We start from the raw sequence: 57,671 nt of genomic DNA, 5'->3' as shown, positions 1-57,671 counted from the left end.
ATGAAGCAATGTATAGATCTATTGATGAGCTCATTTCTATTTTCTATGAAAATAAAGATGCGTATGAAATTGTAGATAAATGTTTTGTATCAAAAGATAAATGGAAAAACAAGAACAATTTGGCAGGTATAAAATATTGGATGCAAAGAGAGAAAGCCAGAAACAATGATTCAGAAACTATTGAAAATATGGCGTTTTTGCTTCATATAAACGATTGTATTAAGTACCTTTCTTTTGAAGATGCAATAACAGCTTGTAAAAAATGTGCATATAATCTTGACATAAAAAAAATGGATTTGTGTCCTAACTGTAAACAACAGTACAAAGGGCTTCAGTATCCAACCTGTATTGAATGTTTACCAGAAGAAAGACGAAAAGAAGTATTGGAAAGTATTCAATTTGGAAAAGAATGGCACGAAATGCATAGAAGACTTGAATTAGAATAGAAGTCATGAAAAAATAAAAACTGAATATTGTAGCGTTTTTTGTCACATTTAATCCAAAATATTTTATTTCAAACTAATGTTATACCATATTAAATGATTGTTTAACGGAGACAGTTATTTGAACACAACTAGTCCTAACGCGACAATTCTCGAACCATTTTGTAAATGATTTAACTAAATTGAATTTAGTTTGAATTAAATAAAAGATTCAACTTAATATATAGATTACAAGTGTTGTTTGCATTTTTGAAACAGACAATCGATTTGATATACCGTGCAATCTCAGTATTGACAATCTTTTATAAACTGACAAAAAAAGTATAGCTAGGTAAATTGAGATGGAAAAGTTAGCCAGTTCTTATTTTAACTTAATTTCTTTCAATTGTATTGCAGAATTTTCTTGAGCAGTTTTAATAGCTTGATCGGCACTATTAATCTGTGCAACTAATAGTTCCCTTTCTAACTTTAATTTTTCATTTAAATAATTATATTTTATTTCAAAGTCAGCGAAAATTTCACTCCAAGTTTTTGCATAAACTTTGATCCTCCCATCATCCAAATGCATAATTAATGAACGGGTTCCGTGAGGTTTATTTGTAATTATTTGATTTTGTAAAAAATTAGTCGAGTCAAATTTATTTCCAATAAGATAAAATTCCCAAGACATATTTGGTGCATTGAACTCCGGCTGTTTTTGGATTAATTCCATATAATTATAAACTTGACTATATTGGCTATTTCCAAGATTAATTTGGGGATGTTTGAGTTCAACCACTATATTTTCAATTTTATCTAATAATGTATTTTGCCTGCAGGCAAAAATATCCATTTCTTTAAGTCTATGCGGATGATCTATTTCTACATTGGTATCCTTATCGGTTAAAAGATAAATGTATCTTCTTAAAGCTTCTTCAAATTTAGGTTCTGCAGCAGTTACTAAATGGTACTGTTCTCCAAAAATCCAATAATGGCTTTCAATTAATTTTTGTAAGTGATCAACCTCATTTGCTTTTAGATCTTTATTGTAAACAAGTTCTTTAAGAATATTGATTGTTTCATATCTGTCCTGAATTAATTTTAGTGTTTCAATAACCCTATTTAATTTTGTAGTCTTAAAAATTTTTGCAAGATCTTCTCTTTCCTTGCTTGAAAGATCCAATATTTCATCAAGTACTTTAAAAATATCCTCCCTTTCGTTAGAATCAAGCAATAGGTCAAGAAATCTAACAAACGTTTTCTTTTGATTAATGTTTAAACTCGTAAATAATTTGGGCTGAATTTCATACAGACTTTTTAGAGTCTCAATTAAATCCTCTTTTTTAAATCTTTCTTCCCATTCTGTTTTATAGTTCGGAAGAATACCATTTTCCTCATAGTTCTCAATAAGTTTATCTGCGAACTGCCTTAAGAAAGGTTTTCTTTTATCTCTTAAGACCTGATTAATTACTTTTATAAGATAACGATATTCAGGCGAAGATTTAGCTTTTCCAAATAATTTGCCCTGAGTTTCATTTTCGGAGCTATTAAAATCAAAATCCTTAAAATAGTCACTTTGTATATATACGCTGTGAAAGAATTCATCTCCTTTTTTATTTAGGGTTGTATGATCTTTGTACACTTCATTCTCCTTTTCATTTAAAAAATAATATTTTGAATATTCCTGATGTAATGATTCTTTCCACTGAATAAATTTAATTTTAAATTCTGTTAGCTTTTCAGATTTATTATCTGAATAAGTAACGCTAATTTTCTCATCACTTTCGGCTATATTAGATTTGTAGTCTAATGGGATATTATTGATTTTTATTTGAAAATTTTTAGGTTTATTTAATTCTAAAAACCAGCAAAACTCCCTAATAAGAAAAGGAATAATTACTTTATTCATTTCATTTTCAGAAATCTGCATATTAGTAAAAGTGACTATAGTTCCGGGAAAGTTCGCTTCATTTTCAGCCTTCTCGACTTTAAAATCTATAAGTTCATTACTATTTATTATTATGGTATTAGTTTCAAATTTTTTACCGTTCAAAAAAGTTGTTAGCCATTTTGCGCTATGGGCAAAAGTGAAAAAAGTCAACCTACCGACTCCATTTTTTCCATGCATAGTGGATGTATGTTTAGGAGCAGAAACTTTTATTGCTTTTTCAGATTCGTAAAAAGGTTTGAATTTTGTATTTAATTTACTATGATTAATGCCATATCCGTTATCTATTATTTCCAGGAATTCCAATGATCCAAAGTTGTTTACTGTATAGTTTATAGCAACAGTATTTGCTTTTGCGTCAAAACCATTCCAAATATATTCTGCAATAGAACTCGGCGCATCATAATTACTAAGAATCTTTTTTATTCCATTAGAGGTTACATTTACATTTCCTGCCATAATTTAACTCGTTTAAACCTTGATTTAATTCTTGTAATGTTATCTATAAATTTTTTCTCTCTTAATAAGAAGATATACTGATAAAGTAGAGTAATCGTAAAGGTAGTTTTTTTCCTGATTAAGCATAAGCTTATTTAAAGGCCTGATACTTTTCTCTGTGAGGCTATAATTGATTCTACCTTCATATAATATGAATTATGTTTTATCGTTTATACGCTCAAAATAAAGTATTATGAAAACAGTCACTTTTACACGGCAGGAATTATATGATCTTGTCTGGAAAAAAAACCTCGGACAAATTGGTCATTTATATGGTCTCTCGAGTTATGGTATTCGACAGGCCTGTGCCACACTTAAAGTTCCGTTGCCACATGCAAGTTATTGGATACAATTAAAACATGGCTATAGTTGGGTGGCTAAACTTTCAGAGCCGTACGAGGGGCCTGAAAGGATAGAAATTCTTAAAAAGAAATACGAAACCAATGTGCCCGCACCAGTGGCCTCTCCGATAATACTCCGAACCAAAGAAATCGAAAAAGACCCGAAGGCTCCGCTTACCGTCGGGGAGAGGCTCGCTAAGCCGCACAGGCTCATACAGATTACCAAAGACAGCTGGGATAAACGCGACAAAAGTAAAAGTTACAGAGAGCCGGATAAGGAAGGACTCTATTTACATGTCGCTGATGCGCTTATGCCCAGGGCACTGCGGTTTATGGATGCCCTTATTAAACTGCTGCAGTATCGTGGTCATGATTTCAGGAAGAACCAGTATGGTTATACAGTGGCGGTGGTGGACGGCATTGAAATTGAAGTCTATCTTCGCGAAGCGGGCAAACGTGTACCTTCAAAGTCTGGGTACGGCACAGATCTTGTACCAACGGGTGTCTTTATTTTTCAGGTGGGAAAGCATTCCGATCAGAAAGAATGGCGTGATGGAAGCACACCCATTGAGGGACTGCTGGCAAGGATTTTGGCCAAGCTCGAACTGCTGGCAGAAAAAGAAAAGATATGGCAGGAAGAATCCCGTCTGCGCCAGATTGAACGCGAAAAGCAGGAAGCGATCCAAAGGGCTGCTGCTGAGAGAAGACAAAGGGAAGTACAGGATTTCAAAGCGCTGCTTCACGCGGCTGAAAGATTTGATGAGGTCACCAGACTTCGTAATTATGTAAAGGCCGTTCAAAAGCAGGCAGACCCATTGGATGAGAAGACATATCACTGGATAGCGTGGGCTGAGCAAAAGATGAACTGGATGGATCCTCTGGTGGGTACTCCTGACGACATCTTTACAACGTATGACCTGACGCAGTATAAAAAATGGTAAATGGCGCCTACAAAGCGCCTTCATCAGCAAAGGAGTAATATGATTCGGAAGTTATAATTAATGAATCCAGTAATGTAATATCAAGAAGTCTTCCGGCTTCTTTTACTTTTCGAGTTATCTGTTTATCAGCTTCAGAGGCTGTTAGGTTTCCTGAAGGATGATTGTGAATCATCATCAAGGATGTAGCATTTGCCTTAAGAGCTGCTGAGAATATTAATCGAAGATCTACTACAGTACCTGCAATTCCTCCAGAAGAGATTTCATAAATACCGAGTGCCTTATGAGCTTGGTTCATAAGTAATACTTTGAACTGCTCGAAGAATTCTATTTTATTATAGTCCCAAGCCGAAAGAGCCAGTTTGTATGCGTCTTTAGAGGATTTGATTTGTGGTCTTTCAGAGTTTTTTACTTTTGTTTTGTAAATCAGTTCAATTTCAGATACAGTCTGCCAGTTTTGATTTAAAGTTTCCATAATTTCTATATTTTATTAATTATGGAACATCCACCGGGAATCGCTCAGCAAGCGCAAAAAGCAACGCAATAAAGCAGGAATTTTTTCCTGCATTTATGGGGGAATTTTTTGCTAGCGCCCGCAAGCGATTTCCGAACTTTGTGATAAAATTAAATAATATATTAAAGAATAAAGAGCCATTTAAAGTGGACATATTAAAAAACACGTACTTATACCGGCTCTCACTATTTATTAAAAGATTAATTTGGCATTTGTATTAACAATTATGGAAAACCATAAAAGAAGATGATTGTGGTTCTGTAAATTTGACAATAAAGTTTTAAATGGTGTAACGCCTCCAGCAATTATACAGTAATTAATTGTTTCAAGTTATCTGTAATTATTAACCCAAACATCGTCTAATTTGAAGAAAGTAGATTTACATATTCACACAGTTCCTTCTGTAAGTGACACACAATTTTTTTTTAGTTTAAATTCTTTAAAGGATTATGTTGAAAAGTTAGAATTGGATTGCATAGCCATCACAAATCACAATCTATTTGACAAAACTCAATTTGAATATATTTCTTCGGAATTATCTATAAAAGTATTTCCTGGAATCGAAATAGATTTAGAAGCGGGACATATTCTCCTGATTTCTGAAAATGAAGATTTGGAAGATTTTGATTTAAAATGTAAAAAAGTAACTGAACTTATAAAGTCAAGAAGTGATTACATTACATATGAACAATTAACTGAGATATTTCCATTACTATCAAAATATCTTCTTATCCCACATTACGACAAAAAACCTAATATTAAAGTTGAAACTTTAGATAAACTTGGAGATAATATCTTCTGCGGTGAAGTTACAAGTATAAGAAAATTTAAGGCTTGTCTAAATGAAAATGATAAACTTGTACCAGTTATTTTTAGTGACAGCAGATTTGTCGAAGATATGCCTAATTATTCGACGAGGCAGACATATGTTGATGCTGCTGATGATTCGCTTACAGCAATTAAAGGATGTTTATTTGATAAAAATAAAGTTTACCTTTCAAAAGAGGAAGGTAACGAGTTTTTTCAAGCCACTGATGATGGAATTGTGCTATCTACTGGATTAAATGTAATTATTGGAGAGCGCTCAACAGGTAAAACTTATACTTTGGAAAAAATCATAAATGGTTTTGAAAATGTAAAATATATCGAGCAATTTTCATTGCTGCAAAATGATGAAGAAAAATTCAAAGAATTAGTTACTACTAGGCACAGTTTAGTTTCTGAAAATTATCTTAAAGAATTTAAAGATGTTATTTATGATATAAATACAGTTGAAATTAAAACAAATAACCAAGGCGTTGAAAAATATATCGAATCACTTAAAAAGTTTGCTTCCGAAAGTGATAAATTAGATAGCTTCTCAAAATGTAAACTATATAATGAAACTAAATTTGAGCTGGACGATTTAGAAAATTTGAAAGCACTAATAAAAGCTACCAAATTATTATTAGATAATACCGAATATAAAATTCTAATTAATAAACATATTTCAGAAAATAATTTGAAAGATTTATTTTTCGAATTAATCGAAAATTACAAATCAAAATATATTACAAATTTGGAAAAAAGCTTTATAAATGACTTAACAGAAAGAATTAAGGATGATTTAAAAATACGTTCATCCTCAACTTCAATTGAAGATATTGATTTTAACAAAATTCAATTAGATAAAATTAAAGTTAGTAAATTCAACTATTTAGTACATAAGCTTCAAACTGAGAAAATAATTGATAGTAAGGAAATTCGAGGTTTTAAAGTTATTGCCAAAACAAAAAAATTTACTGGCGCCAGTCAGTTGCAAAAGAAGAGTAGAAGTAAAGTTGCTTTTAGTGAAGCTTTTGATAATTATAATAAACCATATAAATTTCTAATTTCATTAAAAAACATTGCAATTGAAGAAACTGATTATTATAAATATTTCATTGATATAGAATATAAAACATTAAATAAACACGGTTTTACTGTTTCTGGTGGTGAACGTTCAGAATTTAATTTGTTGCACGAAATTAGCGATGCCTTGAAGCACGATATATTAATGATTGATGAGCCTGAATCTTCTTTTGATAATATATTTCTTAAAAATGAAGTAAATGAATTAATCAAAGAAATATCAAAAGAAATTCCTGTAATTGTTGTAACACATAATAGTACTATTGGAGCATCAATAAAACCTGATTATTTAGTTTATACACAAAAAGAAATAGTAAGGGATGAAATAAAATATAATGTTTACTTTGGACATCCTATGAGCAAAATCTTGAAAAACGCAGAAGGAAGAGAAATACAAAATATTGACATTTTATTTAATTGTTTAGAAGCAGGCGAGGAAGCTTATTACGAAAGAAAACTAAAAGCATATGAAATACTTAAAAATTGAAAATAATAAGGGATATTATATAAAAGATATTGCAAGCCCAACAAACTGGACAGAAATAGATCAAATTGAAAAAGACGATTTATTAAACTTACTTGACCTTGCAACAAATCAAGACTTTGAGTTAGATGCTTATGAGGAAACCTTATTAGGAAATAAAGCTCATCAAATCATATATAAACACATAGTGGAGAAATTCACAACTTTTCTGAGTAATAAAGCTAGATTTAAGGATGAAGCTGAAAGTTTATTTAAAATTGCTTTAGAAAAGTACCAATAGAAAACTAGATATGGTAGCGGTTTGAAAAATTTAAATACAGGCTTATTTTTAAGTTAACATTGTATTTGGGGAAGTTGTATTTAACCAAAAAAGAAATCTCAATTAAGTCATAAAGAGTTGTAGTCACAATAAGTTAGTATCTAATTAACACAAAATACAAAAAAAAACAATATGAGCAAACCAAATATTCCGAATTTACGCACTTGGCCACGTAATTTAAGTACAAGCCACGGCGGTGGTCTGTCGACATCGCAATATGGTGGAATGTCAACCTCACAGTATGGAGGGGCATCTACTTCACAATATGGAGGACTTTCGACTTCTCAGTATGGTGGAATGTCAACTTCTCAATATGGTGGTTTATCGACCTCACAATATGGAGGATTATCGACTTCACAATATGGTGGACTATCGACTTCACAGTACGGAGGACTATCGACATCACAATATGGAGGATTATCTACGTCTCAAGGAGGCGGAATGTCGACATCTTCATCTAATATTTACACAAGTAATATTCCACCTTGGCCATATTTTCTTAAGATACTAGAAGAAAAAGGATATGATAGAGCTGTTGAGATGATTAAAAATCATTTACCTGACTTTTTATGGCCAGAGAATTATTTTAGATGATAGTTTTGTATTAGCGATTTCTGAAATTTAAACTGACCGAAGATCTGCTGCTAACTGACGTTTAGTAATATGGTTGAAAAATTTAAATTAAAAATAAGGATTCACTCTTGTATGTATTTGTGTGTCAAGATTTAAATCTTATTAAGTTTTGTATTTCTTAAAGTTTTCAGCTTGCTCAAAAATTTCTTTATAAACTTCGTCACGATCAACTGGTGGATAGCCATTTTCAGCTAGTAAAATTATCAGTCCAACTTTGAGCTCAGCTTTAATATCTTCTCTCTTGGACCAGTCCGTATACTTAGCTTTGTCATCTACTACCACCTTTACTTTCTGAGCTAATGAAATTAATTTTTCTTCTGGATAAATGAAATCATACTTGATGGCTAACGATTTTAATATGTCATAAAATGCTTTTTCTTCAAAATCAATTCCAAGATCTTTAAAAGATTCTTTTTCTTTTTTTAGGGCATAATACAAATCTATAATTTCATCTGTAAAATCTTCAAGGACTTCGCTTCGCAAAACATCACTTTCTTTACGTTCATTGTACTTATCAACTATAAATTGTAATCTTTTCGAAAAATCAATACCAGTAATTTTATTTACTTTTTTAACATCGTCAATTGCTTTCAATAGTAATTTTTGTAATAGCTTTATCTTTGTATTCGGCAATTTTATTTTATCAATTTTTGCCATATAATCATCTGAAAAGATGTCAACTTCAGTTTGGCTTTCATCACCTAATTTAAAGATTTCTTCCACACCATTACTTTCAATAGCTTCCTGAAGCATTTGCTTAACCCTATTATTCATCCTTGCTGCGTCTGGTGCTTCTCCTTTGGTTAATTTAAAGATTATCGAGCGTATTGCTAGATAGAAATGAATCAAATCTCTTTCAACGTCATTGAACACTCCGCTTCCGGAACAGATATCGTAGGCTGATTTTAAACGTTTAACAATATACATGAATCTCTTTTCTAATTCTTGTGTAAGTTGTATAAATTCAGCTGCTTCGTTTAATGATTTAAGTTGGTCAAGAGGTGTACCATTAAAATATTTTAAAGTGTCAAACTTATGAAATAGTTTATTTAGAAGATCTAGTTGATCTTTTACTACTACAATAGATTGTTCAATATCTTCTATATTTTGGGAATCAGCATTGCTATATTGTGCAAGTGCTAAATTCATTTGTTTTTTAATTCCAATATAATCTACAACTAATCCCTTTTCTTTTCCTTCAAATTTTCGGTTAACTCTTGAAATTGTTTGAATTAAGTTGTGGCGTTGAATTGGTTTGTCAATATACATCGTGTCAAGAAAAGGAACATCGAAGCCTGTTAGCCACATGTCGACAACAATAGCAATTTTAAAATTCGATTTTTCATTTTTGAACTGACGATCAAATTCCTTTCTATCTTCTTTTGTTCCTAATAAATTATACAGATCAGCATGGTCATCTTTACCACGGGTCATTACCATCTTAATGCGTTCCATTGGTTTGATTTCCTTCTTTTCCTTTTCAGTAAGTTCAATATCATCTTCTGCTATCTTTGTAATACCCCATTCTGGACGTAAGTCAATAATATTCTTATATAATTCAAAAGCAATTTGACGGTTACTACAAACAAACATAGCTTTTCCTTTTACTGTAGCGCCTTCTGCAATTCGTTTTTCATAATGAGTTACAAAGTCTTCTGCTATTGTTGATAATCTTGTAGGATCACCAATGATTGCATTCATCTGTGACATTGCTTTTTTGCTCTCCTCAACCTGATTTTCATTACTACCATCTTCTGCGCAACGATTATAATAATCTTCAATTTCTTGAAGTTTGCTATTATTGAGTAGTACTTTAGCTGCACGTCCTTCGTAGACAATCCGAACTGTTATTTCATCAGCAACAGATTCAGTCATTGTATAAGCGTCAATTATATCGCCAAAGACATCTATTGTCGAGTCAATAGGTGTGCCTGTAAAACCAACAAATGTTGCATTTGGAAGTGAATCATGCAGGTGCTTTGCAAAACCAAATGACTTTTTAACGCCTGTTTCTGTAATTTTGACTTTTTGATCAAGATTGGTCTGGCTACGATGTGCTTCATCTGAGATACAGATCACATTAGTACGATCTGTTAGTAATTTTGTGCCTTCAGTAAACTTATGAATAGTTGTTAAAAACACACCGCCACTGTTTCTACCTTGAAGCAATTCTCTTAATTCACTTCGGCTTTCAACACTAATAATTGATTCGTCACCAACAAATCCTTTTGCGTTAGTAAATTGCCCGGATAATTGATCGTCTAAATCAGTCCTGTCTGTGATAATTACAATAGTTGGGCTTGCAAAGTGTTTACTGCGCATTAATAAACGGCTTAGGTAAAGCATAGTGAAGCTCTTTCCACAGCCTGTTGTTCCAAAATAAGTTCCGCCTTTACCATCACCTAAAGGTTTTTGGTGCAGTTTTATGTTTTCGAATAGTTTTGTAGCAGCATAATATTGTGGATATCTACAGACAATTTTTTCATTCTTTTTAGAACTATCCGGCAAGTATATAAAGTTTTGAATAATGTCTCTCAGTCTATTGCGGTTGAACATGCCTTGAATAAGCGTAAACATTGCATCTATACCGTCTACTTCGTTTGGCATACCTTCAATTTTACGCCATGCATAAAAGAATTCATATGGAGCAAAAAAGGAGCCTGCTTTGGTATTGGCACCATCGCTAATTACGCAAAATGCATTATATTTAAATAGTTCCGGAATATCTCTTTTATAACGTGTTGTTATTTGAACATATGCGTCATGCATAGTTGTATTTTCTTGTATGGCAGTTTTGAACTCAAAAACTACCAATGGTATCCCGTTGATGTATAAAATTAAATCTGGTATACGAATTTCAAAACCTCTAATTGCTAATTGGTTGACAATTCTGTAGATGTTATTGTCTTTTTCAGAATAATCAATTAATTGAATGTAGAAGTCTTTTTGATTTCGGTCTTCTCGTTTCAATAAAAAACCATCTGATACCATCTTCATGATGGTTTTATTACTCTCATATAAATCAGAAGCAGGTAGTCTTTCTAAGCTTCTAATGATTGAGTCAATTTCGCTTTCTGTAATATTTTCAGTAGCGTATCGAGATCGTAAAAAGTTTTTAAAATCTTCTTTTAGCAAAACTGTTTCGCTTACAATGTGACCGTAAATTGCTTGAGGTTCTGATACTTCATTCAATTCAGACTTACGGACATCACCACCTGCAAGATGAGTCATTTTCTCTTCTTGTAGTAAACTGATAAAAGCCTGTTCTAATTGTGATTCAGTAAATTTCATATCAAGGTATTTTAATAGTCCACTGGATGCTTTCCATTTGTTTACTAATTCTTAATAATGTTTTAGCTATTTCGGCTTCATCCGGTAGTGGTCCCAATACTAATTCTCCAAAATCAGTAGTGTAAGAATTTTTGAGTGTGTTCCAGCTTATATCAAGATCTTTAAATAACCAGGAATCGTTAGGATGATTTTGGAGCCAAAGATTGTCATTTCTGTAACTATCTACATCATCTTGAGCCACTTTATTAAGTAATATGTCAAAATCTGCTGATTCAAAAAAAGTATTTATTACTTCATTTTGAAGTAATAAATGCAAGTCGTATGTATGTCTGATTTTATTTTTTAAATCTAATATTGGATCAGCTGAATAAGAGAAACGAACCAGACTCATGATTTTTTCACATACCGTTCGTACTGGTTCTAATGCTAATACCTCAAAAGGGAGTAGCTCATATTCATGCGTTAATGCCTCTTGATTGTTTTTTATCATCATTTCATATACGTATGAACTTACGGTTGCTCTGGTATAAGGTTCATGGTAGCCAAGCCAAGTGGCTTCTACAATAACTACATCCCGAACTTGACCATAATTTCCTGTAAATTCTTTGCTGTAAGTATGTGCGGTTTTTCGGTTCATACCCATTTTTTGAGTAATGTTTTCTACAGCTATTTCTGGAAGAACTGTAGAAACTAATGTACTTATTTTTTTAATTCTATTTGTCAATTTATTTCCTGAATCACCTACTTCTCGTAGTACTACTAAATCAATATCTTCAGAAAATCGCTCAATCAGCCCAAAGCATTTGGATAAAGCAGTTCCTCCTTTAAAAACGACCTCATTTTTTATGTCACTATGATAAAGAGTATGTAATACTAATGTAACCCAATAATCCTTTTCCACATAGATTTCTGGTAGTCCAAGTGTTTGTGCTGTAAATTGTATAGCTTGTCTAAAGAGTTGTTTGTTTTGATGTAGCTTCATAATAAATTCCATTTTTCAGCGGTTTTTAAAACACTAGAAACTCCCGAAAGTTTATATTTGGTAATAGGATTTAAGTTTTTCTGTAATAATTCTTGAAATTGTATAATTCCAGATTCTTCCAATAATGCACCTAACAGCGCTCTCGTAGCAGGAGGATATTTTTGAGATAAACGAACCAAAGAAGTTGCATTTTTTTCGTTTAAAGTTTTAAGTATTGCTGTTAATCGCAAACAAGCGGAAGCTATACTAGTATCGGGTATTTTTTTTATATAACGAATGGAGTCTAAAATTTGTAACAACGGAACGTTTTCCTTAGTGATGGTATTTTTTTGCTTGATAAATTTAATGGTATAACGATCTCGTTTTAGCATTGGACGGATTTCATTCTTAGCAATTTGTATAGTATTGCTTACTTGTGTGGTTAGTCCTAATTGGTTGTAAATACTTAAACCTGTAAGATAGCCAATTGTTTTTCCATCGTCTTCAAGTAAATCTTTTACGACTTGAAATTGATTAGGTTCTAGATTGCCAAAAGGTGTATTCTCAGGTTTGTAATATTTCCCTTTAGCTAGTTTAGCAATCTTACCTGAAACTACCATTCTGTTCAAAGCTTTGATTACCGCTTCTTTTTTATTCACCTCAGTAGTAAAGTCTGCATAGGTGAATATATACCCTTTGGGTAATCGGTCTATGCTAGTTGCAATGTAATCAGTAGTTTTCATACTATACTAGTTAATGCAAATATATATAAAATGTCCAGTTTATTTTATAAAAAACTGGACAAATGCAGAAATGAGTTTGAAATATAGTTAGGTTATTACCATGCATTAGTTTAACTTTGACATGTCAAAGTTAAACTAATGCACCCTCACTTTATGTTTTTGTTAGTTTCTACGTATTAAATGACATTGTTAATTATTACAATCCTTGATAATAAGCTTTTAGTTTTTTTGCAATTAATTTTCTTCTTTCTTCTAAAAAGCGTTCATAATCTAAATGAGTAGCTTCTTCAATAAAACAAGGAATGTCATTGTTCATTAAATTCTCATGTAAATTAATTTCTGAATCTATGGTACTGATTTCATTGATACCTACTGCTATTTGCGATTTTACCTTATTCAAGTAAGCTTCTGGCGTTAATATGCCTACTTTTATATTGGTTGCCTGTTCTGTGTACACGAGGTTGGCTACCTGATTGTATGATTTTTGTGCGTAACCATTATTCATAAGGTATTTTTTAGCAAAAATATGATGGACATCGCCACGTTGCTCAATAAGGGTGCTAATCTTCATACTTTTAGATAAAAATGCTGTTGAGCCTGCAGTGATCTGAGCAGCTAAATATAAATTATACGCATTGTTGTTGACACTGGAGGTTTCCAGATCATTAATGATTCCAAAATCCCAAAAACCATCTCCAAGGTACGCTTGTTCCATTTGAATCAAGTAGGCAGCAATCCCTTTTTCATTGATTTGTTTAATGTCTTCATCAATACTCGATTCTGCAGAACCAGAATAACGACCTATGAACATAGACAAAATTAACCATCTTTTTATGTAGCCATGGGTTTCTGATTCGGCCATACCATTTTCTCGCAATTTTAGATACAATGCGTAGGCAAAATTTAAACTATTCTGTGAGGATATCAATTTTTTGCTTATTAAACCAGCCGACTTAATAATCATTATAAAACGTTGGTAATTACTTTGATTTACAAAAGCGGATAATCCTGCTGAAAGCTTTGCATAACTTTCTTCTGCGATTTCAATTTCATAGGAGCGGTTTTCGAAATTACGGCCAGATAATAAGGCAACTAGATCACTGAATTTACCACGGCTAAATTTAAAAGTGAAAGCCACACGCAGCATATCGATATAGTCAGGTACATATAGGTCATCATTACCTGCAGCCATCCATTTTATTTCTTTATAATAATCAGATTGGCTAAACGTAATATCATTGTCTTGTATATGCTTGATAAATCCTTTGTCTACTAATAATCGGCAGAAATAATCAATCATTTTACGCATTGTATTTCCACCAAATTTTTCATCTGACGCAATTTTAGACATGACAAAATCAGCATTGCTCAATACCACACCTTTTTGGTTGATACGAATGAAAATTTCAGTTACTGTATCAATATCCAAACCAGCATCTAATTCGATAATTCCTACTTGTTTGTTTTTGATGCGTTTTAAATTTTCGATACGTTCTTCAACTAACTCCTCATTAGCTGTTGGATTATCGGCAATGTATTTTTTGATTGCTTTTGAAATAGAAACTTCATCATTTACAATTGGATTGATATTATCTATCCATTCTGGGCTTTTCTCGATTGCTTTATTCAGCACCTCAAATTTTTGATCTATTGGATGAAAAGCTATACGGATATTGGTTTCTTTGTAGTTTTTATCTAATACTCTTTGGCCAACAATGGCGGCAGTAAGCGCTGTAATACGTTGTTGACCATCAATCAAAACCCTTTTTCCAGTAGAAAGTTGTCCGTTTTTTAGTTTTACGTCGTGATTTCGCCAGGTAATGATGTAGCCAACAGGATAACCTTTGTATAAAGAGTCAATTAAATCTCTAACTTTTGTACTGTTCCAGACGAAAGGGCGTTGAATTTCCGGAATTGCAATATCTCCGGATTTAATCCAACTTAATAAAGTTTCTATTGGCTGTTGATGAACGCTGTATTTTGCCATTTTTATTGTACTTGTTTTTAATATCTAATTTTTGAAACTTTGTCCAATTCCCATTAGACGGATTCGCTCCAACCATTCATAAATCATTGAAGAGTTATATTTTAAATTCCCATTTTCATCTTTTTCTTTCTCTAGAGCAATTGCCATTAAAGCATACTCGTTTTCTAAAGAAGTTGAAAAAATACCTTGGTCATCCGTATTTATTGACACAGATAATTGAGGGCAATTTTTAATATCATTATGATTTAATTCTAGGCCTAAATTGAAGAATTTAGTAATTGGATGTTTTGCATATCTTTTAAAAGTACCAATTAGATAATTAGATGTTGGATTCGTTTCAATAGCAATATTTCTGTTTTTGACATCATGCATCATCTTTAGTTGTACTGCTTCTACTAGTTCAGCATATTCATGTGTTATTTCAAATTGCTTAATTAACGTACCTGACTCTTTCAGTTTTGAATTAAAGTGATATTCCTGATACAATCTTTTTACATCAATATTCTCTCTGACAGTTTTCGAGATAGGATATTCTTCATTAATTCGACATCGCTCCCAATACGTTAAATTTATTTGAGAATAAATATCCTCTTCAATACCTGTAAGATATAAATAGGGATCATCTCCTCTTAATTTCCATGCATCGTAATATGTTGTATGATGAATATATTTTTGCTTTAATGGGTGATTTTTATCAAAATTGGCTGTGAATAATTCATAAAATAAATTATCAAATACTTTTTCTAATCGATTAATCTCATTACGGTGGATACCAATACCAAAATTTCTAATTTTAGCCAATAACCAAGCTACATTATCTAAAACAATTTGTTTGGGTAACATGAGTTTTCCTTGTTTAAAAGAATAATACTCTTTAACATCTATTCCTAATGCTAATGCATGACCAATACGATCCCCTTGTTTTAAATTTAAAAAATGAATGCATTCATCTATGGCTCGTAAACCATCTACTAAATCATAAAAATCTTCTCCAGCGTGATAGGTTGCATATATTTTAGGTTCAGAAAGACTATTTTTAAGATGATTAAATTTACCTCTCAATTTATGATTTTTTAAATATCGGAAGCCTTGAGAAAAAACCTCTGGGCTAGCATCAAATTCACTTGAAGCAGCATCAATACCTCTTATCGAATCTGATAAAGGGGAAAAACTTTCTCTTAGCTGGCTTATGGCAATAGATTGTTTTTTTACTTCTTTTCTAAGACTGTGATGTCTGCATAGTACATCGGAAGAACTATCACTATATTTATAATCATCCTTTTTTTTGATATAATGGATTGTATAAAAAATATTATGTTTTTCTAAATAATTTTTTTTTGATATCTCTTCTAATTCAATTTGCAATGTCTTACACAATTGAGATTCAGATAAAATGGCATATTTATCAATTGCTTTATTATATCCTTTTAAACTGTTGTTTAAGTCTACCACTTGATTTTTTGGAGCAACTCTAAGCTCGAATGATTTTATTTTATTATGTTTTTTAGTGTCATGGACTGCTAAATTCATGAACGCAGTATGATAAATACTGTTGTCTTGTAAAAAATATTCCTTTCTATCTTGGTATCTTGAAAAGTTGCCAAAACCTATTTTGTCATTCACCTGAATTAATTCAGCTCTAAATTGTAACTTAATCAATAAGTAAGAGTGAAGCAAATAAGCATATTCTTTAAATGCTTTATTCCCAGAATATATTAATTGAAAACAATCATACAAAAATTTGCGCTCACCATAAAAAACAAAAGACTTTTTTAAGTTTCGACTATGTATATTTTTAGGAATTGCATAATCAATTACTTCTAAACTACCCCTATGCAAAAAGCGATGTCCTCTCTCAAATCTTACTATTCCAATATTTTGGGATATTTTATTGATCTTCAAAATTAAATCGAAGGAATCAGTGCTATTACTTGCCTGTGATAAGTCAACATCCAGTTTGATTCTCTCATTTCCGTTTAATAATTCCGACAAGAAATAACGAATATACGCTGCCTTGTATACTAAAATTTTTAATTCCTTTTTAGAATTTATTGCTGTATTTGAAACTTTAGTTAGCAGGCTTATTTCGCTATCTAAATTCCTAAATTTATCTTCAAAAAGGGTTGGATGATTCATCAAATTTATCCAACTTAAATCAAAAACTGGCCCTGATCCTTTTAAATGAAAATGATTCTCTGCAATACCTTTACTTAATAATTGCCGTAATCTTTTGTTGTTGGAAAAAGAAGTAGGCCTCCATCCAAAAAAATCTCGTCTTCTCTTTGAACGATTATCTAAATATGCAAAATATGAACTAGTCAACAAATCTTCTCCAACATAATAAGATAAATCTCTCCATTTAAGTAAATGCTCATAAACTACAAAAGGCTCTAAGTCTTCTTCAATTAAGACTTTTGATGTAAAATGATTTAAAATGTGAAAGTAATTTTTTTCTTTCCCAAGGTGAATATCTTTAAACCAATCATTTTCTAATTTGAAAAAAACATTTTGAATTTCATCCAATGAGTAATTTGAAAATGATTTAAAACCATTCTCCATAAATTTCTGTAAATTAATATACTCATTTGATTCTTTTTTTTTTAAAATAAAATCTGAGCAGTAATCTGTAAAAAAAAGTCTTATTGAACGTCGTAAGTTATCCATTTATCTAATAGATTTTAAAAGCTTTTCTATTTCATCTAATCCATCTTTAAGATCAGTATTCATAAGATCGCGAAACTCTTTCAATTTTAAATATAATTCAGAATCTTCTCCAAAGGCCTTATAAACTGAATTCATCGCTTGTTTAGCCCCTCTGCTATTATTTGATTGATCATTGTCAAAATAATTTGAATATTCTTTTAATAATCTTTTTGAAATATCCATTTCCTCCTTTGTAAAAGCCTTCTTATCTTGTGAAGAATAAATTTCCTGAAATAGATTAATAAACAATTTACGTCTATCCTCATCAAGGCATATATTTTTCCAATATTTTAAAATTGGATGATTCTCAATCCAATTTTTTGCATTAATATTCAAAAAAGGATATTTATTTGAAATAGTAACCAAAGCTTTTTCTAAAGAACTAATAAAATAATCATATAATATATCAAAATATATTTCTTCACCATCGTCAGTTTTTACCATTCCTTCGGATTTATGTTCTGTTCTTGTTTCTTTATCAAATTGATCAAGAAGTTCTGTGAAAAACATAGAGTTCTTAAATAACAAATTTAAATTTACATCATTTAAATTCCACTCTAGGATATCTGTATAAAGGGATGATGTTTCTGGATTTGGAATATTTAAATTTCTAGTAAACTGTTCGGGAAATAAAATATTATTAAAAATAGCTAATGGAGAAAAAACACCATTAGATACGTTGTGCAATGGTTTAAAGAAAGGGGAATACAGCTCATCTCTGTAGTTGTTAAAATATTTACCAAAGACAGGGAAAAAATTTACAAACCACAATTTATCATCAGTAAGCTTTATTTTATCAAATAAATTCTTGATCGATAAACCTTCAAAAGTTACAAAGTCTCTCCTTCTTCTCCTAGTTGAAGAAGTTTTAAAAATTTGTAAACTATTAGAAATATATAAAGATTGATTATTCACATCTCCATTTTCTAATTCTATGAGTCTCAATGAATAGTAAATATTTAATAAATCAATGAAAATTATTTGTTCTTGGTTTGTATAATTAATCTGGTTTTCTAAGTTTTTAAATACAGTATATACATCCCCAATATTGACATTTGATGGATTACTTGCATACAAAATGTAATTAATATTCAATTCACTAAACTTTCCCTTTAAATTACTAATGCAATTTACAAGAGCGATGTTTAAAGTTTGCAATGTTTGTTTTTCTAAAATATTAAATATTTCAGAAAATTCAGTATTCAAATTGTTTTTTGCTACTTCAATAACATACCTAATCAGTTCTGAATTTAGATCACTTTTCTTAAATACACTTAGAAAATTTAAAACTCCCCTTAAGTTCTCAGGATAGATGACATTATTTCGATATTTTGGAAAATTAATAAAAAGCTTTGCTTTTGAATAAATTATATCCGAAAGTAATAAAGGTAAATTATTTCCAACATAAAGTAATTTATTTTCAATAAGCTTTATTTTTATATCGTGACAATTTTCTTTTTTAACTACATCTTCAAGCGAATTACTATCTAAATCCGATGTATTACCAACATAAATTCTTAACTCACGATTATTTACATATAGTTCTGGCAAAACCAATCTTCTATGAATTGGAAACAATTTTTCTAAATATTTACCAGAAGATAATTTCAATTTATCACTTAATCCACCTTGAATATTTGTTGATATACTTTGTGCTATTTTTTGAGATCTAGTATTTTCTAATTCGCTCGAAATATTAAACTGCTTTTGAGTATTATAAAAACTAGTTAAGTTTCTATATTCATTTGTTAAATAATTTAGTATTGAATCATTTAGCTGCTCCATCTTACACGAAACTAAAATAATTACATTCGGTAGAATTAGAAATTGTCTTATGTCCTCTAGCATATTATATGCCCCTGCAATACTTAAATCAAAATCATCAATTGGTATTATTAAAAAGTCTTTATTGTTTTCGAAATTGACCAAGTAACTATTAACTAAACGCTTAAAGCAATCACGTAAATTACTGCTAGTGGCTAGCCTACTTAAGGCTTCTATAGATTCTTTTTTATATAAATCTTTCCGATCGGAATTTATTATTTGTAAATTCTCGAAAACATTTTGAAAATTTTTAATCAAATCTCTTTTCGAATCTTGCCCCAATTTGAAGTCATTATTTGAAATTTTAGTTTGAAATTCTTGAAACATTTTTGCTAATATGATTTCAAACAAACTTTCTTCTCCTCGAAATAATGATGGATCAATAATATCAATTGTTGCAAAAGATTTATTTTTCAAATATTCATATTCCGAAGATTTAAAAAAAGAAATATGATTTTTACATTCTTTGTTAACTAATGCATCTCGAAAAGAAATCATTGATGATGACTTACCTTTACCGCGTTCACCAGTAAAAGCAATCAAATTATTATAATCATCATAAGGCGATTCAGTTTTTTCGTCTGATTGAACAACAATTTCTATTACATTTTTTAGAGCACTATTGTAAACCTCATTAAAAATGGATTGATTAAAGTCTTTTCCTTTTTCAATTTTAATTTTATATTCTTCGTTTAAATTTATTTCTAATGTAGTATTGTTCGACATAAGTGTATTTTTTATTTTTTAAAATTCTTTTTCAACTATTTTAGTCTCCACTTTATTTAGCCACCGATGCAGAATTCTTGGGAGCTGCATCAATAATTACAATATTTTCCTGATCCATTAATTCTAATTTAGTCAAGACTCTTTCAACAGCTTTCATTTCTCCGTCAGTATAACACAGAATAACCTTGATATCATTGGCAGATTTTGATGCTTTTTTATAGATATCTGTTTGATTTGAAAGATTTTTACTTAGAGAAGATGATTTTCCTAGTTTGAATTCAACTATTGTGGAATCATTAGCGCCATAAGACACTTTATAATCTGCTGGACCTCTACCATTATTAACTTCTGCATTAACGTCAAATGGTGTAGCGTACCATGTTAGCTTAAATATTCGTTGAATTGTTTCTTCCTTCGCAATAGGAATTCCGTCATTGTAGAAAACGCGGTAACCATCATTGTTTTCTATTACGTCTTTTAGAAAATAAACTCGTTTTAAAGCTTCATCATAGCTGTTTGGAAGTATTTTGTAAAAATCACTATTTTCAAACAAAATGTCACCCAGTGAAGCTAGTGCTTCAGTTAGTTCAGAAGTAAGTTTTTTGATTCTGTCTTTTGTTAATTTACTGACAGCATCTTTATTGTCTTCTTTTGATTTTATGTAATAATCAATAATGTCAGGAAATCTGCTTGCTGTTTTGCTAATTGCATACGATCGATCTTTTTGAGTTGGTTTTTTAGGAAGTAAACTTCTGAAATATTCATTAATTGAGTTTCTTAGATCGATATTTTTAATGCTATTTGCAACAGATAAAAAATTAGAATAAAATTCAGAATTGTTAATCGCCGATTCATCTTTTGTCAATATATCCAAAGGTGTTAATATTATAAAATCACCTCTATCTTCTAGGTATAAGTACGGTAGATGATACTTTTTAGGCATCCATCTTTTGAACTGTTTATTAAATATTGAATTTACACTAAATTCTCGAATCTGATCCGGACCCAGATGTTTTAAGGCAAAAGCTTCGGTATACGTCAGTAAGTAATCAAAGATCAGATTGGTTGTAAAGTCACTGATGAAATCTCGTCCTATTCCAGGATTCAAAATGGTCAATTTTTCTATATGTGTTTCAGAAGTGATATCTTCATCTCCAAAAGAATTGTAGAATCCGTTGAATGATTTGATGATCTTCTTAGCGAAATCTTTACCTAATCCGTGACCTTCGTTCCCAAATTTGGAAACTCCTAACCAGTTTTGTTTTATTTCCGGAAATCTAAAGATACTGTTGTTAACTCCAGCTTCTTTATCCTCAATAGCTATTTCTTTAAGAATAAGCAGATGGTCTATCAAATATTGATGTAATTGTTTGTAGGTTTCATCATCAGAAGCAAACAATAAGAAGGGATCTATAAAAAGAGGCATATCAGCTGATAGGCAAATATTAAGTGCTCCATATTCATCCAATTTGGATGAATTGATATTAAAATAGTCGGAAAAAAGTAACTTAAAATTTGCCATATTTTTTTTTTAAGATATTAATTCAGCTTCTACTTTTGTCATTTTTGATAGTAATAAAGAATTTAAATTCTTTAAAGAGTTATGTTGCAAACTGTATATTTCAATATTTTTATCAATAATAGCAACTTTATTTTCAAAAGATTTTATAACTTCTTCATTTGTAATTAATACTATTATATCGTTCAAACCATCCTTTGTTATAGATCCAAAAATAGTACCTTCATCATTTGCAGCATCAAATTGATTTCTTACTTCTTGCATCAGATAAAATAAAAATGAATTACATTTAATTTTACTTCTTATTGCTGATATCCCACGACCAATGGCACAATCATTATTCGCAATATTCAAATCTCCAACAGGTGCTCTTACACTTATTAAAATATCGCCCTTTTTTGCTTTCCTTTTTGTTTCAGTAGTATATTGTTTTACATTAGGAAATCTAAAACCAAATTCAGTTCTTCCCTGATAAAAAATATCGCCATTCCCTTCAGTATTATAATTTTCTCCACTAGGAGATTGTCCCATTATAATAGTTGCAATATCTGCTAAAAATCCTTTTTTCCACCCCTTAGGAATTTCCTTATTTAATTCATCGCACCAAAACATTTTCCCACCACTACTCTTATATGGCCTCCCATTTTCATCCGGAAATTCAAAATCAACAAACCATCGTTTATAAATAGCCTGAGCTGTTTCTTCAAGTTTAGTGACAAGTTGGTTGTTTAATGAAATTCGGTTTTGAATAATATGATACTCACGAACGATTTCTTTTTGCTTTTCAATTGAAGGAATAGGTAATTCTATTTCGAGCATTTCAGTCCAATCAAAAATTTCTCGGGCACTGCCATGTGATTTAAAGCGAGCATAACGATCAAACTCAGGTCTGCGAAACCACATCATTAAATATTCTGCCAATAGTTCTTTTTGATCAATTATTTCAAAAACAGTATAAGCTTGTGAAACCATTGCACTTTCATATTCTTCTAATAATGCAATAGATATTTTATCCCCATTACGTGAAGTAACCGGACCATATGCAAATTGATTTTTAGAAATCAATTTATAAGTAGACATATCTGTTCCGATGATATTAGCAATAGATGGCATAAATACTTTACGAATACTTACACCAAGTAAAGGAATGGCAATTAAGTCCTTATTCCTATTATTTATTAAGCGTATGTAATTACCTAGCTTTTTATAATTTGATGGCATAGCCTAATTCTTTAAATACGGTTAACAAATCATCTTTAGATTGAGTTTCAGCTTTTAGTAGTTCAGAAAATTCAGCTTTCAAAGCAGTCATTTTGTCCTCGAAATCAATATTTTCATCACGATTAACAAAAGTGATGTATCTACTCGGAACCAATGAAAAGTCTTTAGCGGTTACTTCTTCTATGGTGGCTGCATAACAAAATTCAGGAACATTTTTATAAACTGACACATCAGTTTGCCAAGTGTGATAAGTCTGTGTTATTTCATGAATATTATCCTCTGAAAACTGAGTGAATTTCTTTTCAAAAGGAATTCCCTTTTCCCGTAAATCCATGAATAATATTTCATTTTGACGATTACGATAGTTTCTTGTTTCCTCAGGTAATTTAACTGTTCTTTCCTTTTTGTTTCTATTAAGAATCCAAAGCGTGACACTGATGTCTGTGGTGTAGAACATGTTGCGAGGAAGGATGACAATAGCCTCAATCAAATCATTTTCGATCAATTTGCGTCTAATTTTGTATTCTTCTCCGCCACCAGATAGTGCTCCATTTGCGAGGATAAATCCAGCAACACCATTTTCAGATAGTTTGCTAACCATATTTAAAATCCAGGCATAGTTTGCATTACTGGTAGGAGGGACGTCGTAACCAATCCAACGAGGATCATCCTTTAATTCATCACTTGCACGCCAATCTTTTTGGTTAAAGGGCGGGTTAGCCATTATAAAGTCAGCTTTTAAATCAGGATGTTGATCACGACCAAAAGTATCAGCAGGTATATCACCCAAATTAGCAGATATTCCTCTAATGGCAAGATTCATTTTTGCCAGCTTGTAAGTAGTAGCCGTGTACTCCTGTCCGTAAATAGAAATCTCTTTTTTGTTTCCATGATGGTTTTCAATAAACTTCATAGATTGTACAAACATACCTCCAGAACCACAAGCAGGATCATAAATTACACCTTTGTAAGGTTCAATCATTTCTGCAATCAGATTAACAATGCTTTTTGGCGTATAGAATTCCCCTTTTCCTTTTCCTTCGGCTAAAGCAAATTTGCTCAAGAAGTATTCATAAACGCGTCCGACAATGTCTTGTTGCTTATCTTTTATAGTGTCAATATTATTGATAGTATCTAGTAAAGCTGATAATTTACTTACATCCATGTTCAGGCGTGAAAAATAATTATCTGGTAAAGCTCCCTTCAGTGACGGATTGTTTTTTTCAATAGTATGTAATGCTGTATCAATTTTTAGGGCAATGTCATTTTGCTTAGAATTTTCGATAATAAAAGACCAACGAGAATCTTCAGGCAAAAAGAAAATATTCGACATGTTGTAGAATTCTTTCATTTCAAGATATTTCTCTTGACCTTCTGCGATCAATTCTTTTCTGCGTTCTACAAATTTATCACTTGCAAATTTTAAGAATATTAGTCCTAATACAACATGTTTGTATTCCGAAGATTCTACAGTTCCTCTTAGCTTATTTGCTGATTCCCAAAGGGTTTCTTCTATTGATTTTTCTTTCTTAGCTTTTACTTGTTTTGCCATTATTATTTAAGGTAATCTCTATTTAATTTAGTAATATCAATTTGTAAAAATAGGTTATATTTTATAAAAGAAGGTTCTTAAATGATCAATGGTTTACACTTATTAAAATAGTTAAGTTCAAATATAGAATTACTAAATATGATTTGTTTACGGTTTTCCATAATAGAAGAAGAAAGTGGGATTTTGTAATATTTTTGAATTGATCATATAAACTCAATTTCCGTTTTAACTAGAAAAAGGACTTATAATCTGACTGTATATTATCAAAACTTAATTGTGAATAACTAATTGATTTTAGTAAATAAAACACTCTAATTGTTTTACGGCGAATTTAGGGAACTTAGTTAATCTATAACACAGTACAAATACCTAATTTGGCCTGAAAAATATTAATACAAAGTGTTACGATTAGTATATAACTTAATATCTTGAAATAAAAAAACTACGTTTGAGTTTCTATTAAATAAATCCAATCCTTAATCCTGTATTATTTAGATTCCTTTTTGTAATCTTCTTCTCTTTTTCTTTTTAAATTGTTTTGACACATAGTCATTTATTTTTTCACCACGAAGCAGTATATCAGCGAGATTTTCTTTTATATACTCTTTATCTTCAAGATTTGGAAAGTTTCCAGAAATATGAGAAATTGAATTATTCATTCTCTCAAGCTGAAGGATATTTTTAGCACAGCTTTCCAAAACTCCTTTCGCACTGAACTCTTTTCCTAGACTGCTTCCATTAAAAACAAATTGAGTTTTATGATCTATATAAGTGATTCCATAAAGTTTTCCCTCTTGACTCTTTCTTAACATGGTATGAATGCCTTCACTTTCTAGATTTTCGGCTAATTTTTCAGGTGATTTTACTTTCCCATCGTAGAACGCCATTCGTACGGCATTTTTTACATGACTTTTATATGATTCTTTTTTTACATCATTTACTTTAAATCTTTCTTCCAGAAATTTTAAAGTCGGCTTACTGTAAAAATCACTTGCTTTGATTGGCACTCCAATTGGTTTGGAATTTTCATCAAGTATTTTATATAGAAGCCCGTTGTTTTTAAAAACTCGAGAATCTTCAGTTCCTCGATCAGCATGAACATTGTATTGGTTTAAAACAGCGTTGAGTTCCGGAAGACTTGAATATTTGTATTCAAATAAAACTTTGTTTAAAACTCCATTGATAGCCTTTTTGGACTCTGCTTTTCCATATTCTATCTTACGATTTGCAATTGGAGGTAACGAAAATTGCTCTTTTTGTTTTCTGCCGTCAGCTTTTACAAGTCCAAAGGTTTCTTCTATTTCTTTCCTGGCAGGCTCTGACTTTCTAATCCCTAATAAATGAAGATCAATCCTTTTGCCGTCTCTTTGAATATTATTCGTAACAATATGCATGTGTGGATGTCCTGCGTCAAAATGCTGATAAACTAGAAAAGGCTGTTTGCCGAATCCGATTTTATCCATGTAAACTTTTGCAATTTCATTGAGTTTTTCTTTAGAATGGTTTTCCGAAGGATCAAAATTTAATGATATATGTACAGCGTTTCGCTTAACGTTTTCGTTAAGCGAAGCCTGTTTTATAAAACGGTTGAGTTTTAAAGTAAAATTAAGCCTGTCGAGTTCAATAGGAAAGTTAACAGCACTGATGCATTCTGCCTTTTCTTCTTTTACTTTTCTCTCATTGTAGTTTAAAATTCGCTGTACTGAATTACTGGTTTTTATAACTGCAACCATTGCTCTGAGAATTTTTGAGAGTGTATTTTAATTTCCTCTATTTTTTCCAATAGCTTCTTTTTATCTATTTCAAACCAGAAGACCTGTGTTTTAAATTCGGATATGGTCTTAAAAGAATTCATCTTTTTAGCAATCTGGTTGATATTATTTCCTATTGAATTAAGCTCACTGTTTAGTGCCATTGTTTCTTCGATGTAATCATCAAACGAAGCATTCCTGTATTTGGTTACAATGGGTTTGTTAAATAAGTGCCTTCTTATATGGTCACTTAATTTTCGGCAGGTACTTGCTCTAAATCTTTTTTCCAGTTCGGCATACTCCAAAGGAGTTAATCGCAGTCCCACGATTCGTGTTCTGTTTGAATTTTCTCTTTTCATCATCTTTAATTTTCATTGTTTTCAAACTCTCTTTCTTTTAGTGTCTCCACCACCGAGTTCCGAGGTAATAGGTGGCAAGATAGGCGGTTGTTAAACAACCGTTCATCTTGCCAGACCACAGGAACGAGGTGGTCTTCGAAATTTTTAACATCTAATCGACTTTAAAAAAGTCAGTATATTATAAGTAATTTGGATTAAGTTGAGGTTGTGTTTATAACTTTCCCTCGAGTGTTTTGTGGTTTGGAAGATTTGTAATTTAATCTATAAACAGTTTTAAGTCAACCTTAAATTTACGGAAGACAAATAATATTATCACATCATGGCTATATTTTGAACATGATAGTTGTTGGTGGTTATTCTTTAAAAATTTTATTTTAAGACCTTGTAATTAAGTCAAAAACAAATTTACTCAAGAAAAAATATTTTGAGTATCATAAGTATATTTTACTTATCAAGATTAAAACTAAATACATTTCAAAAGAAAAAAAAGAAAAAAAGAAAGCAGGCTTAAATTGGAAAATTTGTAACAAAGTACTATAAGTCCCGAAGGGTAACAAGTAGAGGTACGAGGCTTGTTATTATGCGTGCTTTTTTGCAAATTTTCCAATACCTTAGCTTATTTTTTTGATATTTTCTCTAATCTCTCTAAAGTAAGTCAAGACTTTTTTTTGTAATTAAATATTTATTAATATATTTAAGAAAAAAATAATATTTTGGCAAAAAAATCTAAAGATAGTGCTGAGGCGCAAATGCTTGGTTATTTATTCCAGCCAGATAGAGCTCTTCTTTATTTGTCTCAGTTATCTAATAGGACATTTTCAATTTCTATAGAGTTAATTGATGATGTAGCTATTCATAAATCAGATGGCTCAGTAATTTTAACAGAACAAGATAAATATAGCATTTCTCAAACTTCTTCTACATTTTCTGATAGTAGCAAAGATCTATGGAGAACACTACAAATATGGATCAATAAAATAAATGAAAAAATCTTATCTTTTGATAATGAATTCATTTGTTGCTCAAATAAAAAAATGCCAACTAATTATATTCTATCAAAAATATCTAAATGTGATTCAGAAGAAAATGCTATAGATATTATTGAAAATTTAAAAAAAATTGTGGAGTCTAAAAAAGATGATCTTTCTTCGAAAGATAAAAAACCAGCATCTTCAGTTGCCTTATTAAAAATAATGGAATCAGTAATTTTCGACGAAAAACTTTTAGGAAAGTTAATCTCTAAAATTAAAATTCAAGACGAACAAAATTTGGAAAAAATGAACGATCAAATTTTGAATAATATCAGTTTAACTAAAGGTCATATTTATGGAGATAGAATTCTATTTTATCTAAAAGGATGGATTAGTGATAAATGTAAGCTGTTAATCAACAGCAAAAGTCCTATTATTATTTCTAAAGAAGATTTTAACAGCACAGTTGAAAGTGTTTATGATTCATATAGACTTTCAACTATAAATTTTACAGCCAGAAAGCAGATTTTAGAAGAAATTGGAGATAAAGAAATTGAAGTTATCCAAAATAGCACTTTTGTTGAGCAATTAAAATTAATTAAACATCGCAATCTTCAAAATATTATTCTTGACGCAATAAGAGATTATTTATGCTATGAAAAAGAGATATTAAATGTTGCCAAATATGCGCATATAACATCTAAAGATTTTGATGATTTTGCAGAAATTAATAGAATTAGATGGGGTAGAGTATTTGATAAATATGTAGTAAATGAATTAGAGGATTATACTAAAGAGGAGAAAGATAATTTTGCTTATAAAATTTATGATGAAATTTTGTCTATGGAAGTGAAATTTAAAGGCTTATACGAAATTCCAATAACTAGCAGTTACTTTAAAAATGGTAGTTATCACTCATTAGCGGAAAATTTACAAATAGGTTGGCATCCAGATTGGGAGAAAATATTTGAAGTTCATGAAAAAGCATCTTAATACCTTTGACATTATCCAAAATGTAACAATCAGTGCAATTGCAATGCATCGATTCACCTATTCTTTCCAAGCTACAGCGCAAAAATTTGATCTAGAAATATATCCAAAAACACATTATTTTTTTCCTGTTTTACCATTGATATATCACAAAGATTCATTGCAACAAATACTTTCTAGTAATGAGCTGTATACGTTACTAGCTAAACATCCAGAATTTTGTTCAAGTTTACAACATCGAATGAATAAAATGTCAAGTCAGACATTTGATGCTTTAAATATGGCATTTAATAAAGGACTGTTGACTTATAACAAAGAAACACATCAAATTTCGTCATTGCGCAATCCATTTACTCGAACTTATCATCAAGACATAACACATATTGTTTTAGGAGCAAATAAACTTGGGAAATGGTTTGCTAAAACTCCAATCGAAGAAATACAAATAATGTTAAAAATTGAAATATGAAATTCAAGATAAAAAATATTATAATATATCCCAAAGATGAATCTAAGGAACCACGATATATTCCTTTTGAATTAAATAAAGTAAATGTTTTAACTGGGGACAGCCATAAAGGAAAATCGGCTATAATTCATATACTTGATTATTGTTTGGGTAGTGAAAAATGTACAATCCCTGTTGATACGATTAGGGATAATGTTGCTTTTTTCGCCGTCCACATTATTACAGAAAACTCTGAAATATTTATAGCGAGAGAAGAACCAGGAAGCCAAGCTTCTACTACAGAGATGTATTTGTTTGAAAAAGCAAAAATTGACTTGCCTTCATTATTGAAATTGAACAATAATAGAGATAGACTTTCTCGTATAAAAGTTAATAGAAGAAATGTGGTTAATAGATTTAATCAAATTGCGGGATTTTCTACTCAAAGATTTGATGATGATAATTCACAGAATAAATGGCTTGAATCTGCTAGTTTTAGAGATACGTCTGCTTTTCAATTTCAGCCACAAAATATTGTAGCAAATCCCACTACACTTTTTTATAAAGCGGATACTTATGAACACCAAAATAAATTAAGAATAATTTTTCCTTTGATTTTGGGATATGAAACAAATGAAATAATTGAATTAAAAAAGGAAAAAAAAGACTTAGAACAACAATTATCAAAAAAAAGTAGCCAATTAGAAGAAAAAAGGAGTGCAAGGGATATTTGGAAAAATGAAGTTTTTAATCATTACAGTAAAGCTTTTGACTTTGGATTGACTAACGGAGAATTAGATCTCGATAATTCCACAGTGGATGAAATTATTTATGAATTGGAAAAGATAACCAATGATATTAATAAAAATCCAATACCAATTTATATAAGCGGATCTGCCACTAAATTTGCGGAAAAACTTCAAACATTAATCGATAAAAGAAGTGAATTAGCATTTGATATCGATAATAAACGCCTAAGTCTAACTAAGATATCTCAGGTTAATTCATCTAGGCAAGAATATTTTGAAGAAGTTGTAAAAACTAAAATAAATAGATTAAAGCCTATAGATTGGTTTATTCAAAATGAGTCAGATAGTAGATGTCCATTTTGTGATTCGGAGAATCATAAAGCTACAAAACAATTATTGTTATTGCAAGATGCTTCATTAAAACTAAATGCAATAACCAATGATACTAATTTGGATAGAGAAATTTCAATTTTAAAGAAAGAAATTTTAAAACAAGAAGAGGTATTGAAGAATATAAATTCTAATCTAAACTCAATTTATCGTGAACAAAATAAAGAAAACACTGAAAGAAAAAAAGTAGAGGATATTTATAGATTTATTGGTAAAATTGAGGAAGCCATAGATAATGTAAAAAAAAGTTCTATAGATGGAACTTTACAGGATGAAATAGATTCTTTAAAAAGTGATATATTAGAAAAAGATAAAAAGATTAGAAGTAAGACATCTATACTTAGTGAAGCTATAGCTTTGCAAAACGTAACTTTAGCAATATCAAAATACACTGAGATGCTAGACATAGAGAGAGGTAAGGATCCAGTTAAATTGGATATTCAAAATCTTACAATAAAGGTGCTTAATCAAGGTAAAAATAGAGAAGATTATTTTTGGGAGATTGGAAGTGGTGCAAATCATATGGGATATCATATCGCAACAATGTTAGGACTTCATGAGTATTTTTTGAGTTTACATAAATTTAATATACCTAATTATGTTCCATCGTTTATAGTTTTTGATCAACCAAGTCAGGTGTATTTTCCAAAATCAATACCAGAAGATATTCCTAAAACTCCTAAAGAAATTAGAGATTTAAAAAGTAAACTTGGTGAAGATTTCAGAAGCACTATGAAAATTTTCTCAACTTGCTCCCAATTTATGAAGCGTACTAAAAATTCTACCCAAGTGATAATTTTAGAGCATACTCCCGAATTAGCTTGGCATGGTTTGGACAATGTCCACCTAGTGGAAGATTGGAGAAATGATAAAAAAAATGCTGTCAAAGATAAGGATGCATTAATTCCAAAAAGCTGGCTTGAATAAATTTAATTACTTAGAAAAAAAAGAGACTTCATAGTCTCTTTTTTTCTGAATTAATATTTTTTGTGATGATTATTTATTAATTAGTTTTTCAAGTCTTGCCATCATTTCATCTTTCTCTTTCAACATGCGCTCAAATAAAGCAATCTTTTCTTCGTGAAGTTTTTTTAATTCTGCGATAGAATTGAAGTTAAATGTAGAGTTAGGATTTCCGACACAAGCATTATCTCCAAAAGTATTTGAAATAACATTTATAGCCTGCTCCTCATCAAAATTTTGAAAAGCTTCAACTGGAATTTTTAGCACTGCTGAGATTTGTCTAAGCAGAGAATCTTCAATTACATCTTTCTGCTCCAGCATAGAAATTTTCTTCTGATTCCAGTCTTCTCCCAGATCATAAGCTAATGCCTCTTGCTTTATATTAAGCATTTCTCTAAAACGTTTTACGTTTCTTCCCTGATGTATTTTCTGTTCCATAATGATTATCAATTTTCTGAAGGCTCAAAGATAAAGCCATGGGGATTAAAAAATCTGAATTTCAAAGATAAAAAAATATCCTGTAAAATATTCCTTTTGTCAGATATTATATCCATTTCTGGAATAGTTTATCCTTTTGAAAGGCAGGAACTTCGCTTTGAATTCTAAATATTTCCGCTATGAAAAAGAATAAAATATCCTTTGGAACTAATTTTTGGTCAGCTTATGAGGCAGGAAATCCATATGATGCTCTGCATGTTTTTTTTGATTTCTCCCATCTTGATGAGTATAAACAGATTTTAAGCGAGGTAGCTATATACAGCTACAGGAGGAGGATTTATAAGCAGGATAATCCTTGCCATGTTTTTGTGATTTATACTGCTTTAAGCTCGTTTATCAAAGTTTGTAAATCTCTGAAAAGAAAAAGCAGGAAATGGCAGGTGAAGGGTTCGGGCGACTACAGTTCAATAGTTCATCTGGCCTCACTAAGTAAAGAAGAGTATAAAAATCCTTTCAAGGTTTTTCAAAAGGCATTCGAAGAGAAATCATTAGAGCAGTTTGAATTCTTTCTCTGCGAAATCGTGCACCTTTCATTATCTCCGCACGCGGGAGAATCAGATTGTGATATTATAACTCTTTATGTCCATTTAATCAAAATGCTGGATGCAGGACAGCTTATCATGGAAAGAGGCATTGAAAAGATTAAGAAAGAGAAGCTGTCTGGGGATATTTTATCCCCTGTCGAATGAAACAACCTTTATAAAAACTTCAAAAAAAACACTATGAAAACGGTAGAAAAAATTACATTTCCAGAACTCGAAAATGAGTATTTGGAAAATATTCTTAGAGAGCTGATAAATAAGTATAATATTATCCAGCTGTTCTTTACCAGACAAAGTTCGTCTGCTTTCTCAAACCTTATCGTGAATATGGACAGCAGTATTGATGTGCAGAAACTCCAGCAGAGTAAATGGATAAGAAAAGTTAAAGAAAACTTTCAGATCACAATATATTTTATCTTTTCTTCAAAGCTTCATCATTATTACTCTTTAGGCGATCCTTTTATTGGATTTTATTGTCGCCCGTCTGCTGTAATCTATGAGAATAAAGAATTTGAAAACTCAATTTTCACACAATGGGAATGGAAAAAATACAAGAAAAGATTTAATGATTACGAAAATAATTTTTATCACGATCATGAGCTTCATAAATGGCAGATCAAAAATCTCATTTCAGAAAGTGCTTCAAACGCTGTTTTTACTTCGTATTCAAGGCTTATTGAATATGATCTCCAATACTTGGAGGAACTGTATTTAGGAAGTAAATCTGTCTCTGTGAGTATAAATGAGAGAATATCTAGTCTCTCAGCATACATTCCTGTTATTCAAAGATACTTTGTGAAAAGCTCCAAAGGCAGATATTTTCTTACTGATCTGTTTGAGCAGGCGAAGGAAGCTTCCAGCGATGATGAAGCGCTGTATCGTAATGAAATGTTTAAGACGGTCGGTGAAGCTGAAGAAAATCTTTGCAATATTATAGGAGACAGGTTGAGTGAACTGAAAAAACTAATAAAAAAAGAATATACAGGAAAAAAAGAAGTTTTATGCCAGACCGATAATAAGCCTACAATTTCAGTGCTTGATACAGCTGTTCAAATAATTTTGCAAAGAGCAGAACCAGAACAGATTTATCTGTTTCATGAGACAACCAGCAATGATAAAATAATTTATTATCTGTTGCTCATTGCCGAAAATACAGGTAATGAAAAATTAAAAGCAATTACCGATTGTTTAAAAAGCAAGTTAGGCGGAAAATGTAATTTGGTTCTGATCAGCCACAGTCGTTACTGGATACAGAATAACCTCTATGAATATCAGAGTTTTTTTGAGAAAATCATAAAAGAAAATTATCTGATTTATTCATCAAATGAGTATCATCCAGAATTTCACTGGGAAGAACCTCACAAACCTTATTACGGTGACCTTCACATTTTTTATAAATCGGTAGAAAAATGTGCGGAGCAGTTTTCTGCAACAGCCCACAACAATGAGGAAAACTACTGTGGGTTGGGTTGTTTATTCGCACAGTTTTTTCTTTCATTCTGCAGAACCTATATTTTCGTAAAAACCTATTATATGCCCAATTATTTGTCAAGCAAGACATTGTGGAATTTATGCATTTACGCGGATAATGATATTAAAAAGTACAATTATTTACTTGAGACGTTCTGGACAGAAATATTTCCTTATCTGGATGCAAATAGAACTGTTTCGCATGGATTAACAAGGCTTGACGCGGAAAAGGTTTCTCAGATGGAAATGATTGTCACAAAGCTTAGCAACGAACTTCATAAACTGGTAATTGAAGGCGGGCTTTTAAAAATTTATAAGCAGGACTGATTTGGTAAAATTAATTTAAGAATAATGGGTATGGAGACAGATGAAATTAGAAAATTGGAAAAAATAGGAGTGTTAAGCGAAAGACTGCTTAATACTCTGAAACCAGCCGAGGATAAAAGAGGAATGTATAACGCAGAGATCAGGATATACGATTATTATGAACTTGTTTCCATTATAAGGAATCTGATGAAGCTCTGCATAATAGCTGTAGACAGGGACAGCGCAGAAGTTCCTCCAACAATTCAAAACCAGAATATTGATGTCGGGCTAATACTAGGGGTTGCACTTCAGTTATTCCCGATTGATGAATTTGAACTTATAAACGAAATTAGTGATTTATATCACTGCAGGAAAGATGGAACTCTAGTTGATTCTAAATAGCAAAAAACGTTTCATGTACATATTATGTCCATGACAATAAGACGAGAGAGTTTTATCTTTGTTTAAATTTAAAAGAACGCTCTAGGGCTTTCACAGGTATATTTTACTTATCAAAGCAAGAAGATTAACTCATATCTTTACAAATATCCCCACCATATTTTGAACGGGATAAATTAAAAAAAGTATTTTAAATTTATAGCGCAGAGTGATTGTTGAACAAAAAAGACCAGTGATGGTCTTTTTTTAATGAAAGAGAATTTTATAATGAAAAACGGAGCAACGGATGAGAAGAAAAGAATCACCCGAGGTAAAACTTTTGTAAATTTACAAATTGAAAAACAGGGGGTTAGATTTAATGAAAGAGAAAGGATTGTTTGCGATGCAGAAAAAAAACCTAAAACTAATGAAGGGAAATTAACAATTGAAGAATTAAGAAGATGCAGAGGTTTTGAAGAAATTTCAGAATCAGATGGACATGAAATAATTGAAAGCTTATTTCAATTAGCGATGATAGTGTATAATTTTAAAATGTGAAATTATGGGGATTGAAAGTTTTAAAAAATTTCAAAAAGAGAAATTAGCCCAGAGGGCTGAGGTGAAAGAAATATGGGGCTACACAAGAGTAAGCTCTAAATTACAATTAGTTAACAATAGTCTTGAAGAACAGCGTATAGAAATAATACAATTTGCTTCTAAAAATGGATATACACTCAAAAATATGCTTGGAGGTACTTACGAAAGTGCATCGGGGGATTTTACCAGAAAAGAGTTTACAAGATTATTAGAAGAGGTAAAAAGCGCAAAGCAGAAACCTTTTGCAATCGCGATAAAATTTATAAGCAGATTTTCCAGAACGGGAGGCAACGCTATTACTATTGTCCATGAACTGGTGGATAAATTAGGTGTGCATTTAATTGAAACTTCTTCAGGTCTCTGCACTAATGACGAATACAGTAAACTTGATATTTACAGCAAACTCTTAGATGCCAGAAGAGAAAATATGGACAGGCTCGAAAAAACGATTCCAGGCATGAAAGCACTGCTCAGAGCAGGGAACTGGCTTGGTAAAGCTCCCAGAGGCTATACAATGAGAGGCAGGAAAGTAGGAGATTATGCTTTAATGCAGGATAAGCAGTCTATAACTATAAATCTGGAAGGAGAGATTTTAAAAACGGCTTGGAAATGGAAACTTGCAGGAGAAAGGGATTTTGTAATAAGAGAGAAACTAGAAAAGCTGAATTTACATATTACAAAACAATCACTCGGCTCTATGTGGAGAAATCCATTTTACTGCGGAATATCTGTCAATGCATTGCTTGAAGAGCCAGTAAAAGGAAATTGGAGAGGTTTAGTGAGTGAGGAGGATTTTCTGAAAGTTGACATTATGCTTTCTGAAAGTAAAGTGCCAATAAAAGAATACTCAAAAAGCAAGATCAATGAGTTTAGACCTCTGACAGGATTTTTAAGATGTGAATGCGGAAGCCTTCTGACCAGTTATGTGGTAAGAAAAAAGAATGCACATTACTATAAATGCCAGAAATGCAGAAATGCCAGTTTTAACGCATTAACAACATCACATTCAAAAACAGAAGGATTGAATGATTCTTTTGAAAAACTGTTATCAAGATATACCTTAAGCTCTCAATTTGTAGAACCGTTTAAATTTCAGCTGAATAAACTTTTTGAGATTGTGGAAAATGAAGGCAGGGAAGAGATGAAAGGTCTGCTTGCGAAGAAAAAGGATTTAGAAGCTAAAATTGAAAATTTAGATAAACGCTATTTTGACAATCCGAATTTTGGGGATGAAAAATACAATAGATACTCACTTCAGTTTGATATGGAATTAAAGGAGGTTGATCTTCAGATTGCCTCAAATAAAAAAATAATATCTAACCACAGCAGACATATTGATAAAGTGGTCGAAAAGGTTACAAACATCAATAAATACTGGAGAGAAGGAGATATTGACAGTAAAATTAGAATCCAGAATTTAGTATTTCCAGAAGGATTGTCAATTAGGGCTGAAAACAGGGAATATCTAACTGGAAGAGTAAACTCTATTTTTGGCTTAGTATCAACGTTTACTGGTATTGACAGAGGTAATAAAAAACAAAAAACCCATCAAAAAGTTGATGGGTTATTCTCTGTAGCGGGAACAGGACTCGAACCTGTGTCCGCCGCGGCGGATATAAGTCCGTCGAGCTGAAATTTATTGCATAAAAAAAGCTCCAGATTTCTCTGAAGCTTTTTCTCTTAGTAGCGGGAACAGGACTCGAACCTGTGTCCGCCGCGGCGGATATGAGCCAGACGAGCTATGAATTTTCAATAAGTTTTTTGATGAATTCTCTTCCTATTCCTGTTTTTAAATATTTTTCTCTTTTCATCGCTTCAGATTTAGAATTAAAAAAACTCAACGTGAATTACTTTCCAAGGCCTAAATTTTAAAGTATACCCTTGTGTTTCAAGAATATTATGAGATTTGAATCTTTCAATTAAATTAGAAGTATAACCAGTATAATTTTTATTGAATTTTTCAGAATAAAGAATGTAAACAACAAATTCTTCCATAAATACAAAGGTGCTATAAACGAAAAAAACACCAACTTTTTCAAGTGGTGTTTTTCTCTTAGTAGCGGGAACAGGACTCGAACCTGTGACCTTCGGGTTATGAGCCCGACGAGCTGCCTACTGCTCTATCCCGCGATGTTTCGGGTGCAAAGATACGCCGATTTTTAAGAAATCCAACGAAAACTTTAAAAAATGTTTTATTTTCTGTATTGAGTTGATATGACTACCTTTGCAAATTAAATAATACACAAATGTCACATAAAGCAGGTTTTGTAAACATCATCGGGAATCCAAACGTTGGAAAATCAACATTGATGAACGCCTTTGTTGGGGAAAGATTATCTATCATTACATCAAAAGCACAAACAACCCGTCATCGTATTCTTGGAATCGTGAATGGCGAGGATTTTCAACTTATATTATCGGATACTCCCGGAATCATCAAACCCGCTTATGAAATGCAGGAATCGATGATGAACTTTGTAAAATCGGCGTTTGAAGATGCTGATATACTGGTTTATATGGTCGAAATAGGAGAGCAGGACTTAAAAGACGAGGCTTTCTTTAATAAAATCATTCATGCTAAAATTCCGGTTTTGTTATTGTTGAATAAAATCGACAACTCAAATCAGGAGCAATTAGAGGAGCAAGTAGCATTTTGGACAGCAAAAGTGCCAAATGCTGAAATTTTCCCAATCTCGGCTTTACAGAATTTTAATGTTCCGGAAGTTTTTGGAAGAATCATCGAATTGTTACCGGAATCACCGGCATATTACCCAAAAGATCAATTAACAGACAAACCGGAACGTTTTTTCGTAAACGAAACCATTCGTGAGAAAATCTTACTGAACTATAGCAAAGAGATTCCGTATGCAGTTGAAATCGTAACGGAAGAATTTTTTGAAGACGAAAAAATTATCAGAATCCGTTCGATCATTATGGTAGAACGCGAAACTCAAAAAGGAATCATCATTGGACATAAAGGCGCGGCTTTGAAAAAAGTAGGAACCGATGCTCGTGCTGATCTTGAGAAATTCTTCGGGAAACAAATACATATTGAACTGGTTGTAAAAGTGAATAAAAACTGGAGAAGCAATGCCAATATGCTGAAGCGTTTTGGATATAATCAATAATTTTTTCTAAACGCCAGATCATAATTTATGCAAGTTTCAACGAAGTATTCAATACCAATATGTTTGGGACTTATAGTAATTTTGGGTTTGGCTCGTCTTTTTGGTACCGAAGAGAAAGCAGTTCCAGCGAAACCTGTAATCAAAAAAACGGAAACTATTGTAGAGAAAGATTCTGTAGCTTTTGATACAACGGCTTGTTCTGATCAAGAGGTGAGATTGTTTTTAAGCGAATTTATAAAGCAATTCCAGACCAATAAGGCTTCGAATATTAATAAGTTCATTGATAAAACTAACGGATTGGCCATATTTGTGAAAGATGGATATTATCCTATTTTAAGCTTTCCTAATAAAATTGATGACTGGATCGAATGGTTTGATTTTAAAATCTATGAGAATATAGAATTTGGAAAATTTCCTGAATATCTGGGAGATGGAGAATTTAAAAAGACAGGTTTTTATTATGTGAAATACCAGAATAAATTCCGTTTGGATGATTTTGAAGATACTTATAGTAATCGGTCAGATGAAGATAAAAAGCCATTTCGAAAGCTCGAAAAGTTGTGCAATTACAGAGCCGATGTAATGTCGATAGATAAAAGCAGGGTTTTAACATTGTATTTTAGTATTCATAAAAATAATAAATATTTAGTGGGAATTACTCAGGATGCTGTAGATGATGTTTTGTACACAGCTCCGGAAAAAGAGTTTGTGCCAATAGATACAGAAAAGCAAGTCGAAGCGTTTTTATCAAATAACAGAAGGTTTTGCGATGTAGAGAATAAAGCATATGTTGATTTTGATAAAAAAGAACTTATATACTGGGATTTTGGTGATGAGCCTTTTCCGTTTAGTAATTATAAAATAGGTCCTTTAAAAGTTATTTCGGCAAAAATCAAAATTCGGGATATTACATTTTTTAATGTAAAGGAAGACGATGGACTAACTTTAAAATTATCCAATAAAGGTGATTTTAGTTCTTACAGAATGGGTGCGAGACCACAATATATTTATGAAAAGTGTAAATAATTTCAGAAACACTTAGTTGAAAATTAAGAGGTTGAAGTTTTTTTTAGAGGTTGTAAAATAGATTGTTGATACAAAACAATTATTAATTTTTGATGTTGACTGAATTTCTTTATACCCCGAAACCCTAGCCCTGATAGAAGTGGAAATCCTTTTTCTGGCTGCTGCCAGCCAGAAAAAGATTGAAACGGATAGCAGGAAACAGCTCCCGAAAATAACAAGAATAACAATAAAAATCTTAGGTACTTAGAAACTTAGCGACTTAGTCACTTTTTTAACTACCTTTGCAAAAAATTAAAATTAAGCATTTTGGATTACAAGGGATTAGGTTTTTAGGGAACTAAAAATCTGAAATCTAAAATCTAAAATCTAAAATTCAAAGAAATGAATAACATTGTTGCGATAGTAGGAAGACCTAATGTAGGGAAATCAACCCTTTTTAATAGGCTGATACAAAGAAGAGAAGCTATTGTAGATTCAGTTTCTGGAGTTACCAGAGATAGAAACTACGGTAAAAGCGAGTGGAACGGAAAAGAGTTTTCTGTAATTGATACCGGTGGATACGTTCGCGGATCTGATGACGTATTTGAAGGTGAAATTCGTAAACAAGTGGAGCTTGCTATCGACGAAGCTGATGTTATTATTTTTGTAGTAGATGTTGAGGAAGGAATTACACCAATGGATGATGTTGTTGCGCGTTTATTGCGTAAGGTGACAAAACCAGTTTTATTGGCTGTAAATAAGGTAGATAACGCAATGCGTGAGAAAGATGCAATTGAGTTTTATAACCTTGGTTTAGGTGAATATTTTACGTTTGCAAGTATTTCAGGAAGTGGAACAGGAGATTTATTAGATGCTTTAATTGACTCTTTTCCAGAAAAACCAGAACCTGTTCAGGAAGAAGTAGTTTTACCTCGTTTTGCTGTGGTAGGGCGACCAAATGCTGGAAAATCTAGTTTTATCAATGCACTTATTGGTAAAGAACGTTTTATGGTAACTGATATTGCAGGAACTACACGTGATGCAATTGATACAAAATTTGACCGTTTTGGATTTGAATTTAACCTGGTTGATACTGCGGGAATCCGTCGTAAGGCTAAAGTGAAGGAAGATTTAGAGTTTTACTCGGTAATGCGTTCTGTACGTGCGATTGAGCATGCTGATATTTGTATTTTGGTTATTGATGCAACACGTGGATTTGAAGGTCAGGATCAAAGTATTTTTTGGCTGGCAGAGAAAAACCGTAAAGGTGTTGTAATCTTAGTAAACAAATGGGATTTGGTAGAGAAAGATACCATGTCGACTCGTGATTACGAAGAGAAAATCAAGAAAGAATTAATGCCTTTTACTGATGTGCCAATTTTATTCGTTTCGGCTTTAACAAAACAACGTTTATTGAAAGCATTAGAAGCTACGGTTACTGTTTTTGAAAATAGAAAACAAAGAATCCCAACCTCTAAATTCAACGAATTTATGTTGAAGGTAATTGAAGCTTATCCGCCACCGGCAACAAAAGGTAAATATGTAAAAATTAAATATTGTATGCAGTTGCCAACTTTAACGCCTCAGTTTGTGTTTTTTGCTAATATGCCACAATACGTTAAAGAACCATATAAAAGATATCTTGAAAATAAAATTAGAGAAAATTGGGACTTTTCAGGAGTGCCGATCGATATTTATATTAGAGAAAAATAAAAGTAAAAGTCCTCAGAAATGGGGACTTTTTTTATGTCTTTTTATTGATCGAAATTTTTTTATCCAGGTTAATGGCACACTGTTTGAGTAAATGTTGAGCTTACAATTAAACCTTTTAACTCTACTTGAGTCTTACTATTTCTAACCAACCATTTTATGACCAAAATTTATTATTTTCTAATTTTTTCTCTTTTTTGTTATTCGGCAAGTGCCCAGAATGAAATTGTCCTTAAAGGAACCGTTGTAGATATTAATACGCAATTACCGCTGGAGTTGGCAACCGTTTATTTTACAACCGTAAAAGATTCTACTGTAATCGAATATGCTACAACCGATAAAAACGGATCCTTTAGCATAAAAACCAAAAAATACGACAAGCCTATTTTCTTAAAGGTAAATTATATGGGGTATCAACCTTATTTTGAGGAGGAAAAAGGACTTCTTGAAAGTAAAGACTTTGGCAAATTGTATTTATTGGAGGCTGCAAATGCTTTGGATAATGTGGTTATAAAAAGCGAAGCTCCGCCTATTACGATTAAAAAAGATACTCTGGAGTTTAATGCCGCTTCGTACAAAGTAAGGCCAGATTCGAATGTTGAAACTTTGTTGAAACAATTGCCTGGTTTTGATGTGGGTACAGATGGTAAAGTTACCGTAAACGGACGCGAAGTAAATCAGGTTTTGGTAAACGGAAAAACATTTTTTGATAAAGATGGTGCCATTGCGTTGAAGAATCTGCCGGCAGAAATCATTAAAAAAATTCAGGTTTCGGATTTTAAAACCAAGAAAGAAGAGCTTTCGAAGCAGGAATCGACTTCGGATTATTCGAGTATAAATATCACAATTGACGAAAAGAAAAACAAAGGTTATTTCGGGAAAATTCTTGGAGGATATGGCTCTGATGATCGTTACGAAAGCAGTCTTTTATTGAATTATTTCAACAATAAGCAAAAGATTAGTGTTTTGGCTTCATCGAATAATATCAATTCTACAGGTTTTGCAATGGATGAGGTATTTGATAATATGGGAGGCGGCCGAAATGCAAAAGGAAACAGTGGCGGCGGCGGCAGTTCAGGAAGCGGTAAAGGTATCACGCAGTCGAATTTAGTAGGACTTAATTATTCTGATGACTGGTCGGAAAAATTGATGGCAATGGGAAGTTATAATTTTTCGAATTCGATTAATAATAACGATAGTAAATCTGATCAGGTTAGTTTTTTACCAACCGGAAATATTGCCACTTCATCTGATTCTAAAACAAGAAATGAAAATACAGGAAATAACGTAAATTTTGAATTAGAATATAAAATTGATCCCACAACGAAATTGGTTGTAGTGCCAAAATTCAATCAATCCCGTTCGAATAGTAATTCGACTTCGTCTAGTTTTTCTGAGGATGAAAACGGAGAAGCTTTGAATGAAAGTACAGCCAAATCATATTCAGAAAGTGACAATACTACTTTTGGCAACACGATCAACTTCAATAAAGCTTTTAAGAAAAAGGCCCGTAATTTTAGTGTTGTTTTTGATAATAATAATGCCAAAACAGATGCTGAGGCTTTGAATCTTTCTCAAACTATTTTTTATAAGGATGCTAAGCCAAATGATGATCGTAATCAGAAAAGTAATAACAAAAATACTACTGATAATTATTCTCTTGAGCTTGAATATACAGAGCCTGTAACAGATTCATTGAGAATAAGGTTTGGGTCTGATTTTGACTGGAACAAAGATATGAAAGACGTAAAAACATTCGATTTTGATGCAGCATCGCAATCGTATAGTAGTTTAAATGATTCTTTGAGCAATTATACGACTTCAAAGCAAAATTCGTTTAGTCCCAAAATTGGAATTACCTGGCAAAAAAGTAAATATACGGTCAATTTGAATTCGAGAACTTCCATTGTAGAGTTTGATAATCATTCGTTATATCTTAATAATACAACCGATTTAAACAAACGATATGCTTTGCCATACGGAGATTTTCAGGTAAGGTATAAGTTTAGCCGTTCAAAGAATTTATCATTCAAATACGATTATTCAAATGCACTTCCTTCAGCGGTTCAATTAATGCCGGTTTTAAATTTAACCAATCCGTTAAATACCATAACAGGAAATCCTGATTTGAAGCCTATCGAAAAAAACAGCGCTAATTTTAGTTTTAGAAATTACGATTTCCGTACACGCTCCGGTTACAGTTTGTATGTAAAAGGAGATTATTATAATAACGATGTGGTTTCGACTTCTATTTATGATGATAGCGGAAAAAGAACTACTACTTATGTCAATATTTCGGGAACTTACATGGCTTCGGTTGGCGGAAATTGGAATCAATCGATAAAAAGAGACGCTCATGTTTTACGATATGGTTTTGGGTTAAACGGTAGTTATTCTTTCGATAAAGGTTTTACCAATGCTATTTTGTACAATGCAAAATCTACGGCTGTAACGCCAAAAGTAAACTTGACTTACGAATATGGAGAATTGCTTATTATCTCGCCATCGTATAGTTTATCATACAATCAGACCAATTATGAAAACTCTTCGAGAGATGCCAGTTCGAATGTAGTACACAGAATCAATTTGCAAACGACAAGTTACTGGCCGGAGAATCTAATTTTTGGTAATGATTTTGGATATACTTACAATTCAAGTATTTCGAGCAACTTCAAAAAAGATTTCTATTTGTGGAATACCAGTTTATCTTACGGTTTTTTTGATAAAAAAGTCTACGCAAAAGTGAAAGTTTATGATGTTTTGAATCAGAACCAAAGTGCTACAAGAACTATTTCGGCAACCTCTATTCGTGATGAAGAAAATACCGTACTGAAACGTTATGTAATGTTTTCAGTAAGTTATAAAATAGGAAACTTTGCCGGTGCAGAAAAGGGAGGGAAGAAGAGACAGAGAATGGATTAATAAAGGGACAAAGTGACAGAGGTTCAAAGGTTTTAACTTAGGGACGCACAGCAGTGCGTCTTTTTTTTGCCCAAAGATTTGCTTCGTCTGAGTTTTATATTGGAATTTTATTTTCTAAATCCTTGGTTTCCTATTTATTCTATGATAAACAGTAAATCTGATAATATCGCGATCATAAAAATCAATTCCGCTTGAACGTCTTTGAAAGCTTTTTAGATAACCTAATTCCAAACCAATATTGGGAGTGAAATGATAACGCAAAGCAGCATAAATTCGGTTTTGATCGAAAGTATTTCGTTTATTGTCTTTTCCAAAATTGAACATCACTTCATCCGAAATTGTTCCTTTTAAGCTTTGTTTTTCTTTTTTCCAAAGATCAAATGTTGCTTGTAATCTGTATCTAAATCGATATGCAAAAGAAAAATCATCCAGTAATGCTGTTTTATTTGCTTTTTGAATGAAACGTTCTTCGAGCTGAAAACGGTTATGAAAAGTAACTTTGGCAATATCATTAATAAAGGTAATATCTTGCTGAATTCGGTATTCAGGAGCAGAATAATCAGGATCAATGTGAGGGTCTTGCGTGTTCACATTAAAATAAGCAAAACCGCCACCTATATCTATATTTTTATGAATGCGATATCTTGCCTGAAATCTTAGAACAAATAAATTTTCATGCACGGGATTTAAAAAACTCCTGTTGTCAATCTCAGAATGTATTGCCCATTTTTCAGTAATCGGCAAAATATTGTAATATCTTATCCAGGTTAAGGTTTGCTGATCGGTCTTTTTCAGACTTTGTGCTGATAAAAAGGGACTAATAAAAATAAAAAAGAGTAATAATTGGAGAACTTTCATTCAATTTGTATCTATTCAGGCTGCGAATATATACAAATCAGAATAGATGTATCGAACAATAAAATTTGTTTTAAGTTCTATTTTGTGATTTCAATTCATAAAAAAAACGAGACAGATTTAAAAACCCGTCTCGTTTCATATATATTTAAACTAACTAACTGTGATTATAGTGAATATTTTAAAGTTACGCCATAAGTTCTTTGGTCACCAATTACACCAGCATATTGTCCTGTGTTTCCACCAGCTGGCAATAATTGTTCGTAGTAATCTTTATTTAAAAGGTTACGTCCCCAGAATTGAACAGATAAACCTTGCGAAGCGCGGAAACCAATACGGGCATTAAAAATAGCATAACCAGGAACGACTAAGTATTTTGAAGCCGATGGGCTAGATGAAAATTCAGAACGAGCGTAAGAATCTAATGCGATGAAAGCTTTTCCGGCATTTCCGAAGAATCTTGCTTTGTTAGAATATTCACCTCCCAGAGATCCTGCCCATCTTGAAGCTCCTGGTAAATCAGTTCCTGAAACATCTTTGAAGGCTACCGGAGCTCCTGTTTCTTCTAATGGAAGCGGTGCGTTTGTAAATTTAACATAAGTACCTTCTGTATAAGTTGCAGCACCATTTATAGTTAAGTTTTGACTGATAACAAAGCTGGCATCCAATTCAGCACCTCTTACACGTACTTTATCTGCATTAGCAAGATATCCACGGTTTACACCCAATTCAGCTGCCTGAACGTTGGTTTGAAAATCTTTGATTTCTGTATTAAAGAAAGCAAGGTTGAATACTGAATTTCTAAACGGTGAAGTTTTTACACCTATCTCGTAATGGTTTACTTTCTCTGGCTTAATTACCGCAAGATCTAATAAAGGATCACCTTTTGAATCAGTAGGAAGTCCCGCTACGTTTACACCAACCGGTTTGTAACTTTTTGCATAAGTAGCATAAGCATTGATTTTGTCCGATGCTTTAAAAGTCAACGTTATGTTTCCAGAAAAGTCAGTGTTGTCAGTACTAGAATCAAATGCCTGATCAGAATACACTAATTTTTTCAAAGCTAATAATGCCGGATCAGTAGTTTGTAAACCTCCGTATGTTGTACGAGAATAATGAGCGTCTTTTTTATCAAAGTTATATCTTAATCCTGGTAAAACGTGAAGACGATCTGTAATAGCCCAGTCAATTTGTCCAAATACTGCCGCACTTGATGCTCTTATGTTGGCATCTGTTTTGATTCCGTATCCTTCAAAAAGTCCCGGAGTTTTCCATAATGGGCTGGTTGTACTTTGAGCAAATCTCCATTGTGCATTACCAGATTCTTCTGTACCATCTGTTTGAGAAGTTTGGTCGATAAAAAATACACCTACAACACCGCTAATTTTTTCTGTAAGCTGACCTGCGTAACGAACTTCTTGTGTAAATTGCGTTTGTCTTGTTGGGTTTTGAGATAATGCCAATACTTGTAATCCTGTAAAATCCCTGTCATTTGATGGATCCCAGTTCCAAAATCTCCACGCTGTTGTTGAAGTAAGTGTTCCCGAACCAATTTTGGTATCGATATTAAGAGAAATACCTCCCATATCTTGTCCTGAACGCCATGGAGTATCATGATCAATTTTACGATCAAAAGCATTTAAGCTTGGCAATTGATAATTTAAATCTTTAATAATAGCATCAAACTGACGATAAGCAGCTCTTTGAGTAGGCGCAACACCTGCAACAACCTGAGCATATCCGTCAGGACGTTGTGTTGTAATATCTGCTGCCAATATAATATTGGTATTTACTGTTGGAGTCCAAAGTAACTGACCTCTAATTCCTTGGTTATTTAATGTATTTGTAGGTCTTCCTGTAGCAACGTTATCGATAAGACCATCACGTTGTGTACCTGAGAAAGACAAACGACCTGCTACTTTTTTTCCTAAAGCTCCTGTTACAGAGGCTTTAGCTTGCAGGAAATTATAGTTTCCGTAGCTCACTTCAAAATCAGCTCCTGAAGTAAAGCTTGGTTTACGGGTTGTGATGTTAAATGCACCCGAAGTAGTGTTTTTTCCAAACAAAGATCCTTGTGGTCCGCGTAATACTTCGATTTGTTCTACATCGATAAAATCTAAAGTTGTAGCAGCCGGACGTGCATAATAAACACCGTCTACATAAAAACCAACTCCAGGATCGATTCCGTCATTGGTAAGTCCAAAAGGAGAACCAAGACTACGAATGTTGATTCCGGTATTTCTTGGGTTAGAAGAATACAATTGTACTGAAGGAACCAATTCTTTAATACGGTTCACATTAAAAGCGCCTGTTTGTTCTGCTTGTTTACCTGTAATAACAGAAATGGCAATTGGCACATCCTGAACTTTTTCTATTCTGCGTCGTGAAGAAACGACAACTTCTATAAGTTCATTTTCTTCTCTAAGTGTTACTTGTAATGGAGCAGTTGGTAAATCAGCAAGTTCTATTTCTGTAGTTTTGTAACCTACATACTGAACTAAAATGGTAACAGGAAGTTTTCCTTTGCTGTCGATTGTAAATCTTCCTTCGCTATCTGTAGTGGTATTGGTAGTTGTTCCTTTAATAACAACGTTAACAGCTTCAAGTGGTGTGTTTTCGCTAGTTTTAACTACACCTTCAATGTTTTGGGCAAATGATATTGAGAAAGTTAAAAAGGATAATATTGTAAGTATATTTTTTATAGAATTTTTCATTTTTATATTAAGTATATGTGATTAGTAGAATTTAAAATAAAATTTTTTTTATCAGCACATACACATCATAGAAGAATTGTTTTTCACATTCGTGAAATGAATATTTTGGTTTCTTTGCAAAAGATTTTTTGACACACCTGATCGATTGTAATTTACTTTCATAGGGTTTAAAATTTTGTAAATGGTTTGTTGGTTTTTTTGCAAATATATGTAAATTCTATAGATTTACTAGGAATTAAGAAATATTTTTTTATTTCTTTACAAGTGAGGCGATTGTTATGCCTTGCATTGCCTTAAGAGTTTCGTCGCGAATGATCATCAGACCATGTCTTAGACTGCATTCTTCCTCAGTTTTACAATCTGAGCATGGTTCGTAAAAGTTTAACGAAGCACATGGTAAAAGCGCAATTGCACCGTCAAATAAACGGTGAATTTCTGCCAAAGTAATATCGTTTTTGGAGCGTATCAAATAATATCCGCCAAATTTTCCTTGCTTACTACTCACAAAACGTCCTCGTTTTAGATCCAATAAAATTTGTTCTAAAAACTTTTTAGGAATATTGGCGCCATCAGCAATTTCAATTGTTCTTGAAATGTGATTTTCGTCTTGTTCTGCTAAATAAAGTAAGGCCTTAAGGGCGTATTTTGCTTTATGTGATAACATCTATATTGAATTATTAATTGTAAATTATAAATTTTTAAAACTGAAAACTGTCACTGCAAACTGTGACTTTGTTTTCTACCAGCCTCCGCTAGAACCTCCACCAGAGAATCCGCCGCCGCCAAAACCTCCACCGAAGCCTCCGCCACCGCCAGATGATCCGCCGCCGAAACCTCCAAATCCGCCACCGCTGCTTCTTCCAAGACTGCTTAAAAGAATTACATCCATCAGACTAGGGCCTCCGCCGCTATTATTGCCTGAATTTCCTCCACCGCCTTTATTACGCGCCAGTAAAATTAATACAATTACAACAATAACAATGAATGGCAATATCGGAAAATCGTTTCCTTTGGCTTGCTTGCGTTCGCCTTTAAATTTTCCTTTAAAAACATCAATTATGGCATCTGTTCCTTTATCAAGCCCATTATAAAAACTTCCGGCTTTAAATTCCGGAATAATAATATTCCTGATGATGGTTCCGCCAATTCCTGCAGTCAAACGATCTTCAACTCCGTATCCGGGATTAATGGCAATTTTTCTTTCGGCTTTAGCCAATAAAATAACAACACCATTATCATCTTGCTTTGTTCCTCCAATTCCCCAGGTTTGTCCCCATTTTGTAGCCAGCTGACTCACATCTTCACCCTTTAAACTTTCGATTGTAATCACTACAATTTGAGTCGTAGTAGAATCTGAGTACCGAATTAGTTTTTCTTCCAGCTGTGTTTTTTCAGAGGCGCTTAAAACATTTGCATAATCATAAACTGAAGTCTGCAAAGTTGGTTTTTCCGGAATTGTAAATTGTGCAAAAATACAATTGGTAGTAAAAAAAGCGATGAACAAAAAGGTAAACTGAAAAAGTCCTTTTGAATAAGATATTTTGTTTTTGGAAATTTTCATTATTTATCCTTTTGAGATTTCGTTTGATAATTCATTAGTGTCACCTTCAGACCACGGAAAGTATTTTTTTAATTGTTCGCCGGCATTCAAAATACCATCGACAATACCTTGTTTAAAGTTTCCCGACTTAAATTGGCTGATCATGGCATCTTTGGTACAATCCCAAAAATCTGCTGCAACAAGATCATTTATGCCTTTGTCTCCGCAAATAGCAAATGTTTTATCTGCTACGGCAAAGTAAAATAAAACCCCGTTTTGTTGCTGGGTTTCATCCATTTTTAATTCATGAAAAACTTCCAAAGCCCTGTCAAAAGGAACCTTGGAAGTTGTTTGTTCTATATGTACTCTAATCTCGCCAGAAGTATTTTTTTCAGCCACGCGAATAGCTTCAACAATGGTCAATTCTTCTTCTTTGGATAAAAAATCTTCTACTTTAGACATGGTGTATTTTAGAGTTTAGATTATTGATTTTAGATTTTTTGACTAAATCTTAAATTCTAAGAAGTCTATCAATCTTATAATCTGGTTTTTTAGAATTTTACTTCAACTGGTTTTTCAGCTCCTGCAACAGCTTCAAAATATGGTTTTTCTTTGTAGCTTAAGAACCAGCTATTCGGAATTGCAAGAACATAACCATTATAATCTTGTACAGCTTCGTTAAAACGAGTTCTTGCTGTTAAGATTTGGTTTTCTGTACTAGCCAATTCGTCTTGTAATTTCAAGAAATTCTCGTTTGCTTTCAATGTTGGATATTGTTCAACAGAAACCAATAATCTTGATAATGATGAAGATACTCCGCTTTGAGCCTGGTTGTACTGAGCCAATTGTTCAGGAGTTACATTACTTGGATCAATAGTTACCGAAGTAGCTTTTGCACGAGCTTCGATTACAGCTGTCAAAGTTGATTTTTCAAAATCTGCTGCACCTTTTACCGTGTTCACTAAATTTCCAATAAGATCATTTCTTCTTTGGTACGTTGTGCTAACATTTCCCCATTCTTTATTAACGGCTTGATTTTTTTGCAAACCAGTATTTTTAATTCCAATTGACCAAAAAGCAATAATAGCAATCAGTACTACTATAATTCCTACGGGGATTAACCATTTTTTCATATTCGTTTTAATTTAAGTTTATTTCTATTTTTAATTACAATTCGTTTTTGATTTCGTTTAATTGTGTTTTTATGGTCTCTAATTTACGTATTATTTCGAATTTATCTAATGTTTTCTTTTGTCCCTCTTTCAGGTGCGTTCTGGCGCCATCTAAGGTAAAACCTCTTTCTTTAACCAAATGATAAATCAGTTGCAGGTTGGTAATATCTTCGGGCGTAAACATTCTATTGCCTTTAGCGTTCTTTTTAGGTTTTAAAATATCGAATTCGCTATCCCAAAACCGTATTAATGATGCATTGACATTAAAGGCTTTGGCCACTTCACCAATGCTATAATACCTTTTATCTTTTGAAAGCTCAATATGCATGTTTTTTTAATTTTCTATTTTAATTTCAAAAATACTACTTTTTCGAGGATTAATCTAATGACTGATTTTCCTGGTTGGCCATTTGTGAAATTGCGACGTATTCTGCGGCCGAAATATTTCCATAATAAAAATTCAAAGGATTCACGACTTTTCCGTCCTTATGCACTTCATAATGACAATGCGGTCCTTCAGATCTTCCTGTACTTCCTACGTATCCAATAACATCTCCACGTTTGACATGTTGTCCGGCTCTGCAATTGTATTTGCTTAAATGCGCATACAAACTTTCATATCCAAAACCATGCCTGATCACAACATGATTTCCAAACCCCGAAGCAGAGGCATCGGCTCTTTCTACAACGCCGTCGCCTGTAGCATAAACCGGCGAACCTGTATTGGCAGTGAAATCCATTCCGTTATGCATTTTTCGCACTTTCGTGAAAGGGTCAGTTCTGTAACCAAAACCGGAAGCCATTCGTTTTAAATTTTCATTTCTGACAGGCTGAATGGCAGGAATTGCCAATAACAGATTTCCTTTTGTACTCGCCAGTTTCAAAATTTCATCTAATGATTTCGACTGAATAGCCAATTCTTTCGATAATCTGTCAATTCGTTTTGTGGTGCTTAATACCAGTTGCGAATTGTTGTAACCTTCTAAATCTTTATAACGTTTAGGATCTCTAAAACCTGCTTTCCTGATAGAATCCGGAATTTCGGTTTTATTAAAATAAACCCTGTATATATTGTTGTCCCTGTTTTCTAATGCCTCAGTTACATCATCAATTTCATCCATTTTTTTGTTTAAAATCGCATATTGCAATTTCAAATTCTCGATTTCACGTGCTTGCAAACGATCTTTTGGCGTTTCGAAATAAGGAGTATTAATTAATAGTACAAAAACTAAAAAACCAAATAATGCCGAAGCCAGCAAAAACAGTAACGCATAACCGATTTTGATTCTTTTTCTGGTTTTTATTTTCGTATAAGCCAGATTTTCTGAGTCGTAATAATATTTTACTTTCGCCATATTTTAAAATACCCTATTTTTGCAGCTTGTAAAATAAGTTAGTCGAACAAATTTAATAAATGTTTCAGTTGTTCGAAGCTTTTTTTTAAGAATAAAATAGAATTAGATAATGTGTCAATTTGATAATTAGATAATGTTTTTAAGGTGAAATTTATTGTTTTGAATGGTAAATTTCTAATTAAAAAACAACATTAACATATTTTCAGATGAAGTAAATTATCTAATCGACACATTATCAAATTATCACATTTCTAATTATAACATGAAATCACAAGACGTACGTAAACAATTTCTAGACTTTTTTAAAAGCAACGGACACTTAATCGTTCCTTCTGCTCCAATCGTTCTTAAGGACGATCCAACTCTTATGTTCAATAACTCGGGAATGGCCCAGTTTAAAGAATATTTTTTAGGAAACGGAACACCAAAAAGTAAAAGAATAGCCGATACGCAAAAATGTCTTCGTGTTTCAGGAAAACATAATGATCTTGAAGATGTAGGTTTTGATACCTATCATCATACTATGTTTGAGATGCTTGGTAACTGGTCTTTTGGAGATTATTTCAAAAAAGAGGCCATCAACTGGGCATGGCAATTATTGACAGAAGTGTATAAAATTCCAAAAGAAAATCTTTATGTTTCTGTTTTTGAAGGAAGTAAAGAAGATAATGTTCCGTTTGATCAGGAAGCGTGGGATATCTGGAAAACTTTAATCGATGAAGACCGAATTATTCTTGGAAACAAAAAAGATAATTTCTGGGAAATGGGAGATCAGGGACCATGCGGACCTTGTTCTGAAATTCACGTTGATTTACGTCCGGAAGCTGAAAAAGCTTTAGTTTCAGGAAAAAGTTTAGTAAATAATGATCACCCGCAAGTGGTAGAAATCTGGAATAATGTATTCATGGAATTCAACCGTAAAGCTGATGGATCTCTTGAAAAACTTCCTGCACAACACGTAGATACCGGAATGGGATTTGAGCGTTTGTGTATGGCGTTGCAAGGCAAAACATCCAATTATGATACCGATGTTTTTACACCGCTTATCGAGAAAGTAGAACAAATTACAGGTTTAAAATATACATCTGATGAAGTTAAAAACATCAGCGAAGAACAAAATAAAACAAACATTGCGATTCGTGTAGTAGTAGATCACGTTCGTGCGGTTGCTTTTGCAATTGCCGACGGACAGCTGCCATCTAACACAGGAGCAGGTTACGTAATTCGTAGAATTTTACGTCGTGCAATTCGTTACGGATTTACATTTTTGGGAACAAAAGAACCTTTTATCAATAAATTGGTTGAAGTTCTGGCAAATCAAATGGGGGAATTTTTCCCTGAGATTAAATCACAACAACAATTGGTTACCAATGTAATTCGTGAAGAAGAAGCTTCTTTTTTAAGAACTCTTGATCAGGGATTACAGTTGTTAGACAATGTAATTGCACAAACAAAAGGTTCAGAGGTTTCTGGGGCTAAGGTTTTTGAATTGTATGATACGTTTGGTTTTCCAAAAGATTTGACAGCTCTAATTCTAAAAGAAAAAGGTTTCTCCTATAATGAAGAAGAATTTGAAGTTGAATTACAAAAACAAAAAACACGTTCACGCGCTGCATCAGAAGTTTCAACAGAAGACTGGACCGTTTTGATTCCCGGAAATGTGGAAACATTCGTTGGTTACGACCAAGTAGAAAATGATGTAAAAATCACAAGAATCCGTAAAGTAGATTCTAAGAAAGACGGAATTTTATACCAAATCGTTTTAGACAATACATCATTCTATCCTGAAGGTGGAGGACAAGTGGGGGATAAAGGAACGTTGGTTTCTGCAAACGAAACAATCGAAATCATCGATACTAAAAAAGAAAACAATTTAATTTTGCATTTTGCAAAACAATTGCCTGAAAATATTGAAGCTGGTTTTACAGCAAAAGTTAATAATGATTTAAGAAGTTCAACTTCTAAAAATCACTCGGCTACGCATTTAATGCATTTGGCTTTGAGAAACCTTTTGGGAACTCACGTAGAGCAAAAAGGGTCATTGGTAAACCCAAATTATTTACGTTTTGACTTTTCGCATTTTTCTAAAGTTTCAGAGGATGAATTACGTCAGGTTGAAGCAAGTGTAAATGCGCAGATTGAAGCACAATTGCAATTAGTAGAACACAGAAATATTCCAATTAAAGAAGCATTAGATAAAGGTGCAATGGCTTTATTTGGAGAAAAATATGGAGATAATGTTCGTATGATTGAATTTGGTGACAGTAAAGAACTTTGCGGTGGAATTCACGTGAAAAACACGGCAGAAATCTGGCATTTCAAAATCATTTCTGAAGGTGCAGTAGCGGCTGGAATTCGTCGTATTGAAGCGATTACAGGCGATGCTGTGAAAGACTTCTATCAAAACCAGGAGAATACTTTAGCTGAAATAAAAGAGACATTAAAAAATCCACAGGATATTTTAAAATCAGTAGCTTCTTTACAGGATGATAATGCGAAACTGAAAAAGCAAGTAGAGCAATTACTAAAAGAAAAAGTAGGTGCTTTAAAATCTGAATTAGAAAAAGATTTCCAAGAAGTAAATGGAGTAAATTTCCTTGCAAAACAAGTAGATTTAAGTATGGCTTCTACGAAAGATTTAGCTTCTGCTTTAGGAAGTTCAAAACCAGATTCATTTGTATTCTTAGCTTCTGTAGAAGATGGTTTGCCAAATATTCACTGTTATATCGCTAAAGAATTGGTAGCAAGCAAAAGCTTAAATGCAAATGCAGTGATCAAAGAATTAGGGAAATATATTGAAGGAAATGGAGGAGGACAGCCTTTCTTCGCATCCGGAAAAGGTAAAAATGCTGCTGGAGTTAAGGAAGCTTTAGCTCACGCAATTGATTTTGTGAAATAAGGTTTTTAAAGTTGCTAAGATTCTAAGGGACTAAGGTTCTAAGTTTTTTATAGTATTTAGAAAAAATAAACCCGACAGTTTTTTAAAAAACTGTCGGGTTTTGTGTTCATAGTATTATAATTTTTCTCATTTTTATGTCATTTCGACGAAGGAGAAATCTCCGCAAGAAGCTCGACAAAGATTTGATTCTCGTTGCGGAGTTACTTGCGGAGATTTCTCCTTCGTCGAAATGACAAATAGTACGTTTAACGAACTATTTTTTTAAAAAAAAACTTAGTGCCTTAGAGCCTTAGCATCTCAGCAACTTAAAAACTTACTTACGCTCGCCTATCTGTTGACGCCACATAGCGTAATACAAACCTTTCTCCACAATCAAATCCTCATGTTTACCAGATTCGATAATTTTACCTTGTTCAAGAACAAATATTTTATCAGCATGCATTACGGTAGATAATCTGTGTGCGATTAAAACCGTGATTCTGTTTTGGTCGGATATATTTCTAATTGTAGCATTAATTTCTTCTTCGGTGATCGAATCTAAAGCAGACGTTGCTTCATCAAAAATCAATAAATTTGGATTTCTTAAGATAGCACGGGCAATAGATAAACGTTGTTTTTCACCACCGGAAACTTTAATTCCGCCTTCACCAATTGTAGTATTCAAACCATCTTCAGCACGTTGCAATAGTTTTTCGCAACTTGCTCTTTTTAAGGCGTCGTACAAATCTTCATCGGTTGCATTGGGTCTTACGAACAATAAATTTTCACGAATTGTTCCGGAGAATAATTGCGCGTCCTGCGTTACGAATCCTAATTGTTTTCTTAGATCTAATAAATCAATTTCGGTCGAATCGATATCATTGTAAAGTACCTGACCTTCGGCTGGCGTATATAATCCCACTAATAATTTTACCAAAGTTGTTTTACCGGATCCTGATGGGCCAACAAAAGCAACGGTTTCTCCTTGTTTGATGTCGAAATTGATATTTTCAACTGCTTTAAATTTGGCAGTTTTATGCTGAAAACTTACATTTTCGAAAAGCAAAGACTGAATCGCTCCAACGTGTTTGGGACTTTTAGGACGGAATTCTTTTGGAGCACTTAATAAAGTTTTGAAGTTTTCCATTGATACTTTGGTTTCGTTCAAAGCAATAATGAAATTCCCTAATTCCTGTAAAGGTCCAAAAATGAAGAAAGTAAAGAAAACCATCGTTAGAAGATCGCCTACAATAATTTTATTTCCAAACAAGAAATAATATAAAGTAAAGACCACACAAGTTCTTAAAAAGTGAACTGTGGTGCCCTGAATAAAACTCAAACTTCTGATAAAACGAATTTTCTCCAATTCAAGTTGCAGGATTTTAAAGGTATTTAAGTTCAAACGTTTTTCTTCCTGATACGTTAATCCAAGACTTTTTACCAATTCGATATTTCTTAAACTTTCGGTAGTAGAACCTGCCAAAGCATTGGTTTGATTCACAATTTTTCGGGAAACAATTTTAATCTTTTTACCTAAATAGGAACTAATTAACGCAATAATAGGAGCAGTAACTAAAAAGATAAGAGAAATGCGATAATCAATTCGGGCAACGTAAACAATAACAAAGATGAACCCGATAATGGTTTGAAAAATCAAAGAGATCGAAAGCGTAATTAACTTTTCAGAGTCAGAACGTACTTTCGTCAGTTTGCTTAAAGTTTCACCGCTTCGCTGATCTTCGAATTCGGCATAAGGTAAATCAAGCGATTTTTTGATACCATCAGTATACATCTGTGCTCCAGTTCTCTGAATTACTACATTGGTAAAGTAATCCTGAAAGTTTTTGGTAATTCTGGATATCATGGCAGCACCAAGCGAAAGGCCCAGCCAGAAGGATAAAGATTTTAAAAAACCAATTTCATTTCCTTCGTATTTATGTAAACCAACTCCGCAATCCTGCATTAATTTACCGGTAATAATAGAGTCTGATAAGCTGAAACAGATGTTTATAGAGGCCATAATCAAAGCAAAAAGCAAAAGCATTTTGTGCTTGATTATATAAGAATATAATAATTTCATATAGAGAGAATGTTAAAAAAATAGAAGATGCAAAAGTAGTGAATAGTTTGAGTTTGTGAAGTTGATTTATGTTATTAAAAATGTTAATTTTATTAGTTACCTGATTTATGTATTAAATGTGCCTTATACTATTAGTAATAAAACTTATACAGATAGTTGTTCTTTTTTTTAATGTTTCTTTTTGTTTGATAATCAATTAAATAAAAACACTATGAAAAAGAAATTACTTTGCTTTTTAGTCACTTCTTTGTTAGTACTCACATCTTGCTCTAATGATGATAATAATGGCACAATTGAGCCTGTTAAAGTAATAACTCCAAAAAGTATAACCTATCAGGGAGAAAATGGGGAAAATATCGATGTTAATACGTTAATATATAACGGGAATAAAATTGTGAGCGCTTCATGTCTTGCTTATGGGCGTATTATGAAAACAGTTTTTACTTATACGGGTAACTTAATTACTAAGACAGAAGGTTTTACAGATGATCAATTATTTAGTACGACTTTGTATACTTATGATAATGGCAAACTAAAAGAAGAAAGCTATTTTTTACCTACACAATTAGAAGACGCTTTTTATTATAAAAAAGTATACACACACAACAGTGATAATACAATTTCGTATAAAGTATACCGTCATGAAAATCCTGCTGAGCCGGAAGATGGTATACATACTTTAACTTTTACAAACGGTAATCTGGTGAAGAGCAAAACAGAATATTCTGACCTGAATCCTTATTATAAATATGTTTATGAATATAAGTATGATAATAAAAACAATCCGCTAAAGAATATTTTAGGATTAGATCTTATTTTATTAGAAGGAGGAGTTGTCAGCGGACATGATATGTTTAATGGAGATTTTGGAATTAATGATTTTGGACTTAATAATATTTCAGAAAAAATTACAACCGTAACTTCCGAAGTGGGTGTAGAAACTTATGTTGAAAAACTAACTTATAAGTACGATGAAAATGGATATCCAACAAAAAAGAGTTCAGATCAATTTACAGATGTAATTGGTTATAATTATTAAGAATATATTCTTTTGCAGCTGAAATTATCGGATGCTTTAATTTTTTTTGAAATATATTTCGTAAAACCGTAGTAATAATAAAGCGAATCATTACGTGCTTTTAATGTGGAATCCCGTATGGTTTTGATTGAATGTTATAGTATGTTTGCAGCATTAATAAATTAACTAATCAAAAATGAAAAAACAATTATGCCTTTTTGTAGTAGCTGCTTTAACGCTAGCTTCTTGTTCTAGTGATTCCGAAAACGGATCAGATGCCATTCTGCCTAAAACAGTTAGTTATAAATATTCTGACTCTCCGGGTGATAATGATTTTGCAACATTAATCTATGACGGAAATAAGTTAG

The 57,671-nt window shown here is 32.2% G+C and carries 44 protein-coding genes and 1 tRNA gene (2 of these 45 cut by a window edge); 20 read left to right on the top strand and 25 right to left on the bottom strand.

Features of this window, described 5'->3' with window-relative positions; all coding sequences use genetic code 11:
• Positions 1-446 carry the 3' portion of a hypothetical protein gene (locus ACIDC4_RS17570; RefSeq protein ID WP_412042972.1) on the top strand. It extends 439 nt beyond the left edge of the window, so only the last 446 of its 885 coding nucleotides appear in the window; its start codon lies off the left edge, out of view; its stop codon occupies positions 444-446.
• A 358-nt stretch (positions 447-804) separates the two neighbouring features.
• Here ACIDC4_RS17570 and ACIDC4_RS17565 read toward each other — a convergent pair whose 3' ends face one another.
• A complete protein-coding gene (locus tag ACIDC4_RS17565; RefSeq protein WP_412042973.1) occupies positions 805-2,829 on the bottom strand; it encodes an ATP-binding protein in 2,025 nt (674 codons plus the stop codon).
• A 232-nt stretch (positions 2,830-3,061) separates the two neighbouring features.
• Here ACIDC4_RS17565 and ACIDC4_RS17560 point away from each other — a divergent pair, with 232 nt between their 5' ends.
• A complete protein-coding gene (locus ACIDC4_RS17560; RefSeq protein WP_412042974.1) occupies positions 3,062-4,150 on the top strand; it encodes a hypothetical protein in 1,089 nt (362 codons plus the stop codon).
• Positions 4,151-4,157: 7 nt separating this feature from the next.
• Here the strand turns inward: ACIDC4_RS17560 and ACIDC4_RS17555 are convergent, their stop codons facing one another.
• Positions 4,158-4,622, bottom strand: a complete 465-nt coding sequence (locus ACIDC4_RS17555; protein WP_412042975.1) for a JAB domain-containing protein — start codon at positions 4,620-4,622, stop codon at positions 4,158-4,160.
• A gap of 403 nt (positions 4,623-5,025) precedes the next feature.
• Here ACIDC4_RS17555 and ACIDC4_RS17550 point away from each other — a divergent pair, with 403 nt between their 5' ends.
• The 3 genes from ACIDC4_RS17550 to ACIDC4_RS17540 all read left to right on the top strand — a co-directional run bounded on the left by ACIDC4_RS17550 (position 5,026) and on the right by ACIDC4_RS17540 (position 7,948).
• A complete protein-coding gene (locus ACIDC4_RS17550) occupies positions 5,026-7,038 on the top strand; it encodes a histidinol-phosphatase (protein WP_412042976.1) in 2,013 nt (670 codons plus the stop codon).
• Positions 7,019-7,315, top strand: coding sequence for a hypothetical protein (locus tag ACIDC4_RS17545; RefSeq protein WP_412042977.1), 297 nt, complete (start codon positions 7,019-7,021; stop codon positions 7,313-7,315). Before ACIDC4_RS17550 ends, ACIDC4_RS17545 begins: the two co-directional genes overlap by 20 nt.
• A 171-nt stretch (positions 7,316-7,486) precedes the next feature.
• The gene (locus ACIDC4_RS17540) at positions 7,487-7,948 is read left to right on the top strand and encodes a hypothetical protein (protein WP_412042978.1); all 462 of its coding nucleotides are present in this window, start codon (positions 7,487-7,489) and stop codon (positions 7,946-7,948) included.
• A 141-nt stretch (positions 7,949-8,089) separates the two neighbouring features.
• Here the strand turns inward: ACIDC4_RS17540 and ACIDC4_RS17535 are convergent, their stop codons facing one another.
• From ACIDC4_RS17535 to ACIDC4_RS17485, 11 genes are all read right to left on the bottom strand, one after another.
• Positions 8,090-11,278, bottom strand: a complete 3,189-nt coding sequence (locus tag ACIDC4_RS17535) for a type I restriction endonuclease subunit R (protein ID WP_412042979.1) — start codon at positions 11,276-11,278, stop codon at positions 8,090-8,092.
• A 1-nt stretch (position 11,279) separates the two neighbouring features.
• Entirely contained in the window at positions 11,280-12,272 is a 993-nt protein-coding gene (locus ACIDC4_RS17530) for a nucleotidyl transferase AbiEii/AbiGii toxin family protein (RefSeq protein WP_412042980.1), read from the bottom strand.
• Complete coding sequence (locus ACIDC4_RS17525) at positions 12,257-12,982, bottom strand: type IV toxin-antitoxin system AbiEi family antitoxin domain-containing protein (RefSeq protein ID WP_412042981.1); 726 nt, start codon at positions 12,980-12,982, stop codon at positions 12,257-12,259. Before ACIDC4_RS17525 ends, ACIDC4_RS17530 begins: the two co-directional genes overlap by 16 nt.
• A 196-nt stretch (positions 12,983-13,178) precedes the next feature.
• Complete coding sequence (locus tag ACIDC4_RS17520; RefSeq protein WP_412042982.1) at positions 13,179-14,969, bottom strand: GmrSD restriction endonuclease domain-containing protein; 1,791 nt, start codon at positions 14,967-14,969, stop codon at positions 13,179-13,181.
• A 24-nt stretch (positions 14,970-14,993) separates the two neighbouring features.
• Positions 14,994-17,633, bottom strand: a complete 2,640-nt coding sequence (locus tag ACIDC4_RS17515) for a hypothetical protein (RefSeq protein ID WP_412042983.1) — start codon at positions 17,631-17,633, stop codon at positions 14,994-14,996.
• On the bottom strand, positions 17,634-20,222 hold the full coding sequence (locus ACIDC4_RS17510) for a hypothetical protein (RefSeq protein WP_412042984.1): 2,589 nt from the start codon (positions 20,220-20,222) through the stop codon (positions 17,634-17,636).
• Positions 20,223-20,274: 52 nt separating this feature from the next.
• Complete coding sequence (locus tag ACIDC4_RS17505) at positions 20,275-21,744, bottom strand: hypothetical protein (RefSeq protein ID WP_412042985.1); 1,470 nt, start codon at positions 21,742-21,744, stop codon at positions 20,275-20,277.
• A 9-nt stretch (positions 21,745-21,753) separates the two neighbouring features.
• The gene (locus tag ACIDC4_RS17500) at positions 21,754-22,962 is read right to left on the bottom strand and encodes a restriction endonuclease subunit S (RefSeq protein WP_412042986.1); all 1,209 of its coding nucleotides are present in this window, start codon (positions 22,960-22,962) and stop codon (positions 21,754-21,756) included.
• Positions 22,946-24,514 (bottom strand): type I restriction-modification system subunit M, encoded by a 1,569-nt coding sequence (locus ACIDC4_RS17495; RefSeq protein ID WP_412042987.1) that lies wholly within the window; start codon positions 24,512-24,514, stop codon positions 22,946-22,948. Before ACIDC4_RS17495 ends, ACIDC4_RS17500 begins: the two co-directional genes overlap by 17 nt.
• A 491-nt stretch (positions 24,515-25,005) precedes the next feature.
• Positions 25,006-26,247, bottom strand: coding sequence for a relaxase/mobilization nuclease domain-containing protein (locus ACIDC4_RS17490; RefSeq protein ID WP_412042988.1), 1,242 nt, complete (start codon positions 26,245-26,247; stop codon positions 25,006-25,008).
• The gene (locus ACIDC4_RS17485) at positions 26,232-26,627 is read right to left on the bottom strand and encodes a plasmid mobilization protein (protein ID WP_488381151.1); all 396 of its coding nucleotides are present in this window, start codon (positions 26,625-26,627) and stop codon (positions 26,232-26,234) included. Before ACIDC4_RS17485 ends, ACIDC4_RS17490 begins: the two co-directional genes overlap by 16 nt.
• 710 nt (positions 26,628-27,337) lie before the next feature.
• Between ACIDC4_RS17485 and ACIDC4_RS17480 the strand changes: the two genes are divergently transcribed.
• From ACIDC4_RS17480 to ACIDC4_RS17470, 3 genes are read left to right on the top strand one after another with little or no spacing between them, the layout of a single operon-like run.
• Complete coding sequence (locus tag ACIDC4_RS17480) at positions 27,338-28,588, top strand: ABC-three component system protein (RefSeq protein ID WP_412042990.1); 1,251 nt, start codon at positions 27,338-27,340, stop codon at positions 28,586-28,588.
• Positions 28,572-29,054, top strand: a complete 483-nt coding sequence (locus ACIDC4_RS17475) for a three component ABC system middle component (protein WP_412042991.1) — start codon at positions 28,572-28,574, stop codon at positions 29,052-29,054. Before ACIDC4_RS17480 ends, ACIDC4_RS17475 begins: the two co-directional genes overlap by 17 nt.
• A complete protein-coding gene (locus ACIDC4_RS17470) occupies positions 29,051-31,099 on the top strand; it encodes a DUF3732 domain-containing protein (RefSeq protein ID WP_412042992.1) in 2,049 nt (682 codons plus the stop codon). The genes ACIDC4_RS17475 and ACIDC4_RS17470 overlap by 4 nt, the downstream gene beginning before the upstream one ends.
• Positions 31,100-31,168: 69 nt before the next feature.
• Here the strand turns inward: ACIDC4_RS17470 and ACIDC4_RS17465 are convergent, their stop codons facing one another.
• Positions 31,169-31,573, bottom strand: coding sequence for a helix-turn-helix domain-containing protein (locus ACIDC4_RS17465; protein WP_412042993.1), 405 nt, complete (start codon positions 31,571-31,573; stop codon positions 31,169-31,171).
• 179 nt (positions 31,574-31,752) lie between these two features.
• Between ACIDC4_RS17465 and ACIDC4_RS17460 the strand changes: the two genes are divergently transcribed.
• From ACIDC4_RS17460 to ACIDC4_RS17440, 5 genes are all read left to right on the top strand, one after another.
• The gene (locus ACIDC4_RS17460) at positions 31,753-32,322 is read left to right on the top strand and encodes a hypothetical protein (protein WP_412042994.1); all 570 of its coding nucleotides are present in this window, start codon (positions 31,753-31,755) and stop codon (positions 32,320-32,322) included.
• Between the two features lie 33 nt (positions 32,323-32,355).
• Positions 32,356-33,972 (top strand): hypothetical protein, encoded by a 1,617-nt coding sequence (locus ACIDC4_RS17455; protein WP_412042995.1) that lies wholly within the window; start codon positions 32,356-32,358, stop codon positions 33,970-33,972.
• 30 nt (positions 33,973-34,002) lie between these two features.
• Complete coding sequence (locus ACIDC4_RS17450; protein ID WP_412042996.1) at positions 34,003-34,353, top strand: hypothetical protein; 351 nt, start codon at positions 34,003-34,005, stop codon at positions 34,351-34,353.
• 264 nt (positions 34,354-34,617) lie between these two features.
• Positions 34,618-34,887, top strand: a complete 270-nt coding sequence (locus ACIDC4_RS17445) for a hypothetical protein (RefSeq protein WP_412042997.1) — start codon at positions 34,618-34,620, stop codon at positions 34,885-34,887.
• A gap of 4 nt (positions 34,888-34,891) precedes the next feature.
• Positions 34,892-36,559: a recombinase family protein gene (locus ACIDC4_RS17440; protein ID WP_412042998.1), complete on the top strand. Its 1,668-nt coding sequence runs from the start codon at positions 34,892-34,894 to the stop codon at positions 36,557-36,559.
• Between the two features lie 194 nt (positions 36,560-36,753).
• On the opposite strand, the gene ACIDC4_RS17435 is transcribed toward ACIDC4_RS17440, so the two are convergent.
• On the bottom strand, positions 36,754-36,921 hold the full coding sequence (locus tag ACIDC4_RS17435; RefSeq protein WP_412042999.1) for a GIY-YIG nuclease family protein: 168 nt from the start codon (positions 36,919-36,921) through the stop codon (positions 36,754-36,756).
• Between the two features lie 62 nt (positions 36,922-36,983).
• Positions 36,984-37,056: transfer RNA gene (locus tag ACIDC4_RS17430), tRNA-Met, on the bottom strand.
• Positions 37,057-37,172: 116 nt separating this feature from the next.
• Here ACIDC4_RS17430 and era point away from each other — a divergent pair.
• The 4 genes from era (at position 37,173) to ACIDC4_RS17410 (ending at position 43,691) form a co-directional block, all read left to right on the top strand.
• Complete coding sequence (era, locus tag ACIDC4_RS17425; RefSeq protein WP_056194996.1) at positions 37,173-38,054, top strand: GTPase Era; 882 nt, start codon at positions 37,173-37,175, stop codon at positions 38,052-38,054.
• 63 nt (positions 38,055-38,117) lie between these two features.
• Complete coding sequence (locus ACIDC4_RS17420) at positions 38,118-39,080, top strand: hypothetical protein (RefSeq protein ID WP_412043000.1); 963 nt, start codon at positions 38,118-38,120, stop codon at positions 39,078-39,080.
• 381 nt (positions 39,081-39,461) lie between these two features.
• On the top strand, positions 39,462-40,772 hold the full coding sequence (der, locus tag ACIDC4_RS17415; RefSeq protein WP_065448301.1) for a ribosome biogenesis GTPase Der: 1,311 nt from the start codon (positions 39,462-39,464) through the stop codon (positions 40,770-40,772).
• 156 nt (positions 40,773-40,928) lie between these two features.
• The gene (locus ACIDC4_RS17410; RefSeq protein ID WP_412043001.1) at positions 40,929-43,691 is read left to right on the top strand and encodes an outer membrane beta-barrel protein; all 2,763 of its coding nucleotides are present in this window, start codon (positions 40,929-40,931) and stop codon (positions 43,689-43,691) included.
• A gap of 114 nt (positions 43,692-43,805) precedes the next feature.
• On the opposite strand, the gene ACIDC4_RS17405 is transcribed toward ACIDC4_RS17410, so the two are convergent.
• The 8 genes from ACIDC4_RS17405 to ACIDC4_RS17370 all read right to left on the bottom strand — a co-directional run bounded on the left by ACIDC4_RS17405 (position 43,806) and on the right by ACIDC4_RS17370 (position 51,327).
• Positions 43,806-44,549 (bottom strand): DUF2490 domain-containing protein, encoded by a 744-nt coding sequence (locus tag ACIDC4_RS17405; RefSeq protein ID WP_412043002.1) that lies wholly within the window; start codon positions 44,547-44,549, stop codon positions 43,806-43,808.
• A 164-nt stretch (positions 44,550-44,713) separates the two neighbouring features.
• Positions 44,714-47,260 (bottom strand): TonB-dependent receptor, encoded by a 2,547-nt coding sequence (locus ACIDC4_RS17400; protein WP_412043003.1) that lies wholly within the window; start codon positions 47,258-47,260, stop codon positions 44,714-44,716.
• A gap of 250 nt (positions 47,261-47,510) precedes the next feature.
• Positions 47,511-47,924 carry an RrF2 family transcriptional regulator gene (locus tag ACIDC4_RS17395; RefSeq protein WP_041517419.1) on the bottom strand — a complete coding sequence of 138 codons (414 nt, stop codon included), beginning with the start codon at positions 47,922-47,924 and terminating at the stop codon, positions 47,511-47,513.
• Between the two features lie 75 nt (positions 47,925-47,999).
• Positions 48,000-48,821 carry a TPM domain-containing protein gene (locus ACIDC4_RS17390; protein ID WP_412043004.1) on the bottom strand — a complete coding sequence of 274 codons (822 nt, stop codon included), beginning with the start codon at positions 48,819-48,821 and terminating at the stop codon, positions 48,000-48,002.
• A 3-nt stretch (positions 48,822-48,824) separates the two neighbouring features.
• Positions 48,825-49,262 (bottom strand): TPM domain-containing protein, encoded by a 438-nt coding sequence (locus ACIDC4_RS17385; RefSeq protein ID WP_412043005.1) that lies wholly within the window; start codon positions 49,260-49,262, stop codon positions 48,825-48,827.
• Positions 49,263-49,351: 89 nt separating this feature from the next.
• Positions 49,352-49,933, bottom strand: coding sequence for a LemA family protein (locus tag ACIDC4_RS17380; protein ID WP_078008523.1), 582 nt, complete (start codon positions 49,931-49,933; stop codon positions 49,352-49,354).
• 34 nt (positions 49,934-49,967) lie between these two features.
• Positions 49,968-50,300, bottom strand: a complete 333-nt coding sequence (locus ACIDC4_RS17375) for a MerR family transcriptional regulator (RefSeq protein WP_055094707.1) — start codon at positions 50,298-50,300, stop codon at positions 49,968-49,970.
• A gap of 49 nt (positions 50,301-50,349) precedes the next feature.
• Positions 50,350-51,327 (bottom strand): peptidoglycan DD-metalloendopeptidase family protein, encoded by a 978-nt coding sequence (locus tag ACIDC4_RS17370; RefSeq protein WP_230035624.1) that lies wholly within the window; start codon positions 51,325-51,327, stop codon positions 50,350-50,352.
• Between the two features lie 262 nt (positions 51,328-51,589).
• Between ACIDC4_RS17370 and alaS the strand changes: the two genes are divergently transcribed.
• A complete protein-coding gene (gene alaS, locus ACIDC4_RS17365) occupies positions 51,590-54,226 on the top strand; it encodes an alanine--tRNA ligase (protein WP_412043006.1) in 2,637 nt (878 codons plus the stop codon).
• 313 nt (positions 54,227-54,539) lie between these two features.
• Here alaS and ACIDC4_RS17360 read toward each other — a convergent pair whose 3' ends face one another.
• A complete protein-coding gene (locus ACIDC4_RS17360; protein WP_230035629.1) occupies positions 54,540-56,285 on the bottom strand; it encodes an ABC transporter ATP-binding protein in 1,746 nt (581 codons plus the stop codon).
• Between the two features lie 211 nt (positions 56,286-56,496).
• On the opposite strand from ACIDC4_RS17360, the gene ACIDC4_RS17355 reads away from it, so the two are divergent.
• Both ACIDC4_RS17355 and ACIDC4_RS17350 read left to right on the top strand, forming a co-directional pair.
• On the top strand, positions 56,497-57,324 hold the full coding sequence (locus tag ACIDC4_RS17355) for a hypothetical protein (protein ID WP_412043007.1): 828 nt from the start codon (positions 56,497-56,499) through the stop codon (positions 57,322-57,324).
• 175 nt (positions 57,325-57,499) lie between these two features.
• Positions 57,500-57,671, top strand: partial view of a hypothetical protein gene (locus tag ACIDC4_RS17350; protein WP_412043008.1) — the start only. The gene runs 593 nt beyond the window's last position; the window shows 172 of its 765 coding nt (coding positions 1-172); it begins with the start codon at positions 57,500-57,502; its stop codon lies off the right edge, out of view.

This window comes from Flavobacterium sp. C3NV (assembly GCF_046825355.2).
Classification (GTDB): domain Bacteria; phylum Bacteroidota; class Bacteroidia; order Flavobacteriales; family Flavobacteriaceae; genus Flavobacterium.
The sequence above is the reverse complement of the archived record's forward strand: the minus strand, read 5'-3'. Positions and strand labels throughout refer to the sequence as shown.

Coding starts and splice junctions, on each gene's coding strand:
- ACIDC4_RS17565 (WP_412042973.1), bottom strand. CDS start 2,829: ATGGCAGGAAATGTAAATGTAACCTCTAATGGAATAAAAAAGATTCTT.
- ACIDC4_RS17560 (WP_412042974.1), top strand. CDS start 3,062: ATGAAAACAGTCACTTTTACACGGCAGGAATTATATGATCTTGTCTGG.
- ACIDC4_RS17555 (WP_412042975.1), bottom strand. CDS start 4,622: ATGGAAACTTTAAATCAAAACTGGCAGACTGTATCTGAAATTGAACTG.
- ACIDC4_RS17545 (WP_412042977.1), top strand. CDS start 7,019: ATGAAATACTTAAAAATTGAAAATAATAAGGGATATTATATAAAAGAT.
- ACIDC4_RS17540 (WP_412042978.1), top strand. CDS start 7,487: ATGAGCAAACCAAATATTCCGAATTTACGCACTTGGCCACGTAATTTA.
- ACIDC4_RS17535 (WP_412042979.1), bottom strand. CDS start 11,278: ATGAAATTTACTGAATCACAATTAGAACAGGCTTTTATCAGTTTACTA.
- ACIDC4_RS17530 (WP_412042980.1), bottom strand. CDS start 12,272: ATGGAATTTATTATGAAGCTACATCAAAACAAACAACTCTTTAGACAA.
- ACIDC4_RS17525 (WP_412042981.1), bottom strand. CDS start 12,982: ATGAAAACTACTGATTACATTGCAACTAGCATAGACCGATTACCCAAA.
- ACIDC4_RS17520 (WP_412042982.1), bottom strand. CDS start 14,969: ATGGCAAAATACAGCGTTCATCAACAGCCAATAGAAACTTTATTAAGT.
- ACIDC4_RS17515 (WP_412042983.1), bottom strand. CDS start 17,633: ATGGATAACTTACGACGTTCAATAAGACTTTTTTTTACAGATTACTGC.
- ACIDC4_RS17510 (WP_412042984.1), bottom strand. CDS start 20,222: ATGTCGAACAATACTACATTAGAAATAAATTTAAACGAAGAATATAAA.
- ACIDC4_RS17505 (WP_412042985.1), bottom strand. CDS start 21,744: ATGGCAAATTTTAAGTTACTTTTTTCCGACTATTTTAATATCAATTCA.
- ACIDC4_RS17500 (WP_412042986.1), bottom strand. CDS start 22,962: ATGCCATCAAATTATAAAAAGCTAGGTAATTACATACGCTTAATAAAT.
- ACIDC4_RS17495 (WP_412042987.1), bottom strand. CDS start 24,514: ATGGCAAAACAAGTAAAAGCTAAGAAAGAAAAATCAATAGAAGAAACC.
- ACIDC4_RS17490 (WP_412042988.1), bottom strand. CDS start 26,247: ATGGTTGCAGTTATAAAAACCAGTAATTCAGTACAGCGAATTTTAAAC.
- ACIDC4_RS17485 (WP_488381151.1), bottom strand. CDS start 26,627: ATGATGAAAAGAGAAAATTCAAACAGAACACGAATCGTGGGACTGCGA.
- ACIDC4_RS17475 (WP_412042991.1), top strand. CDS start 28,572: ATGAAAAAGCATCTTAATACCTTTGACATTATCCAAAATGTAACAATC.
- ACIDC4_RS17470 (WP_412042992.1), top strand. CDS start 29,051: ATGAAATTCAAGATAAAAAATATTATAATATATCCCAAAGATGAATCT.
- ACIDC4_RS17465 (WP_412042993.1), bottom strand. CDS start 31,573: ATGGAACAGAAAATACATCAGGGAAGAAACGTAAAACGTTTTAGAGAA.
- ACIDC4_RS17460 (WP_412042994.1), top strand. CDS start 31,753: ATGAAAAAGAATAAAATATCCTTTGGAACTAATTTTTGGTCAGCTTAT.
- ACIDC4_RS17455 (WP_412042995.1), top strand. CDS start 32,356: ATGAAAACGGTAGAAAAAATTACATTTCCAGAACTCGAAAATGAGTAT.
- ACIDC4_RS17450 (WP_412042996.1), top strand. CDS start 34,003: ATGGAGACAGATGAAATTAGAAAATTGGAAAAAATAGGAGTGTTAAGC.
- ACIDC4_RS17445 (WP_412042997.1), top strand. CDS start 34,618: ATGAAAAACGGAGCAACGGATGAGAAGAAAAGAATCACCCGAGGTAAA.
- ACIDC4_RS17440 (WP_412042998.1), top strand. CDS start 34,892: ATGGGGATTGAAAGTTTTAAAAAATTTCAAAAAGAGAAATTAGCCCAG.
- ACIDC4_RS17435 (WP_412042999.1), bottom strand. CDS start 36,921: ATGGAAGAATTTGTTGTTTACATTCTTTATTCTGAAAAATTCAATAAA.
- era (WP_056194996.1), top strand. CDS start 37,173: ATGTCACATAAAGCAGGTTTTGTAAACATCATCGGGAATCCAAACGTT.
- der (WP_065448301.1), top strand. CDS start 39,462: ATGAATAACATTGTTGCGATAGTAGGAAGACCTAATGTAGGGAAATCA.
- ACIDC4_RS17410 (WP_412043001.1), top strand. CDS start 40,929: ATGACCAAAATTTATTATTTTCTAATTTTTTCTCTTTTTTGTTATTCG.
- ACIDC4_RS17405 (WP_412043002.1), bottom strand. CDS start 44,549: ATGAAAGTTCTCCAATTATTACTCTTTTTTATTTTTATTAGTCCCTTT.
- ACIDC4_RS17400 (WP_412043003.1), bottom strand. CDS start 47,260: ATGAAAAATTCTATAAAAAATATACTTACAATATTATCCTTTTTAACT.
- ACIDC4_RS17395 (WP_041517419.1), bottom strand. CDS start 47,924: ATGTTATCACATAAAGCAAAATACGCCCTTAAGGCCTTACTTTATTTA.
- ACIDC4_RS17390 (WP_412043004.1), bottom strand. CDS start 48,821: ATGAAAATTTCCAAAAACAAAATATCTTATTCAAAAGGACTTTTTCAG.
- ACIDC4_RS17385 (WP_412043005.1), bottom strand. CDS start 49,262: ATGTCTAAAGTAGAAGATTTTTTATCCAAAGAAGAAGAATTGACCATT.
- ACIDC4_RS17380 (WP_078008523.1), bottom strand. CDS start 49,933: ATGAAAAAATGGTTAATCCCCGTAGGAATTATAGTAGTACTGATTGCT.
- ACIDC4_RS17375 (WP_055094707.1), bottom strand. CDS start 50,300: ATGCATATTGAGCTTTCAAAAGATAAAAGGTATTATAGCATTGGTGAA.
- ACIDC4_RS17370 (WP_230035624.1), bottom strand. CDS start 51,327: ATGGCGAAAGTAAAATATTATTACGACTCAGAAAATCTGGCTTATACG.
- alaS (WP_412043006.1), top strand. CDS start 51,590: ATGAAATCACAAGACGTACGTAAACAATTTCTAGACTTTTTTAAAAGC.
- ACIDC4_RS17360 (WP_230035629.1), bottom strand. CDS start 56,285: ATGAAATTATTATATTCTTATATAATCAAGCACAAAATGCTTTTGCTT.
- ACIDC4_RS17355 (WP_412043007.1), top strand. CDS start 56,497: ATGAAAAAGAAATTACTTTGCTTTTTAGTCACTTCTTTGTTAGTACTC.